General features: G+C 59.8%; 41 protein-coding genes and 1 pseudogene (1 of these 42 running past the window's edge). 15 read left to right on the top strand and 27 right to left on the bottom strand.

What is annotated here, in order from left to right; translation table 11 throughout:
- Positions 1–2,934, bottom strand: the 5' portion of a protein-coding gene (locus EGM97_RS25320; RefSeq protein WP_238961877.1) for a DEAD/DEAH box helicase. Its footprint begins 204 nt before the window's first position; the window shows 2,934 of its 3,138 coding nt (coding positions 1–2,934); the start codon lies at positions 2,932–2,934; the stop codon falls past the left edge of the window.
- Positions 2,935–3,617: 683 nt separating this feature from the next.
- Between EGM97_RS25320 and EGM97_RS25315 the strand changes: the two genes are divergently transcribed.
- From EGM97_RS25315 to EGM97_RS25300, 4 genes are all read left to right on the top strand, one after another.
- Positions 3,618–4,361: an SDR family NAD(P)-dependent oxidoreductase gene (locus EGM97_RS25315; RefSeq protein WP_238961876.1), complete on the top strand. Its 744-nt coding sequence runs from the start codon at positions 3,618–3,620 to the stop codon at positions 4,359–4,361.
- Positions 4,362–4,598: 237 nt separating this feature from the next.
- Positions 4,599–5,504, top strand: coding sequence for a LysR family transcriptional regulator (locus EGM97_RS25310; protein WP_238961875.1), 906 nt, complete (start codon positions 4,599–4,601; stop codon positions 5,502–5,504).
- A 139-nt stretch (positions 5,505–5,643) separates the two neighbouring features.
- A complete protein-coding gene (locus EGM97_RS25305; RefSeq protein WP_238961874.1) occupies positions 5,644–6,072 on the top strand; it encodes a DoxX family protein in 429 nt (142 codons plus the stop codon).
- A gap of 62 nt (positions 6,073–6,134) precedes the next feature.
- On the top strand, positions 6,135–7,058 hold the full coding sequence (locus EGM97_RS25300) for an NADP-dependent oxidoreductase (protein WP_238961873.1): 924 nt from the start codon (positions 6,135–6,137) through the stop codon (positions 7,056–7,058).
- Positions 7,059–7,154: 96 nt separating this feature from the next.
- Here the strand turns inward: EGM97_RS25300 and EGM97_RS25295 are convergent, their stop codons facing one another.
- On the bottom strand, positions 7,155–8,093 hold the full coding sequence (locus EGM97_RS25295) for an AraC family transcriptional regulator (protein WP_238961872.1): 939 nt from the start codon (positions 8,091–8,093) through the stop codon (positions 7,155–7,157).
- 24 nt (positions 8,094–8,117) lie between these two features.
- Positions 8,118–8,951 carry an oxidoreductase gene (locus EGM97_RS25290; RefSeq protein ID WP_238961871.1) on the bottom strand — a complete coding sequence of 278 codons (834 nt, stop codon included), beginning with the start codon at positions 8,949–8,951 and terminating at the stop codon, positions 8,118–8,120.
- Positions 8,952–9,148: 197 nt separating this feature from the next.
- Between EGM97_RS25290 and EGM97_RS25285 the strand changes: the two genes are divergently transcribed.
- From EGM97_RS25285 to EGM97_RS25275, 3 genes are all read left to right on the top strand, one after another.
- Positions 9,149–9,664 carry a sigma-70 family RNA polymerase sigma factor gene (locus EGM97_RS25285; protein ID WP_238961870.1) on the top strand — a complete coding sequence of 172 codons (516 nt, stop codon included), beginning with the start codon at positions 9,149–9,151 and terminating at the stop codon, positions 9,662–9,664.
- Complete coding sequence (locus tag EGM97_RS25280) at positions 9,651–10,634, top strand: DUF4880 domain-containing protein (protein ID WP_238961869.1); 984 nt, start codon at positions 9,651–9,653, stop codon at positions 10,632–10,634. The genes EGM97_RS25285 and EGM97_RS25280 overlap by 14 nt, the downstream gene beginning before the upstream one ends.
- 121 nt (positions 10,635–10,755) lie before the next feature.
- Entirely contained in the window at positions 10,756–13,128 is a 2,373-nt protein-coding gene (locus tag EGM97_RS25275; RefSeq protein WP_238961868.1) for a TonB-dependent siderophore receptor, read from the top strand.
- 219 nt (positions 13,129–13,347) lie between these two features.
- Here EGM97_RS25275 and EGM97_RS25270 read toward each other — a convergent pair whose 3' ends face one another.
- The gene (locus EGM97_RS25270; protein ID WP_275300586.1) at positions 13,348–14,856 is read right to left on the bottom strand and encodes a leucine-rich repeat domain-containing protein; all 1,509 of its coding nucleotides are present in this window, start codon (positions 14,854–14,856) and stop codon (positions 13,348–13,350) included.
- Positions 14,857–14,923: 67 nt separating this feature from the next.
- Positions 14,924–15,265 carry a DUF6124 family protein gene (locus tag EGM97_RS25265; RefSeq protein ID WP_041022630.1) on the bottom strand — a complete coding sequence of 114 codons (342 nt, stop codon included), beginning with the start codon at positions 15,263–15,265 and terminating at the stop codon, positions 14,924–14,926.
- Positions 15,266–15,713: 448 nt separating this feature from the next.
- Between EGM97_RS25265 and EGM97_RS25260 the strand changes: the two genes are divergently transcribed.
- Positions 15,714–16,151, top strand: a complete 438-nt coding sequence (locus EGM97_RS25260; RefSeq protein ID WP_238961867.1) for a hypothetical protein — start codon at positions 15,714–15,716, stop codon at positions 16,149–16,151.
- Between the two features lie 91 nt (positions 16,152–16,242).
- Here EGM97_RS25260 and EGM97_RS25255 read toward each other — a convergent pair whose 3' ends face one another.
- From EGM97_RS25255 to EGM97_RS25240, 4 genes are all read right to left on the bottom strand, one after another.
- Entirely contained in the window at positions 16,243–16,833 is a 591-nt protein-coding gene (locus tag EGM97_RS25255) for a hypothetical protein (protein WP_238961866.1), read from the bottom strand.
- Between the two features lie 654 nt (positions 16,834–17,487).
- On the bottom strand, positions 17,488–17,757 hold the full coding sequence (locus EGM97_RS25250) for a hypothetical protein (RefSeq protein ID WP_238961865.1): 270 nt from the start codon (positions 17,755–17,757) through the stop codon (positions 17,488–17,490).
- Positions 17,738–25,561: a two-partner secretion domain-containing protein gene (locus EGM97_RS25245; RefSeq protein ID WP_477788872.1), complete on the bottom strand. Its 7,824-nt coding sequence runs from the start codon at positions 25,559–25,561 to the stop codon at positions 17,738–17,740. The genes EGM97_RS25250 and EGM97_RS25245 overlap by 20 nt, the downstream gene beginning before the upstream one ends.
- Before the next feature lie 24 nt (positions 25,562–25,585).
- The gene (locus EGM97_RS25240) at positions 25,586–27,295 is read right to left on the bottom strand and encodes a ShlB/FhaC/HecB family hemolysin secretion/activation protein (RefSeq protein WP_275300688.1); all 1,710 of its coding nucleotides are present in this window, start codon (positions 27,293–27,295) and stop codon (positions 25,586–25,588) included.
- A 460-nt stretch (positions 27,296–27,755) separates the two neighbouring features.
- Between EGM97_RS25240 and EGM97_RS25235 the strand changes: the two are divergent.
- Positions 27,756–28,769 (top strand): annotated as a pseudogene (locus EGM97_RS25235) (methyl-accepting chemotaxis protein); the annotation flags it as partial.
- 42 nt (positions 28,770–28,811) lie between these two features.
- Positions 28,812–29,675: a methyl-accepting chemotaxis protein gene (locus tag EGM97_RS25230; protein ID WP_477788873.1), complete on the top strand. Its 864-nt coding sequence runs from the start codon at positions 28,812–28,814 to the stop codon at positions 29,673–29,675.
- Positions 29,676–29,728: 53 nt separating this feature from the next.
- On the opposite strand, the gene EGM97_RS25225 is transcribed toward EGM97_RS25230, so the two are convergent.
- The 6 genes from EGM97_RS25225 to EGM97_RS25200 form a co-directional block, all read right to left on the bottom strand.
- Positions 29,729–30,148, bottom strand: a complete 420-nt coding sequence (locus EGM97_RS25225; protein ID WP_238963739.1) for a type II toxin-antitoxin system VapC family toxin — start codon at positions 30,146–30,148, stop codon at positions 29,729–29,731.
- Positions 30,145–30,390 (bottom strand): FitA-like ribbon-helix-helix domain-containing protein, encoded by a 246-nt coding sequence (locus EGM97_RS25220; RefSeq protein WP_238963747.1) that lies wholly within the window; start codon positions 30,388–30,390, stop codon positions 30,145–30,147. Before EGM97_RS25220 ends, EGM97_RS25225 begins: the two co-directional genes overlap by 4 nt.
- A 73-nt stretch (positions 30,391–30,463) precedes the next feature.
- Positions 30,464–30,832, bottom strand: coding sequence for a glyoxalase superfamily protein (locus tag EGM97_RS25215; RefSeq protein ID WP_238963749.1), 369 nt, complete (start codon positions 30,830–30,832; stop codon positions 30,464–30,466).
- 125 nt (positions 30,833–30,957) lie between these two features.
- Positions 30,958–32,415 (bottom strand): N-acyl-D-amino-acid deacylase family protein, encoded by a 1,458-nt coding sequence (locus tag EGM97_RS25210; RefSeq protein WP_238963752.1) that lies wholly within the window; start codon positions 32,413–32,415, stop codon positions 30,958–30,960.
- A gap of 1 nt (position 32,416) precedes the next feature.
- On the bottom strand, positions 32,417–33,277 hold the full coding sequence (locus EGM97_RS25205) for a MurR/RpiR family transcriptional regulator (RefSeq protein ID WP_238963754.1): 861 nt from the start codon (positions 33,275–33,277) through the stop codon (positions 32,417–32,419).
- Between the two features lie 27 nt (positions 33,278–33,304).
- Complete coding sequence (locus EGM97_RS25200) at positions 33,305–34,654, bottom strand: GntT/GntP/DsdX family permease (protein WP_238963756.1); 1,350 nt, start codon at positions 34,652–34,654, stop codon at positions 33,305–33,307.
- Between the two features lie 346 nt (positions 34,655–35,000).
- On the opposite strand from EGM97_RS25200, the gene EGM97_RS25195 reads away from it, so the two are divergent.
- Positions 35,001–36,446, top strand: coding sequence for a SulP family inorganic anion transporter (locus EGM97_RS25195; protein ID WP_238963757.1), 1,446 nt, complete (start codon positions 35,001–35,003; stop codon positions 36,444–36,446).
- Positions 36,447–36,506: 60 nt separating this feature from the next.
- Here EGM97_RS25195 and EGM97_RS25190 read toward each other — a convergent pair whose 3' ends face one another.
- Together EGM97_RS25190 and mdaB are read right to left on the bottom strand one after the other, a co-directional pair.
- Positions 36,507–37,409: a LysR substrate-binding domain-containing protein gene (locus EGM97_RS25190; RefSeq protein ID WP_238963759.1), complete on the bottom strand. Its 903-nt coding sequence runs from the start codon at positions 37,407–37,409 to the stop codon at positions 36,507–36,509.
- 51 nt (positions 37,410–37,460) lie between these two features.
- The gene (mdaB, locus tag EGM97_RS25185; protein ID WP_238963761.1) at positions 37,461–38,051 is read right to left on the bottom strand and encodes an NADPH:quinone oxidoreductase MdaB; all 591 of its coding nucleotides are present in this window, start codon (positions 38,049–38,051) and stop codon (positions 37,461–37,463) included.
- Positions 38,052–38,245: 194 nt separating this feature from the next.
- On the opposite strand from mdaB, the gene EGM97_RS25180 reads away from it, so the two are divergent.
- Positions 38,246–38,560, top strand: coding sequence for a putative quinol monooxygenase (locus EGM97_RS25180; protein ID WP_232775944.1), 315 nt, complete (start codon positions 38,246–38,248; stop codon positions 38,558–38,560).
- Here the strand turns inward: EGM97_RS25180 and EGM97_RS25175 are convergent.
- Positions 38,550–39,314 carry a sulfite exporter TauE/SafE family protein gene (locus EGM97_RS25175; RefSeq protein WP_238963763.1) on the bottom strand — a complete coding sequence of 255 codons (765 nt, stop codon included), beginning with the start codon at positions 39,312–39,314 and terminating at the stop codon, positions 38,550–38,552. The genes EGM97_RS25180 and EGM97_RS25175 overlap by 11 nt on opposite strands.
- 213 nt (positions 39,315–39,527) lie before the next feature.
- On the opposite strand from EGM97_RS25175, the gene EGM97_RS25170 reads away from it, so the two are divergent.
- On the top strand, positions 39,528–40,412 hold the full coding sequence (locus tag EGM97_RS25170; protein ID WP_238963765.1) for a LysR family transcriptional regulator: 885 nt from the start codon (positions 39,528–39,530) through the stop codon (positions 40,410–40,412).
- A 99-nt stretch (positions 40,413–40,511) separates the two neighbouring features.
- Complete coding sequence (locus EGM97_RS25165; RefSeq protein WP_053152030.1) at positions 40,512–40,856, top strand: cupin domain-containing protein; 345 nt, start codon at positions 40,512–40,514, stop codon at positions 40,854–40,856.
- A gap of 75 nt (positions 40,857–40,931) precedes the next feature.
- On the opposite strand, the gene EGM97_RS25160 is transcribed toward EGM97_RS25165, so the two are convergent.
- From EGM97_RS25160 to EGM97_RS25150, 3 genes are all read right to left on the bottom strand, one after another.
- On the bottom strand, positions 40,932–42,140 hold the full coding sequence (locus tag EGM97_RS25160) for an MFS transporter (protein WP_238963774.1): 1,209 nt from the start codon (positions 42,138–42,140) through the stop codon (positions 40,932–40,934).
- A 120-nt stretch (positions 42,141–42,260) separates the two neighbouring features.
- Complete coding sequence (gene mmsB / locus EGM97_RS25155) at positions 42,261–43,148, bottom strand: 3-hydroxyisobutyrate dehydrogenase (protein WP_238963782.1); 888 nt, start codon at positions 43,146–43,148, stop codon at positions 42,261–42,263.
- Positions 43,149–43,158: 10 nt separating this feature from the next.
- A complete protein-coding gene (locus EGM97_RS25150; RefSeq protein WP_238963784.1) occupies positions 43,159–44,685 on the bottom strand; it encodes a CoA-acylating methylmalonate-semialdehyde dehydrogenase in 1,527 nt (508 codons plus the stop codon).
- Between the two features lie 139 nt (positions 44,686–44,824).
- Between EGM97_RS25150 and EGM97_RS25145 the strand changes: the two genes are divergently transcribed.
- On the top strand, positions 44,825–45,772 hold the full coding sequence (locus EGM97_RS25145; protein ID WP_238963786.1) for a LysR family transcriptional regulator: 948 nt from the start codon (positions 44,825–44,827) through the stop codon (positions 45,770–45,772).
- Here EGM97_RS25145 and yfiB read toward each other — a convergent pair.
- From yfiB to recC, 6 genes are all read right to left on the bottom strand, one after another.
- A complete protein-coding gene (yfiB, locus tag EGM97_RS25140; protein ID WP_477788871.1) occupies positions 45,769–46,272 on the bottom strand; it encodes an outer membrane lipoprotein YfiB in 504 nt (167 codons plus the stop codon). The two genes, EGM97_RS25145 and yfiB, sit on opposite strands and share 4 nt — an antisense overlap.
- Positions 46,273–46,292: 20 nt before the next feature.
- Positions 46,293–47,543: a diguanylate cyclase DgcN/YfiN gene (gene dgcN, locus EGM97_RS25135; RefSeq protein WP_238963793.1), complete on the bottom strand. Its 1,251-nt coding sequence runs from the start codon at positions 47,541–47,543 to the stop codon at positions 46,293–46,295.
- The gene (yfiR, locus tag EGM97_RS25130; RefSeq protein WP_238963795.1) at positions 47,540–48,115 is read right to left on the bottom strand and encodes a regulatory sequestration protein YfiR; all 576 of its coding nucleotides are present in this window, start codon (positions 48,113–48,115) and stop codon (positions 47,540–47,542) included. Before yfiR ends, dgcN begins: the two co-directional genes overlap by 4 nt.
- 121 nt (positions 48,116–48,236) lie before the next feature.
- Positions 48,237–50,330, bottom strand: a complete 2,094-nt coding sequence (gene recD, locus EGM97_RS25125; RefSeq protein ID WP_238963802.1) for an exodeoxyribonuclease V subunit alpha — start codon at positions 50,328–50,330, stop codon at positions 48,237–48,239.
- On the bottom strand, positions 50,327–54,016 hold the full coding sequence (gene recB / locus EGM97_RS25120) for an exodeoxyribonuclease V subunit beta (protein ID WP_238963804.1): 3,690 nt from the start codon (positions 54,014–54,016) through the stop codon (positions 50,327–50,329). The genes recD and recB overlap by 4 nt, the downstream gene beginning before the upstream one ends.
- A complete protein-coding gene (gene recC, locus EGM97_RS25115) occupies positions 54,013–57,465 on the bottom strand; it encodes an exodeoxyribonuclease V subunit gamma (protein WP_238963806.1) in 3,453 nt (1,150 codons plus the stop codon). The genes recB and recC overlap by 4 nt, the downstream gene beginning before the upstream one ends.
- Positions 57,466–57,671 lie beyond the last annotated feature (206 nt).

Genomic DNA, 57,671 nt, shown 5'->3' with positions numbered 1-57,671 from the left:
CGTTGGACGGTGCAGGGAGCGCAGCCGATCCTCACGCCTTTGCAAGTGCTTGCCGAGTTCAGAAAAGCGCCATTTCCATTTGGCCGACCTGACCGCTTGGGAACAGACCTCCACGACATCCTTCACGCGTTCGCCAGGAGTATCTCCTCCGGCATATTTGCAATGGATCAGCGCAAGTCGTATACGATTATCTTCCTCCTTGAGGCAGACAAGGTCCGCGGCCTCACCGGCGCCGTCGTCGTCGAAAACGATGTCAAAATCACCTTGAATGAAGTGTTGGGCGACTTTCCACTGAACAGCATCAGCACGTGCAATGCCGTCTTTCCAGTACGACTCTTTTGTAATGTCGACCCCTGCCCAGTCCCAAGCCTCGAAGCGCTCTTCTCCGATTTCAAGATGCCTGGGGTCCTTAGGCTCGATAAGCATGTTGCCGTCCAGCTCACTCAGGTCGACGAACCGAACCAGCGGTGGGTATGAACTCAGATATTGGCTGAGCGCTCCCGCCGCTCTCCCGATGGTGAGTTCGACTGCCTCACCGCTTGTCTGTGCGACGACGAATCCGGCCTCTCCACCTACTGTTAAGGTGAACTCGGCGAACTGGCCGGCCTCGTCACAGCTCAGGGCAAACCTCATGCTGTTAGCTCGCACATCAAGGTATTTCAGATCGACGAACGTGATAGGAAGTCCGTTTGGAAACGCCCGCGTGGTGAGCACGACCCTGTCTTCCGCAATACCCATGATTTCAGCCGGCCACTCGACAGCTAGCACACTCCTATCGCTTGGAAACCCTGTCACATCCTTAGGAATCAGGACGTTTGCAATGATGTCATCGACAACGATACTGTCATCGAGAAGTTTGGCGCCAGCCGCCGCGCACCAGCGAACGAACGCGGGTATGGAACCTTGTTCCCTCGACCAAACCCTCCCTTTATAAGAGCAGCCAACAGAAACGCGCTCCCCATTTTCCCAGCCGGTTCCACTGACATTGTTCTTTACAGAGCCGCTGCGCTCGGCCAGACCGAGCGCTACAGCGACGTCGGCGCCTGTGTACATGGCGTAGCTGAGATTACGTCGCCCGTGTTTTTTGACCCCCATATTCTGAAACACCAGGCGGTTTATATGTCCGAGTATTCGAAACATCTGCTCGCCATGGATCAGGTCGGCTTGCCCCGTGACCTGCTCGGCCAGATCCGGGAACAGCGAGCTGTGATCGGTAGAGGACAGGAATAGCAGTTCTAGTTCTGGATTGTGGTGAAGGACGAAGAGTGTCCACTCACGATCAAGAACACCTTTGGTATTGGTCCAGCGGACCTTGCCTTCAGCGCGGGTGACGAAGTAAAGCGTACGCATTTCCCGGTTGAGCCAGACCCCTTCAATGTGAAGCTGTTGAGAGAGTCCGTGATGGAAGCGCTCAGGGAAAAACTGTTGAGCCCTGTAAGTGGCCGTGCTGAAAACCGGACGGAGCAGTTGGGGTGACAGAGAAATTTTGGAGTCGCCTTCCTCATCAAGGCGTTCGGATGCTTGCAGGAATGCGATCAATTCTCGGTGTTCCCTGACTGCATTGGAGCTAAGCTCGCTTAGTACCTGATTCCAGTCGGCGTCTTCGCTGTACAGGCGCTCCAGTGAGTGAGCAATGTCCTGGTCGCCAATGTTAGCCACTACCGTCGCCTCGCCGATATCGCTTCCTGCCACGCGAGTGAACCGCCCGATGAACTGGAGCATGATCGCCAAACTTCGATGACTATCATGGAGCGCAGCCACTTTGAGCTCGGGCAGGTCAAACCCTTCACCCAACATGTCGACGCAGATAACCACCCTAGACGCCCCCGATCGCAGGTCCGCCAGGCGCGCTTCAGTGTCACTAATTTTTGAATGGACCAGGATTGGCTGCAAATCAGGCGCAAGGTTCCGGTAAAGACGTTCTACGAGAGTCGCACGGGCGATACTGCTGCATCGAGCCATGAGCAGATGATTAAGTCCTGCGTCCAAGTCACGTCGTAACTTAGCTAACGCTGCCTCTGCGATAGCTTGATCGGCCTGGGTGCCGCCACTTGGCTGGTGGACAGGCTCGAAATGTATTGGTTTGAAGTAATCGTCGCGCTGTGCGGCGGCAAGGGGATAGTTGAAAATCACTTTTCCGTCGACGAGTTCACCATCCCTACGAAAAGGGGTCGCGGTAAACTGCAAAATGGGAAGAGAGTGAAAGGCCGACTTTAGCCCGCTCCAAGTTTTGGCGGGAACATGGTGGGCTTCATCCAGTATCAGTGACTTACACCTTTGGGCAATCCCAGCAGAGAGTGGGTTACCGGCTTCCAATGCCAGTGAACTAATGGTGGACACCACCACGTTGCAGTGGGTGAATATCTCCAAATCCGCTAGCGTCTTGGGCTTGGAAGTGATCAACCCAACTACCGGGTTCATCACTTCGTTTGGCAATACCCCCAAAGCGCGCAGCAGCCCCAGACTCTGAAACTTGTTTGCTGTTTGCTGGCGCAGGAGATCCCAAGGAACGACCACAAGCGTGGTCGATTTACCATACGCCGTCAGCGTAGCCAGCATCGTTTCAGTCTTGCCCGTACCTGTAGGCATCACAATCGTTGCGGGCTGTGCATCAAGGCTCCAGTGAGCTCCAATGGCGAAGAGAGCGCCCAACTGAGCCGGTCGCAGCCCCTCCAGTCCAATTGGCACTTGCCCATCGGAGTCGCGTCGTTCAACTCGATACGAAAGTTGATTCTGCCAGCTCTGCGCCGCGTCATAGGCGACAGCGGCCCAACTGGATTCGAGAACTCTGGCCTTGAAGTCGATGAGGAGGCGATGAGTCTTCCAGACGACTTTTTCCTCCCGTAACTGAATGATTCCATCCACGCCGTCAGGCAAGGCAACATTGGGCCGGTCGGTGAGCAGAACACGGCTACCGCATTCAAGTAACCACAAGCGCTCTCTGACACGAGGCGACACGTGCACCAAAGTCTCATTGACGACGTGGGTAGTGATGGCTGGCTGTAGCTGATGCCGAATCTTTCCTATAGAACAGCGTTGTTCATATACCACTGGTGGGAGCACAACCATCAAGATCCTCCTTGAGTCAGCCATCGTCAGGCACTGTCCAGGGGAGGATTATAAGCCGGATGGCTTAATGATGGCGCGGGAGGCGCGCAACCATCAACAGCAACGCTTCACCAGCCATGGCTAACGTTTTCACGACTGTTTGTTATAGGTTCGATCCCGACGGCTTAAGGGGGGCAGAGCTCAAATTGCACCGTCCATCGGAATCCAGACCACACAGCGTTCCAACTGGTATTCCAAGCAAGTTGAGCAAAGAGTTATTTACCAGCAAAAACAGATAGATACCGACCGGTTTCAAATTACCCCGGCTCGTCATCTAAAGACGTCTACGAACATCTTTTTTTGCTGAAACCCAGTAGCAGACATCCGCCACACTCCCAACCTGCGCTTCACACCAAAGAGTCATAACGACCACATCGCTGTCAATATGACCAAACCCAAAGATAGTCATAACAACCACATAGACCTGTAACCCATGATTCTATTGAACCCTCTAACAGGTTCACTTTTTGCACCCACCCCTACTCCACAAACCGTAGGGACAACATTTCATGAAAGACGATTTCAAAGACCGCATCGCAGTAGTCACCGGCGCCAGCTCCGGCATCGGTTTGGCAGTCACTGATCGCCTGATTGCCAAAGGCACCACAGTGATCGCAATGTCACGTAAACCGGGCGGTCTGGAGACGTTGATGCAAGAACACCCAGACAACCTACTTTGGGTTCCCGGAGACGTCACAAAACCGGAGGACCTTTCTCGGTTAGCCGAGCAGGCATCAAGCGTAGGCCCAATTGACTATCTCGTACCCAACGCCGGCATCGCAGAACTCGCCGACGGGCTCGACATTCAAGCTTTCGACCGGCAGTGGGCGGTTAACGGGGCAGGCGCTTTAAATACACTTACCCACCTCTATAAGCACCTCGCAACCCCAGCATCAGTTGTATTCATCGGGACCTTTCTGGAGAACATCACCTTCGCGGGACTCGCCGCCTATATCGCGTCGAAAGCGGCCTTGAAGGCGCACGCGCGTACGCTGGCGGTGGAGCTGGCGCCCAAAGGTGTGCGGATCAATATGGTTTCACCTGGGCCCACCGCAACACCTATCTGGTCGACTTTGGGTCTTGCTGAGCATGATCTGACGAGCGTTGCCAATGAAGTCAACAAACGTCTGCTGGGGGGTGCATTTCTAGAACCGGCTGCGGTTGCAGATGTCGTGTTGTTCCAGCTCAGTAACGGGGCGAAAAGCGTTTACGGTCAAGACTGGGTGGTGGATAGCGGTTATAGCATCCGGTAAGAAATCGCCCTTCCCTGTTCACCCAATCGCACGGTTCCCTTAACGTTCGATCATTTCGCGCATCGTCTTCGGGTTACTTCGCATTGGGGTGTTTATGGGAGAGGCGCGCTCGCTTTTGATGCCTCCCTTCTCGAAACGACAGACGCTCAAGGAAGGTGAGGCATTCATTCAATCGATGGACACACCGCCGTCCTCGTAATTAGGATCATTTCACTCCAAACGTTCGAGAAAATAGAAATGATCGCCGACCCCGGAATCCCCACGCTGGATCAACTGAAGGTGTTCCTCACCGTTGTCGAGGTCGGAAGTTTTGCCGGTGCGGCGAGGAAACTTCACCGCGCCACTTCGGTGGTGAGTTATACGATCGCCAATCTGGAAATGCAGCTCGGGGTTGCGTTGTTCGATCGCAAGACCACGCGAAAACCTCAGCTGACCGATGCCGGTCGAACGGTGCTTGCCGAAGCGCGCTCCATCACTAACGGCGTCAACGGGCTTCGGGCGAAGGTTTCCGGGCTGTTGCATGGGCTTGAAGCGGAGGTGCATCTCGCGCTGGATGTGATGCTCCCGGCAGACCGTGTCGTGGATGCGCTGAAGACCTTCAGGGAGCAATTCCCGACGGTCACGCTGCATCTGCATATGGAGGCGTTGGGGGCCGTGACGGAGCTTGTGATCAACAAGAAAGCGGTCGTCGGCGTCAACGGGCCGTTGGATATGGGCCTCGATGGTCTCGAACGCATCAGGGTCGGCAGCGTTCAGTTGATACCGGTGGCCGCGCCAACGCATCCGCTTGCGGTCGAGCGTCCCCAATTGCCGGGGACAGCCAGGGAATTCGTGCAACTGGTCCTGTCCGACCGTTCGGCGCTGACCGGCGACAAGGACTTTGCCGTGCTCAGCACCAGGACGTGGCGGCTGGCGGATCTGGGCGCAAAACACATGCTGCTCAAGGAAGGCATCGGCTGGGGCAATATGCCCATTCCCATGGTTCAGGCGGACCTCGAAGCCGGTCGTCTCGTTGAGCTCGATTTGCCGGACTTCAAGGGCGGCACTTATACGTTCGATGCCGTATATCGAACGGACTCACCCCCCGGCCCGGCTGGCAGGTGGCTGATCGAGCGGTTTGGCCAGCAGGCCGTCACAGCCTGAATTCCAGACTCTATCTTTTCAATTTCATAGAACGTAATCGTCGAAATTTGGCGTCTATTGCGAAAAGCGGGACGGTGACACTATCTCTTCCACACCGGCGCTTCATGTTGGAGCGCTGTACCAAAAGGGATCGACCATCATGTCTCAAGCCGCAAGCATTCGCGCCACCGTCGCAACCTCGAACAACCTGACCAGCACCGCTTCCTTGGCTGGTCGCATCTTCCTCAGTGCCATTTTCATCCTGTCCGGTATTTCCAAGATCGGTGCTCCGGCCATGATGATTGGCTACATCGGCTCTGTTGGCTTGCCATTCCCGTCATGGGCCCTGGGCATCGCTATCGCTGTGGAAATCCTGGGCGGCGCCGCCTTGATCGCCGGTTATCGTACCCGCACCACAGCGGCCATCCTGGCCACCTTCAGCGTGTTCACCGCACTGATTTTCCACAGTGCCCTGGCTGACCAGAATCAGTTCATCCACTTCTTCAAGAACATCGCCATGGCCGGCGGGCTTCTGCAGATCGTCGCGTTCGGCGCAGGTCGCTTCAGCCTCGACGCTCGTCGCCAGTAACCGCATCGCCGGTACGCCGAGGGCGGCCGGCAGGTCTGACTCCTTCTCATCGAGAGACTCTTATGAAAGCTATTCAAGTCGCACAGTACGGCCAGGCAGAAGCCCTTCAGCTCAAAGACGTTCCAGACCTGAAACCCAACGAAGACCAGGTCCTGATCAACGTCGCCGGCAGCGGGATCAATCCCATCGATTGGAAAATCCTGTCCGGCGCCATGAAGCAATTCATCCCCCTGCCGCTGCCTTACACCCCAGGCGTGGAGGTGTCCGGCACCGTCGCGGCGGTGGGCAAGAATGTCAGCGAGTTCGTGGTCGGCGATGAGGTTTTCGGGTTCATCGGGATTGTGGGCGGGTATGCGACCCAAGCCCTTTCCACCGCCGATCGCCTCGCTCGCACGCCAAAAACGCTGTCGTTGCAAAAAGCCGCCGGCGTCCCGGCTGCGGCCCTGACGGCCTGGCAAGCGTTGCACGAACACGCCACGATCCAGGCTGGTCAAACGGTCCTGATCCATGGCGGCGCCGGCGGTGTGGGCAGCTTCGCAGTCCAGTTGGCGAAACTGGCCGGTGCTCATGTGATTGCCACCAGTTCGGCAAAGAACCACGACTACCTGCGCTCGCTCGGTGCCGACCAAGTCATTGATTACACCTCGGCCAGGTTCGAAGACACCGTTGCAGACGTGGACGCCGTTATCGATCTGGTCGGCGGAGAAACACAGGCACGTTCCTGGAACGTGATCAAACGGGGTGGCGTTCTGGTTTCTCCCGTCAGCCCACCCGACGCCGAGAAAGCTCGCGAACAGGGCGTCAGCAGCAAAAACTTCGCTACCCGTTCGGACGGTCGTCAGTTGGCGGAAATCGCCGCGCTCTTAACGGCCGGCAAGCTCCGTCTGGAAGCAGAGGTCGTACCGCTCAGCGAAGTGGTCGACGCGGTAAAACAGAGTTGGAGCGGGCACACCCGCGGGAAAATCGTGCTCGATGTGAGCCGTTGAAAACCGGTCGATGACGGTCCTGTATGGGGCCGTCTCGCGTTTCTGATGGTTGCCCGGATAGAAGTGGGCAGCATCCCTCCCCTGTCTCAACCCACCCTAATGCGACGACACATAAACGGACTGAGAAGCGGGCGCAGGCAACGCATACGTCGCCTTCATCCACTCGATCTCGGCCTGGGGCGTGCGACCAAAGAGGCGTTTGAACTCGCGGCTGAATTGCGAGGCGCTCTCATAGCCAACATTGAACGCTGCCGTGGAGGCGCTCATGGCGTTGCGCAGCATCAGCAGCCGCGCCTGATGCAAGCGCGTCGATTTCACGTATTGCATGGGGGATGAGTCGGTCACGCTGCGAAAATGCAGGTGAAAGTTGGGCACGCTCATGTTGGCTTCGCGAGCGAGCGATTCGACGTCCAGACGTTCCTGGTAACAACTGTGGATCTTGCGGATCGCACGGGTGATCTGACCAAAGTGTCCCTGACGCCTGAGCGCAGCACGCATCGAACCGCCCTGCTCGCCGGTAAGGATGCGGTAGTAGATTTCCCGAATCAGCCCCGGTCCGAGGATCTGCGCCTCGCCCGGACGGCTCATCGCTTCGAGAAAGCGCAGTACCGAACCGCAGAGCAAATCATCCATGGGTGAGGCATACATCCCCTTGGGTTGGGCATCGCTCGGCCCCTGGGTTTCATCCACTTGCAGCAGCAAATCGCTGGCCAACCGGAAGTCCAGGCGCATGTACACTGCCAGCATGGGTTCTGCCTCACTGGCGTCGGTCTCCATCGTAAACGGAACAGGAACCGAGACCACCAGATAGTGCCGGGCGTCATAGACGTACACGTCGTCCCCCAGATAGCCCCGCTTGCGACCCTGGCACAGGATGACAATGCCGGGTTCGTACAACACCGGCGTTCGGGTCAGGGGCCGGTTGGAACGTAAAAAGCGAATGTCTTCCAGGGCGCTGAGGTTATAACCCTCGACCGGCGCAAGTTGTTCCATCAGTTGCACCATGCGCGAGGTAGGTGAGTCGGCCTGCGTCATCGGTATCTCTCACTTGCCTGTCGTTCAGCCGTCGGTCGAACGTGTCAGCGCTTCCCACTGGTCAATCTCGCTGGCGGCACGACTCAGCTTGTCGCGCACCAGGCTCAGCGCATCGCTACCCAACAACAGGTGCGCAGGGGGCGTCGGGCTGGCGATCACTTGCAACATGGCCTGGGCCGCCTTCTGTGGATCGCCCGGTTGCTTGCCGCTTCTGGCTTCGCGAGCCGTGCGGATCGGGTCGAAGAGCGCATCATAATCGTCGATGCTGCGCTGGGTACGCCGCATCGAACGCCCCGCCCAATCGGTGCGGAACGAGCCGGGCGCGACAGCCGTCACGATGATATTGAACGGTTGCAGCTCTTTGCTCAGCGTATCGGAAATCCCTTCGAGCGCGAACTTGCTGCCGCAGTAATAGGCGATACCGGGCATCGTGATCGTGCCGCCCATGGACGTGATATTGAGGATATGCCCGGCACGGCGCTGGCGAAAATAGGGCAGGAACGCCTTGATCATTGCCACCGCACCGAACACGTTGACGTCGAACTGGCGGCGCATTTCCTCCAGTGGCGATTCTTCGACAATGCCCTCATGCCCGTAGCCCGCATTGTTGACCAACACATCGACCGGGCCGTGAGCGGTCTCTGTGGCGGCAACCACGCTGTCGATCCGGGCGAAGTCAGTGACATCGAGGAGGACGCCGTAAGCACGGTCGGCAGACAATTGCTCGAAGACTTGCAAGTCCGTCTCGCTACGTACGGTGCCGATGACCCGGTGGCCGGCAGCCAGTGCCTGCTGGGCCAGGGCGTGGCCGAAGCCACTGCTGACGCCAGTGATGAACAGGGTTTTTATGCGTTGCATGATGATTTCCCATCGGTAGATGGGTGCCATGGTAGCCAGCGCTATCCGGGCGACCTATGCCGGTTTGCCTTGGAGCCTTGCCTATTCCTATCAAGCCAAGTACCCAGGCGCGCATCAGCTCCGGCAACGTTGCCCTGGCCTCCTCGGCCTGAATATAATGCGATTCATTATCAATTATGTCTGTTTCCGGGATGCTGATGGGCAGCAACGACACACTGGGCAATGCCGAGCTCGCGCTGCTCTATAGCAGCCACCATTCCTGGTTGCACGGCTGGCTGAGCCGGCGCATCGGCTGTCGCGAAAGCGCGGCGGATTTGGCGCAGGATACGTTTGTACGCCTGCTCAAATCGCGCCAGGCAAGTCCGTTGCGCGAACCCCGGGCTTATCTGAGCAGCATCGCCCGTGGGCTGATGATCGATCGGTATCGCCGTCGCGAACTCGAACGCGCCTACTTGGAAAGCCTCGCGCTGATCCCTTCCCATGATGTTCCCTCTGAAGAAGAGCGATTGCTGATTCTCGATAGCCTCGAGCGGATCGACCGCCTCCTGGATCTGCTAAAACCGAGAGTCCGCGAGGCGTTTTTACTGGCCCAGCTCGACGGTCTGACCTGCCAGCAGATCGCCGAAAAACTCGGTGTTTCCCGCTCTACCGTGGAGCGCGACCTGGCCAAGGCCCTGCAACACTGCTATCGCCTGCGCTATGCCGAACAGTGAAGCTCAAGCGCTGGATCCGGCCGTGGTCGACCAGGCGATCCACTGGCTGGTGCGCCTGCGCTTCAACCCAGCCGACGAGCAGACCCAGCGTACTTTCGAACACTGGTTGCAGGGATGTCCGCAGCATTTGTTAGCGTGGCAGCGTGTGGAAGCGCTTGGCGACGATTTCGCGGGCATTCCGTCCGATCTGGCCCGGCATACTCTCAAGGGCACCCGCTCGGGCATGCATCGGCGCAAAGCCCTGAAACTGCTGGGTACATTGGCCACCGTGGGTGGAGCGACCTGGCTGGGCCGCGACTACACGCCGCTGCCGGCCATACTTGCCCAGCAACACAGCAAAACCGGGGAGCGCAAGCGCTTTCAACTCGATGATGGCAGCCTTGTCCAGCTCAACAGCGACAGCGCGGTCGACAGCTATTTCACCCCACAGCGGCGCCTGATCGTGCTGCGGCGCGGCGAAATCATCGTGAACACCGGCGCGGATTCCGGCTCGGCTCAACCGCGTCCGTTCTGGGTTCAGACACGCGACGGGCTCATACGCACCCAGAACGCTCGGTTCCTGACGTACGAGCGTGACGACGGAACGCTCATCTCGGTGCAGAGCGGTGCGGTCACTGTGTTTCCTGGGGCCAGCCAGCCCCTGGCGGTCAACGACACTGTCCAGGCCGGAAACCAGCGGCTGTTTACCTCCAATGGCATGCGTGAGTTCAAGGATAACGGGCTGGATCTGTGGAGTTGGAGCGATGGGGTGATCAGCGCGCGCAATATGCGCCTGGGGGATTTCATCGGGGCCCTGTCGCGTTATCGCCCCGGTCTGTTGCGCTGCGCCGAAGAGGTCGCGGGCCTGCGCGTTTCCGGCACCTTTCAGCTCGCCGACACCGATCAGGTACTGGCCTTGGTGGCGCAGTCATTGCACTTACAAATTGAGTATCGAACCCAATACTGGGTGACCTTGAGCGCCCTCAGTTAAGTGCTTTTTTGTCGCACAAAAAATACCAAATTAAAATGAGGTGATTTCTCATTCTCGTTCGGCATGTAAGAAAGGCCGAATTACAGGCCTGTCTGCCGATTCCCTTTTACGGAGCGAGTAAATGAGTTCGTCCCCGGTTCCACAGCGTCATCTACTGAATCGTGCCTTACAGGGTGCGGTCCTTGGCGTCATCGTCAGCAGCTATGCGCTACCGTCCCTGGCGCAAACCTCGACCGTCGACCAAGCCCAACAGGTTCATCAGTGGAACATCCCGGCCGGCCCGTTGGCACCGGCGCTCGACCGCTTCGCGCGCGAAGCGGGCATCAGCCTTTCCTTCGATGCGTCAAGCGTGGCGAACCGCAATACCCAGGGCGTGAACGGCACGCTCGATACATCCACAGCCCTATCGTCGTTGTTGCAGGGGAGCGACATCGAGATACAGCAGCAAGGCCCGAACGCTTACCTGCTGACGCCGCAAGCCAAGGCGGACGGCGACCTCGAGGCCTTCCGCCTGGCGCCCATCCTCGTCAACGCCAAGGCCAGGGTCGATGGCACCGAGGACGCCAATTCTGTGGTCGCCCAGGAACTCTGGGTCGGCGGTAAAGTGGCCACCAGCATCCTCAACACGCCCGCCTCGGTGTCCGTGGTGACCGACAAGGAAATGAAGCAACGCAGCGTCAGCACCACGGAAGAACTCCTGCAATACACACCGGGGGTCATTACCGATTATTACGGCACGGACGACCGCAACGATTACTTCCAGATTCGTGGCTTCCAGGCCACGACTTATCGGGACGGCCTGACCCTGGGTTCGATGCGCGGTGTGCGCGAGGAGCCGTTCGCCTATGAGCGCGTCGAGGTGATACGCGGGGCCAACTCCACACTGTTCGGCCCGGCCGACCCAGGCGGCTCGGTGAACTTTGTGAGCAAGAAGCCACGCTTCGACAAGTTCGGCCAGGGCTACGTCACCTACGGTTCTTTCGACCATGTCGAATCCGGCATCGATGTCGGGGACTCGCTGAACGAAGAACAAACCCTGGCCGGTCGCTTCACGGCAAAGATGCAAGACAGTGATCGCGAGTACGACCATTCGCAGGACGACAACAAGTTCCTGATGGGCGGCCTGACCTGGGCCCCCACGGAGTTCACCTCGGCCTCCGTGATCGTGGACTACCTCAAGACCCAAAGCTCGCCCAACAGCGGCGGTTACCCGCTGGACAAGGAATACGACCGCGACAAGTTCTACGGCGAGCCCAGCTACAATTTCCACGATGTCGAACGCACCAATATCAGCGGTACCTTCAGCCATGACTTCGACAATGGCTTCGTGTTGCGCAGCAACCTGCGCTACAGCGAACTGACGGATGATTTCGGCTATGTGTTTCTCAGTGACTCCCCTACCCGCACGGGAACCACGGTCCCGCGTTATATCTTTGGCACTGACAGCGAAGCCGAGCAACTCAACGGCAACTTGATGCTGCAATACGATGCCCGCTTCGAAAATATCGACAGCAGTACGCTGGTGGGCGTGGAGTATGGCGACTCTTCGACCGAGGAACGTTCGGTCTATTCGCCGATCGGCTCCATCGACCTTGCCAACCCGGTGTTTACGGGTGTGCCAAGCGGCGTAGCGCCCTACAGCAACGACAAGCTCGACACCAAGACCAAGGCCGTGTTCCTGCAGCAGAACCTGTCCTTCTACGAGCGCTTTATCGTCACCGCGGGCGTGCGCAACGACTCGCTGGATCTGTCCAGTACCGATATCAATCACGTAAAAGAATCGGATAACTTCTCGGAAACCTCCTATCGCGGCGCACTGACCTATATCGTCAACGATGAGGTTTCCACTTACGTCAGCATGGTCGAATCGGTCTCGCCGCCAACGGTTGGCGTCATTCCGAAGACGGGCAGGCAATATGAACTGGGCGTGAAATATGCGCCCATGGGTATGGACGCGTTGTTCTCGGCGGCTGTTTACGACCTGACCCAGGAGAATGTCAGCATCGCCGTCGTCCTGCCCAGTGGCGTCATCGAACAGCAAACCGTTGGCGAGTCACGGGTGCGCGGGCTGGATCTGGAAGCCAAGGCTGAGCTGACCTCCAACCTGAGCCTGGTGGGTGGTTACTCCTACATGGAATCCGAAGTCATTCGCGGGACCTTGTACGACGGAAGTTCGCTCAAAGGAAATGAATTCGCCACGGCACCGAAACACTCCGCGTCGCTGTGGACCTATTACAACGTCCCCAATACCGATGTCAGCGTGGGCCTGGGTGCGCGGTATGTCGGTTCCTACTACTTCGACGCAGCCAACACCGGAACCAGCGATGGCACGACACTCTTCGATGCGGCCTTCAACTACAACCTCTTCAAAGGCACTGACCTGGCGATCAACGTCAGCAACCTGCTGGATGAGCAACACGTCGTCGGTTCAGGCACCGCGAACTACTACAACCCGGGCCGCGAGATCACCGCAAAGCTGAGCTACAACTGGTAAACCGGCCGCTCAGGACAGCCTTCGACCAGTGGGAGCAAAGCCTGCTTCCACTGGGGACGGCGGCCTTCAGATGCACCGCGAACCCCTGTGGGAGCGAGCCTGCTCGCGATGACGGCAGCCCATTCAACATCACCGGTGCAGACAAACCGCTATCGCGAGCAAGCTCAGCTCCCACAGACTTGAAGCGACTTCCATCAGCAGATACATCTCCGGCAAGCGTCAAATACCCGGACCACTGACGTGGGCCGGCAGCCTAGCCAGGCGATCCCATCCATCCGCGCTGATCTGCGAGCCATTGCGCAACGACAACCTCTCCAGTGGCAAGCGCTCCAGCACCGACACCATCGCTGACGTAAGCCGCGATTCCCCCGGCCCCGCTTCAAGCGTCAGGTCCCGCAGTGGCATCCCCGCCAGATGCGCGACGCCGGCGTCGGTCAGCCATGGGCTTTCGTACAAGCCGAGGCGTTTCAGCGGCAAGTCGCGCAGGCAGGCCAGGTCGGCATCGCGCAGGTCCAGGCCGCTGATCTCCAATTGCTCCAACGGCAGGCCCATTTCGCAGAGCTTGCGCAATGTCTTGCCATCAACTCCTTGGCAGAAACTGAGATCCAGCCGCTTCAGCGGCAGGCCCTTCAGTTGCTTCAGCTCCTTCCAGGAAACGTCATTCAACGACAGGTCCAGCGCTTCCAGATCCAGCCCCTCCAGATCCCGCAAGGTCTGCTTGTCGATGCCTTGCACATCGCTGAGCCCCAATCGTCTCAGGGGGAACGCATGCAGCACGTCGAGCCGCTCGATGATTTGTCGCGAAGCCTTGAGGTCCAGGTCCGCCAAGGGCATCCCTTCCAGGACCTCAAGATCGTCCTCGCACAGGTAGGAAGACTGCAGCGATAGCCGCTCGATTGGCAGATCGCGAATAGCGTTGAGCGTGGCATCGGACGCATAACAATCATCCAGGCTCAGGGAACGCAACGCGGTTAAACCCGAGAGCCAGGCAGGATCCTCCAGGATCTTACTGTTCCAGCCAAGCGACAGGTGTTCGAGGGGATGGCTGCACAGATGCGCCGCCCCACGAGCGGTCAGTTGCCCGGCACGCTCCAACGAGAGTGAGCGCAACTGGAGTGGCGAAAGCCCCAGAAGTCCGTCGTCGGTCACTTCATCGCAACGGTTCAACGACAAGACTTGCAGCCTGCTGTTGCTGCCCAGTTGCCTGAGGAAACGGTCGTCGAAATCCTCGCCGTAGGTGTCCAGCTTCAATCGGCGCAAGCGCTCAAGAGAAGGGAGACTGGTGAGGTCATCGTCGCGGGAAAAATTGCTGATCTCCAGGGTATCGAGGGCGACATCCGGCAGACGCCGCCAAAGCGCCTGATCGCAACTGAACCTCGGACTGCCAAGCACCAGCGTACGCAGCGGCAACCCGGCCAAAGCATCGAGCCATTGTGGCTCGGCGTTCTCCAGCGCCAGATGATCGACCGGCAACCCGCGAAGCTGCGGCAACAGCGGTCCGGGACGATTCCTGTGTACCGTGACGTCCAACTCGGCAACCACGGCCATGGCGGCTGGATCGTACAGGCCGGCGGCGACCCGTACGCCGTCCAGCGAAGCTTCGCCGGTGTCGAGCAGGTCGCGGTAAAGCGAAGCTCGCGTAGCGATGTCATCCGGGGCGGCAGCGAGTCGGGCCATCAGGGCGTTGCGGTTGGAAGTCGGCACGGTCCAGAAATCCGAAGTGAACATGCGGCGTATGCTGCCGCAAAAAATGGGTTTGATCGACACTCATCGATCAAACCCAAACACCCTCGTCTTACCTCGGATCGACCACGTCCAGCGCCCGATTCGCCAGGAGCTGGCCCAGTTCAATCAATTGTTGCAGGCCCAGCGCGAAATGCCGTCGGGAACCGTCCAGCTCGAACGCCAGGTCGCCGGCCATGACGTTGGCGGAGGCCAGGGTTTCGCTGAGGTTGGCCAGCAGACTTTCCGCATCCACGCCTTGCACGATGGTGAACAGTTGATCTGGGGCGGGTTGCTTGTCGGGCGGATTGGGTTTGGGGTTCAGGTAGGAATCGATGACGCGCTCGGCGTTGGCGTCAGCGGCGATGTCCAGGTGCAGCGGTGGGACGGGTGGGTCTGGGATGAGTTTGTCCATGGGGTGCTCCTAACGTTAGTGGGAGCCGCCACGTTCGCTGCTAAACGAGTGGGTGGCAGCCGCGCGCAGGTTAGCAGACCGGCACGTTAGGAAACCGGCGCACCCGAGGATGCCCTGCGCACAGCCGCCATAAGAATCCAGGCAATAGCGATGCCTGCACTCATGGTGATTGCCATGCGCCTAACGTGACTTCCGAGCTGCTAAACCCGACCGCTGAATTGGCAGCGGTAGGCAAAGACTAGGCACCGGAAAAGGCAGGCGCAAGGGGTTGGAATTTTCTAGGAAATGTCCTGCAAGTCAATGGGAAAGGTCCCGAAACAAAGTGTTTCGCTTTGTACGCACAGTCCATTTTCATACGATCCTTTGCCGCGTTTTGCACTGCCCCGGCCGAGGGCGTCCGGGTAGACTGTGCGGCCTTACCGGCAATAAACCACCAGGATGTGCATCAATGTATAGGAAATACGCAGGGTTCTTTTTTCTATTGCTCAGTGGCTGTTCGCTGCATCCGTATACCAAGGACGAGCTATTGAGCACGGGTGTCGCCAGCCCCGAGTACTGTTTGACCCAGGAGCGGACAGTGGTCGAAGAACGGGTGCAAGGCTATTTGAATCATTGCTACCACCCTCAGGTGACCGATCTCACCACCGGCGGGACGCTCGTCAACACCATTCAATTGAAAGTTGATAACAACACAGAAAGAAGCGATATGGTGCTCTGGGCACCGACAATCTATGGCAACCAGTTCTACATGAATGTGATCGTCTCGGAGAAGAACCCCGCCTGCAAAACCACCCTGACCGCTGTGGCGTCCGGTTGGGGCTTTGAACGTAATTTTCCGAAGATGGTGGAAAGCGCTAACGGTGGTGATCCGTGGTGTCCGTTGTAAATATGCATAAAGCAAGAAGGGTGAAATAGAAAAAAGGGGACCAATTATTTATGCACTTATAGACAAATAAATCTGCCCTTTCTTTTCGACACTACTCCACTAAAACAGTTAAAGCCATTACAACTTGATCAGGATTATCTTCCAAGCTCTCGCCATATCCAGAAACTTCCAAACCGCCATAAATACCTTTAGCCACATACCATTCCTCTTCAGAATCAAACTCTAGCTCCACGCAAGAAAAAAGATCAATCAATGCGTCACCCAGAGTTATATTACAGGTTAGCTTCCCCCTATAGGAGTTCACCGGCCTACCGCCTTCCTTATACTTTTCAAACATCCAGACTTTAACTGCATACACCTTCCAAGACCGGACAATTACGTATAGCGCTCGAGGGTTAGCGCCTGCATGCTCTGGAGTATTAAAAAACAACCGCCAGTTTGTTAACTCTCTGCCATGAACAGCGAACCCAAACCCACCGTCACCATTCGAGTCGATCCCCTTCGCCATGGAAAGAACTGGCGACCCATCAAATTGATAAAGCATTTTATTCTTATCAACCACGTAACGATCAAGCACCATTTCAAATTCAGCTACTGATGTCATCAAAGGAATGCCGGCCAAAGATTTGGCAGGCAGTATCGGGGCCTGCCAAGAGATTTTAAAGCCGACGTCACAGCTCATTCCGGAACCCACCTATTGGTTGATGAATCAAATATAAAGAGGAGACAGATTTATTTATGCCCCCAGCAGAGAGAAGCCCCTCTCACTACCTCGCAAAATAAATCTGGCCCCTTTTTCCAAGGGCAGAAATCAGGAAACAAGGTCATGCTAAATACGTTAAGTAAGTGCTTTTCAAGTATGCCCCTATTTTGCACCCCATCACCTACCTGAACTAATTCCTGCCCCTCGCCTTGAAATCATCAACGCTTTTGTTTTTTTCCTTTAATAAACGCGCAACAAAATCCGGCTCAACCCCCATCAAAAACTCGATAGCATCATAAATCTTCCAGCGATGAATTTCCGGATGATCAATTATCGAAACCAGATAATGCTTTATTAGTGGAAAGCAAAAAAGGGGACAGATTTATTTATGCCCCCAGCAGAAAGAAACCCCTCTCCCTATCTCGCAAAATAAATCTGTCCCCTGTTTTATAAAAATTAAATAGATCCGTCCCCTTTCGATGCTTTCATGCGGTATGTCTTCGGCATCCAACTCTCCTGCCTCGGCGGCATAATCTGCATGATCCTGTATACCGCGAAGTAGGCCGTACGCTTCCACAATTAACCCTACTTCTGACCTCTCCGCTTTTTAAACACCCCTTTACTCTATTTCACCTACACCATGTAACCTGCTAATCTCATCTGCGCAAGCACGGCGTCATTAAATTCCTGATCAGACATACCTCTAATCGATTTGACACTCTTCCAATGCCATATTACGGGAAGAATTCTGCTATCCAAACGATCATATTCCTCCAAAAAAATATCTGCTAAAGCATACTTATCTAAATCAGGAAGGATCTCCAGCATCATGTTCAGCACGACACTGGGCGACTTTCCATCCAATATTTGCGCTAACAAATATTTACTTTCCGAAGGTGACATAGGTAATTCCGCCAATGGATTCAATTTTCTCGACCTTCGTATATCCATATTTCTGGGATATCTGGCCTGTCCACGTATTCAGAGCAGCATTTTCTTTTGTCATTCCATTGGCAATATTTTGCAGATATTTGGCAGTATTAACACTGTCAGTGCCCGCCACCCAAGCCCCTCGAATTTGATTGACCTGAATACCTTCATTACCAAGACGCTGCATTGCGCTGACGAACATATCAGTGCCCGATGCATCATATAAAGGGTGATTCTGTGCCGCACGAATATCAAACCCCAGCACTCCTGCTTTATCCACATTCACGACCAATCCTGCTACGCCATCAGGATTGCCATACCTGAGAGTAGTGCCCCCGTTGTTGGACACGCTCATCATAAATTCATTTGTGACATCAACTTTGGGGATGGGTGGTTCAATTCTCCCCAATGCCGCATTTGTATCTATTACAACATCCGCCCCAACGGCTCTCGGCTCATTACCTACGTAGCGCTGCCAATCCGCGTGATAAGGATTGGCCTCCATCTCGTCCGTTATCTTGGTAACGGCAATCGGATCGGGCGTTGTCGCTGTCGTTTTTGTACCTGCACTACCATTGACACGTCCAGCGGAGCCGATCTTTGGAATCCCAAGGCTTGCCGCATTCATGGCGCCGACCACAATGTTGCCGATGCCATTCCACGTATCACCATCGTAGACCTGGCCCGCACCGCGCCCCGCCTGAAGCACTCCATTCGCCGCAGCGGCTACCCGAATCGTAGTGCCGAGGTTACCGGTCAGAAAATAGAGTGCTGGTGATCCCACATCACTCATTGCCTGCATTTCGCGGTTGATGCGCAGGTAACCCTGAGCATCGCGATACAACATTTCGCTAGCGCTCTGATCTCTGGACCAAAAAATATTGGCTACCGACACACCATCTTGAGCTCTCAAGCCATCGGCATAAGCAATTCTCTCCTTCGTAGTACCGCCGGCAAACGGATAATCCCGATAAGGAACCGGTCCATTCTTAAGCAAGTTATCGATGCTGGTCCGGGCGGCCTCTTCCCCATATTTGAGGCTTTGCTCGTAGCCGTACACTTGAAGGTAGGCGGCCAACTCAGTTTTTTCTGAGGGAGACAGGGACGCAGGATCGGCATGAAAACGCTCCAACAGTCCATCGCTCCGTTGGTCTGCACCTTGAAGCACCATCATCTTTTTGGCGGCATCCAGGCTCTTGGTTTCTTCATACTCCTTGAGGGCTCTGTCTCGCTCAGCTTGGGAGTGATTGCCCAGAAAGTTGTAACGCGTGCCATTTTCAGCCACTTGCGCAGCGATTTCGACATCACCATTGGAAGCCGCCGCTCCCAGCACCCCGACAACCTTTGAAAGCGCAACCAGGTTTTCCTGGGCCCGAGTGTATTCAGGTGTACCAGGTTTCAAATGCGAGGGAAGTAGCGTATCCCCCAGCAAGCCGATCAGAACCTCATTCGCCCCACCCGCTATTGCCCCTGTGCGGAAGTCTCCTCCCATGGCCTCGGCCATTAATCCGCCCAAGGCCGAATGAAGGAGAACTTTCTCAAAATCACCTTCGGTTAGCGGTAGGTCACCTATTTTTCCAGCTCCGTATGCGCCCCCAATGCTTGTTGCTGTTCCAACCAATGAAGTCGCCAGATTGTCCTTGTAGCTGCCTCCGTAAACGGCTGTCTTAATTGCAGCATCTGCAGCCACTTTCATAGCCACCGTTTTTACACTCTCGGCATTGAAGCCAACGTTGCCGGCTTCATAACCAAGCCCTTGTGTAACCCCGGCTGTGGCCATCGAGACGGCGTACCCTTTCAGGCTGTCCTTGGAAGTAACATCCTTAACAATTGCGCCGAGATTGCCGCGATTATCGATGGTGCTGACCGTCGCCTTGGTAGCGACAGTGAGGGCTCCAGCCTGAAGCATGGTATTCATGCCAGCCATCATCGGCCCCATCACCGCCGCCAGGGCGATGGCGATGATCAACTGCGAAGCCGGCCCCAAGCCCGACGTGTTGTATTTGAAGGACTCATGGATTTCCTTCACTTGTCGCCAGTCGACGTCACCGCGCTGTTCAGCTTCCTTGATCCAAGCTAGTTGCGGATCGGCTTTTACCATCGCATCAATGGTCTGACTGACTGTTTGTTGATCGACATGTTTTATATCGATCTTCAGGCCTTCAACTGCCTTGATGGTGATATCGCCCGCTGCCACCATCTGCGTCTGGCGCAAGGTTTCGTCGGTATTACCCTTGCCCTTGGCGGAGTTCCAGAATGCGTTGTTATCCGTCTTGGTATGACTTTCGTCGTGCAGATCCTTTACGCCCTCGAAGGCGATGGCGCCGCCACTTTCCAGTATCAGGTTTTTTCCGCTTTGCAGTTTGGCGACTTGGTAGCGCTGGTCACCACCACTCTTGAGCGTCAGGTCGCCTCCCGTCTGGATCTGGCTGCCGATGTGGGTGATTTGTGTCACCTCATCGCGCTGCATTTTCAAACTGCCCCAACCACCTTTCTTCTTCATGTCATACAGCGAATAGTCACTGTCCTGCGCAGCCAGCAGCGCAAGCTTGCCACCCGCCACAAAATAGGCTTCGTTTGCAGCGTTGACCTTGCTGGCGATCATCGCCAGATCCTGCCCCGCCCTGAGGGCTACGTTACGCCCCGCATTGATCGTCGAGGCCACCTGGCTGACATGATCCTCTTGGCTGGTGACCTTCTTGCTCTTGCCGTAGGAGTGCTGTTCATCCGCCGCCGAAGCCAGGGTCAAGTTCCCCGCGGCTGCCATGGCGATGTCACGCTTGGCATCGATCTGGCTGGCGATGACGTTGAGGTCGCGGCCGGCGTTGGCGGTCAGGTCGCGGCCTACCTCAAGGCTGGAACCGTATTGCTTGATGTCCTGGTCGCGATGACGGCCGCGGGTGCCGCTGGTGATGCGTTCGGCGGCGACGAGATTGACGTCGCGTTTGGCATCGAGGATGGTGTCGTTGCCACTTTTCAGTACACCGCCAACGTTGTTGATGTCGCGCCCGGCGCTGACGGTCAGGTTGTTGGCGGCTTCGATACGGGCGGCGCTGTCGATGAAGTCGGTGCGCTCGGTGCGATAGCCGCTGCTGCTTTCGTGGGTGGTAACGGTGCGCTCGTTGACCACGTCGCCCGTCAGGGCAACAACATTCACATCCCGCCCAGCAATAACCCCACCCGCCCGGTTAGTCAGGTCATTACTCGCCAACGCATCCAGCCGATTCCCCGCCTCCAGCAACCCACTGTTGACCAGGCTGTCATTCGCCGTAGCAACGAGGTTATTGGACGCCCGCAACGTCCCGGCGTTGTTCAGGTTCTTACCCGCAATCAGCGTGACATCGCTGCCCTGGATCAGCGCCCCATTCGGCGCCAGCCGATGGTTGGCGTTCGCCAGGTAGAGCACCGGCACCAGCACCTGCTGGCCGTTCACCGTCTGGGTTTCCATCCAGACGATGTCGTGGGTCAGCGCCGCGACCTGTTCGCCGGTCAGGCTTACGCCCAGTGTCAGATTGAGGGCGTCCTTGCTGGCGATGGCGTTGTTCATCAGGTACTTGAACATGCCTTCATCGGAGGTCTGGCCGTCGAGGAAACGCTGGCCGGTGCGGGCGATGACGGCTTGCTGGATCAGGCGTTGTTCGTAGAAGCCGTCGCCCAGGCGCTTGGCGGCGTCGTCCGGGTCGTAGCCCAGGTTGGTCAGCAGGTAATCCGAGCTCATGAACCGACGCATGTCGGTGAGCGCCGGGTTGGTTTCGATCAGGTACTTTTGTGGGTTGGTCTGGAACGAGCGGTCCGGCAGGCCGCGCACTTGGGTCAGGCCGCTGCCTTGGGTCGGGGTGCCGGTGCCTTCGTTCAGGCGGAACAGGCCGTTCTGGCCGGTGGGAAGGTCGAAGCCGGGCAGGGTGACCGGGTTGACCTGCTGTTGGGCGAGGTCGGGTGAGAGCTGTTGGTTGACGGTGATGCGGGTTGAGAATTGCCCATCGGCGCCGGTGTCGGTACGCGGGCCGGCGCCGACGTAGTTGTAGCCACCCCGGATGACTTTATTGTCGGCGACGCCCTGGACGCGGACGTCGACGGGGCCGCCGGACTGCATGATGGCGGCATAGGTCTGGGTGTCCTGGGACAGGGCCCGGCTGCTGCCGAATTGCAGCAGTTCGCGCTCGGTCGTACCGATGAAGCGGCTCATGTCAGCTTCCAGGCCAGCGAGGTTGGCCGTGCTGTAGCCGGGGCTCTGGAACCAGTATTTGTCGGTGAACGTATCGGCGAGGGTACGCCAGCCGTCGGGGTTGCGCGTGCGCTCGGACATGAAGGTGCGCGAGGTTTCGGTGTCGTGGGTTTCGATGCCGATGTTGTCCAGGCTGTCGAGTCTTGCGGTGAAGGAGCCGCCCGCGCCGATGGTGCTGCTGCGATTGGTCAGGCTATTGGCCTGGATAGTCAGGTTGCCGCCGGTGGTGATGCTCGACCTGGCCGAGGCCTCGGTCACTTCGAACTTGTCACGCTGGATGATCTGCCAGACGTGGTTTTCCTTGCCGCCGCTGCAATCCCCGGCGTTGACGCCTTCGATGCAGGCAATTTCCCTGATCGACGCGGTGTAGATGCCGGCGTCGTGGGTGTTCAATACGGTTCGCACGTTTTCAATCGTGCTGGCGGCCAGGCTCATGTTGCCGTCGCTTTGCAGCGAACCGGAGCTGTTGACGATGCTGGTAGCCAACGCGCCCAGGCCGTCGCGGTCGATGCTCAGGTTGCCCAGGCTGTAGATGTCGGCGTTGAGGTTGATCAGGCGGTCGATCTTCAGGGCCATGTCGGCACCGCTGAAGATCAGGCCTTTTTCGTTGAGCAATGCACCGGTGCCGACGCTCAGCAATCCGGCGCTGCCCAGGGTGCCGTAGTTGTTGATGCCCTGCGCCGTGACATTCATGCCCGCCGCCGAGGTCACGCGGCCACGGTTATTGAATATGCCATCGGCGTGCACAGTGGTGGCGCCGCCGCCGGCAATGCTGGCGTTCTCCTCCAGATCGATCAGGGCTGCCTTGAGGCCTAAGGTGCCCAGGCTGCTCAAGCGACCGTTGCCCGCGTATTGGCCGGTGAGCTGGACATCGATCAGGCCGTCGCTGCCGATCAGGCCGTCGTTGCGCCAGTCGATCCCTGAGCCATTGAAACTGTTGGCGCTGAGCAACTGGCCGGTGGCGGTCTGGGTCAGGTGGTTGACGTTGACGGTGAGGTGTTCGGCCTGGATCGAAGTGCTGTTGGTCCAACTGTCGGCGTCGAGCACCAGGGTGCCGTAGGTCACCAGGCTGCCACCGACCGCGCCCAACTGTGTGAGGTTCAGGCCGAAGGCGCCGGCACCGATGTGACGCAGCTTGCCGCTCTGGTTGTTCAGGCTGCCGAGGGTGAAGCCGACGTCGCTGCTGACGGTCTCCAGGGTGCCGTTGCTGTTGTCGAACAGGCCGCCGATGGAGAACACGGTCGTGCTGTTGCGGCCCAGGGTGCGCAGTTGCCCGTTGTGATTGACGAGGCTGGCGGCGAGGACGTCCAGGCTGCTGTCGCCTTCAATGATGCCTTGGGTATTGTCCAGAATACCGTTGAGGTTGAGATCGATCTGGCCGCCGCTGATCTGGCCGCGGCTGTTGTCCAGGTTCAGGGCGTCGACCTTCACCTTGCCGCTGGCATAGAGGCCGCCGTTGCTGTTGTTGAAACTGGCGCTGCCGGTATTGAGTACGGCGTCTCCGGCCTGCGCCGCGATGCGTCCGCCGTCGTTGAACAGCCCGGCGAGGGCGTCAAGGGTCAGACCTTTCGCCTGGATCGTGCCGCCCTGGCCATTCAGGTCGTAGCCGTTTTTCAGCACGCCACTGACCCGCGCCTCCAGTGCGGCCTTGACGCTGGACAACACACCGCCGCGGTTGTCCAGATTGCTGGCGAAGACATTCAGGTTCGCGTCCTGGGCGATGATCGAGCCGGCCTGGTTATCGATATCGCCGGCAATATCCACCGTCATCATGCCTTTGCCCTGCAGGGTGCCCTTGGCGTTGTCCAGGCTGGCGGCGGTCACCTTCAGTTCGGCATTGCGGCTGGCGATCAGGCCATTGTTGCCGTTGTTGATCCCCCCTTTCGTGGCGGTCACGACCAGGTTGCCGTTGGCGGCGACAGTGCCCTTGTCGAAGTTATTCAGGCTCCCCGCGTTGAGGGTCATCAAGCCTTGGGTCGAGAGTTCGCCGCCCTGGTTGTTGACGGTGCCGGTCGCCGTGATATCCAGCTGCTTGCCGGTCATCACCAGGCCGGTGAGGTTGTCCAGGCTGCCGAGCACCAGCGTCGCCGTGTTCAGGCTCGACAGCTCACCGGCGCTGTTGTCCAGATGGCCCGCCGTCACCTGCAAAGTGCCCTGGCTATTGATCAGGCCGCCGCTGCCGTTGAGCACTTGATCGGCCGCAAGGTGCGTCTCGGTATTGCCCAGGATGCGACCTTTGGCGCGGTTATCCACAACCTTGGCCGTGACCGTGGTTTTGCGCTGCCCGCTGAGCGTACCGGCCTGGTTGTTCAACGTATCGGTCGTGGTGACCGTCAGGTCGCGACTGGCAGCGACGGTTTTGCCGCCGTTGTTCAGTTGTCTGGCAGTGAGGGTGACGTCGCCACTGGTATTGCGCGTGTTATCCGCATTGACCCCGGCTTCGATGATCCCGTTGTTACGCAGGGTGCCGCCGCTGTCCAGGCGAATGCTGTCGCGGGCCACCAGGTTGTTCTGACTCGTCAGGTCACCCTGGGTTTTCACGGTCAACGCGGTACCGGCGTAGACCGGCCCCTGGGCGTCGAGGCTGGCAGCCTTGACGGTGACAGCGCCGGCGGCAGCGGTCTGCGCCAGCCTCAAATGCCCATTGGCATCGAGCTGAATATCCCCACCGCTGGCGATCATCTTGCCGTCGAGCTTCACCCCAACCCCAGCCTCGGTCCCCACCAGCTTGATCGCCCCGGCATACATGCCGCCCAGCGCCGAGGAGTCGATCGCCAGTTGCGGCTTGGCGCTGCCGTCATCGGCGCGGGCGGTGGCCTTGAGGGTCGCGGCATCGACGTCGTTGCGACCGGCGACGATGGTCAGGTTTTTCGCCTGGATCTCGGCGTTGATCCTGGCGCTGCGGGTGATGATTTCGAAGCGGTCGACGTTGTTGGCGTTGAGCCCCGCGCCTTCGATGGTGACGCTGCCCTGGTCGACCTGGTAGCGAGTCAACTGGCCGTTTTCAACAATCGGTTTGCCGGTGGTCAGGGTGGCCTGCGGGGTGTTGATGAAGCCGCAGCCATTACAAGTGATGCCGTAAGGGTTGGCGACGATGACGTGGGCCGACTGCCCCGCCACTTCGGTATAGCCACGTAGTTGGCTGGGATTGCCGCCGTTGACTTCGTTGAGGATGGTCTTGGCGGCGGTGCCGTTGAGGTTCGGGTTGCCGAGAATGATTCCGCCCAGTTGCGTGGACTGGGTGCGGGAGGTGGCGTTGTTGAGGATCACGCCGTTGCTGCCGACGTTGTAATCCGTGAACTGATTATGGGACAGGCCGTTGCCGTTGGGCTTGGCGATGTTGACGATGGGCACGCCATTGCCCGCCTGGCCGAGGCTGGTGCCCGGCTTGCTGACCACGATGCCGTCGGCCTGGGCCCACAGCGGTTGCCAGAACATGACGTTGGCCAACAGGAACGCCAGGCCACGCTTGGGCATGCCCCAGAACAGGTTGCGGTTTTGCAGGGCAGCAGCAGGCTGGCGGGCCAGGAAGGCGTGTTGGCGGTCGTCCATGATCAAGTCTCGTTGCAGCAAAAATTAGAGGAAAACATCCAGCCGGAAGTAGATCGGCGCTTCGCGCTCGGTCAGGGCCTCCGGGCGTTCCAGGGAATGGGCAAACGTGACGCTGGTGGACAGGTGCTCGCCGCGGGCGAACAGCTCCAGCGAGTTGCTCGACATGCGCCCGTGCTGATTGCCGTTGTAGCGGGTGCCGGTGATCACGCCTTGGTCGTAACCCAGGCTGGTGCCGTATTCGACGAACACCGGGCGCAGCCACTCCAGAGTGACCGGACGGCTCCAGCGCAGGTCGTTGCGCCAGTAACCGCCGCTGTCGCCGGACAGCGTCTGGTCCTTGTAGCCGCGCACCGACGACAGCCCGCCCAGGCTCATGCGCTGCGGGCTGAACAGCACATCCTCGCTGCGCTGGCCGGTCATCAGGCTGCTGAAGCTGAAGGACTCGCCCCACAGCTGAAACGGTTGCAGGTAACTCAGGGTCGCGGTGTATTTGCGATAGCGCGCATCCGGCAGTCCCGGTCCCGGCTCGTGGTCGCCCTGGGCATCGAGCGCGCCAATACCCTGCTGCATGCCCAGGTCCAGGTTGACGAAGGCACTGCCGACACGGCGGCCATGGTTGATGCCGAACTGCGCTTCGCTGAGGCGGTTGCTGCTCTCGCTGAGCTTGCTGTCTTCGATGAAGTTGTTGGTGCGCAGGTAGGCCAGGCCCGTATTGAGAGAGGTCTTGCTGAAAGCGTCACGATGAATCACCCGCTCCAGGCGCACCTGATGGCTCTGGTTGTCACCGTTTTGCTTGAAGTTGAAGCCGTTGGCCTGACCCAGCGAGCGGTACTCGCTCTGGATGTAGGTGTAGCTGACGTTCCACCAGCCAACGGGCAGGTTGTAATAGAGCATGGCGTTGCGCGAGGTTTTCTGATGATCGCTGATTGCATCGTGGCCACCACGCAAGGCCAGTTGATCGGCCAGGCCCAAGGGACTGTCCCAGTCGAAGGAGGCGCCCCACTGCTGCTCGCCGGTGTCTTTTTGCCCGTCGTTATGCCGCGACAGGCCGACGCGCCAGGGTTTTTGCCGGGTGTTCCGGACCCGCACCTCACTGCCGCCGATGTTCTGGCCGGGGGTCAGCTCCATTTGTGCCTGATTCGACGGCAAGCGATTGAGCTGATCGACCATCTGCTCGATTTCTCGCAGGTTGAGCAGGTCGCCGGTCTTGCCGGGAAAGGCCATCGCCAGCTCGCGGTCCGACAACTGGCTGTTCTCGGCGCCCTTCAAGCCTTCCAGCCGTCCCTCGACCACCAGCACTTGCAGATGGCCGCCCGACAGGTCCTGTTGCGGCAGGTACGCACGGCTGGTGACCAGCCCCTTTTCGATGTAGTGGTCGGTGATGACCTTGAGCAGTTCATTGAGCTGCGGCACGCCCAGGCACTGGCCAATGTAGGGCTTGAGCAATTGCTCGCGCTCACGGGCGGAAAGACTGTCGGCGCCCTTGAGTTCGATGGCCTTGATGGGGAAGCAACGGGTGTCGACAGGTGCCGTCGGTTGAGTCGGCTTCACTGCCTGGCCGGGCAGGTCCTTGAGTTCCTCCAGGCGGCGGCGCTGTTCTTCGAGCAAACGGTTCTGGCGCTCGCGGATCAGGTCCGTGTCACCGGGGGACAGCGTGGCGGCGACGGCAGTGTGCATCGCTAGAAAACACAGCGACGCAAAGACAAGCCTCGTCCTTAAGGCGAATACGGACATGTTCGATCCCTCGAAACAGAAGTGATAGCAATCTGAAGCGCATACCAGACCGTGCTGATCGCTTTCGGTTCAAAGAGCAGAGGAGTAAATGCGAAAAAAAGGAGACACATCTCACGAAAACAACCGAGAAGGCCTGACTTAGGGGCCTCGGCAGGATGCGCCGCCTCATGAACTATTCTTCACCCCACACCGGCGCGTGATTCGGTAAAGTCCCCTCGCTCATTCAAGAAACTAAGGTTTTAGCCCGCTCTCCCGCGGGCTTTTTTTTGCCTGAATTTCCGCTCTTCCCCTGCCTCCGTCGTCACACCGGGACGAGCGGCGAAATGCCGACGCCAAAAAAAACTTTCAGATCCCGGGCCAGCAGCCGATACAGCCCTGTTCACTATTTTGCTGGCTCTTAACAACAACAATCTTCCAGCCAACCGACGATCAAGCAGCACAACGTTCCTGGAGGAATTTGATGAATAGCTGGTTTGGCAACATTAGCGTCAATATGAAACTGGGCCTGGGATTCGGCCTGGTGCTGATCCTGACCTGCGTCCTGGCCCTGACCAGTTGGACCAGCCTGGGCGGGTTGATCCAACGCAGCAACTGGATGAGTGACATTACCCAGCTCAACGCCGGCCTGACCAAACTTCGCGTCACACGCCTGCAATACATGCTGACCAACGGCGACGAGACCGCCGCACAGAACGTACAGACCACCCTGGACGCTTTCGTGGCGCAACAGAACGCTCTGCTCGGCAGCTTCAAGAGCCCGGAAAACGTCAGGCTGCTCAAAGAGCAGAACGCGGTCATCAGTGCCTATCAGGTTTCCCTTAACAAGATGCGCGGTGCCTACCGCACCGGCAATACGGCTCGCGATGCCATGGCAGCAAACGCCGAGATCGCCTACAAACTGATCGAGACGATCTACAGCGACGTGAAACAAATGCCGCTGAGCGACCAGCGCTTCGAACAGTTCCAGGCCATCACCCAGGCCAAGCAGGAATTCATGCTGGCCCGCTATGAAGTGCGCGGCTACACCGCCAACAGCAACGCCGACACCGAGCGCAAGGCCGTCGCCCAACTGGACGCCGCCATCGCTTCGCTCAAGCCGCTGAACGAGCATTTCGCCAGTTCCCATGCGGATGAACTGCGTCAACTGGAAAACGCCCTGACCCAATACCGCAGTGCCTTGCAGGCCTTCAAGCTGGCCACGGCCGATGCGGTACAGGCGCGCAAGGAAATGACCGAGCAGGGCGCGACGATCGTCAGCCTGAGCGAGCAGCTGTACCAGATCCAGCTCGACCGCCGCGACGCCGAAAGCGCCCAGGCTCGCACACTGCAACTGTTCAGCACGTTGCTCGCCTTGCTGGTGGGCATCATTGCCGCCGTCATCATCACTCGGCAGATTACCCGCCCACTGAGCGAAACCCTGGCCGTGGTCGAGCGCATCGCCAATGGCGACCTGTCGCACAACATCATCGTGACCCGTCGCGATGAGCTGGGTGTGCTGCAACAAGGCATCGCCCGCATGGGCGTGACATTGCGCGACCTCATCGGCGGCATCCGCGATGGCGTGACCCAGATCGCCAGCGCTGCCGAGGAGCTGTCCGCCGTCACCGAGCAGACCAGCGCCGGGGTCAACAGCCAGAAAGTCGAGACCGATCAGGTGGCGACCGCGATGCACGAAATGACTGCAACGGTGCAGGAAGTGGCGCGCAACGCCGAAGAAGCTTCCCAGGCAGCCGCTGCCGCCGACGGCGAAGCGCGGGCCGGCGATCAGGTGGTCAACGAGGCTATCGCCCAGATCGAACGCCTGGCCAGCGAAGTGGTACGTTCCACCGACGCCATGACCATGCTGCAGCAGGAAAGCGACAAGATCGGCAGCGTCATGGATGTGATCAAGTCGGTGGCCGAACAGACCAACCTGCTGGCCCTCAACGCCGCGATCGAAGCAGCACGCGCCGGTGAAGCCGGTCGCGGCTTTGCGGTCGTTGCCGATGAGGTCCGTGGCCTGGCCCAGCGCACGCAGAAATCCACCGAGGAAATCGAAGGCCTGGTGGCCGGCCTGCAGAACGGCACCCAGCAAGTGGCCGCCGTGATGAACAACAGCCGCAGCCTCACCGACAGCAGCGTGGCCCTGACCCGCAAGGCTGGCGCATCACTGGAGAACATCACCCGCACGGTGTCGAACATCCAGTCCATGAACCAGCAGATTGCCGCAGCCGCCGAACAGCAAAGCGCCGTGGCCGAGGAAATCAGCCGCAGCATCATCAACGTACGCGACGTCTCCGAACAGACCGCCGCCGCCAGCGACGAAACCGCCGCCTCCAGCGTTGAACTGGCCCGGTTGGGAAATCAGTTGCAGATGATGGTGAGTCATTTCCGGGTTTGATCATGACAAGCGCCCATTTCCCGAGGGAGAGGCGCTTTACCCGAATTCGCGTCTCATGGTTTCCAGGGATTGATTATTTCAATCCCTGGAAACTCGAAATCCTTGGTATTACGTGTCGCAATGGGAGCTCCATGAACTCGGCAAATGGCGGCAATTTGCGCATCTGCCATACCCGCTGCCCTCCCCTTAGCCTCACATAATGCAACAATGGCTGCGTATTCAACTGCGGCATGGGCGTCGAAAGGCAGAATTCTGTCGGTAAAATCTTCTTCAAACATTGCCATCGCGTGAGATTCAAGCTTCTGCTTACGCTTGCCGAAAGGCAATCGAGCAATGCCATGCAGAATCTCCGCCACAGTGATAGCGCTGATTACCAGATCCATCGCAGGCTGCGAATCGATCCAGGCGAGCACATTCCCATCCGGCTCCGCACGCATGAACTCCGAGATAACATTCGTATCGAGCACTATCATTCAGACAGATCCACCGCACGGGCTTTTTCGCCACGCGAAGGCAGCTCCAACTCGACGCCCCCCAACTTACCGAACCTGTTTCGGATACGGCTTCCCAGCCCACCCGCTGGGCTTATTGGCACTAAAGCACGTCCTAAAATCAGGCGCGCCTCCTCCTCCATGGAGCGTCCATTGTGAGCCGCAGCAATGCGTAGCTGCTCTTTGACTTGGTCATCAAGGTTACGAATAGTGATGCTGGCCATATTTTGCCTCCCGCAATCAATGAAATCATTGATTTCAAGCTAAGGCATGACCGGTTAGCTTGTCCAGCTCTCTTTACACACAAATCCCATTGGTAAACACCAACCGATTCCCGAACGGATCAATCACCGTCATGTCCTGGCTGCCCCACGGCATCGCCTGGATCTGCGGGCGGGCGAAGGGGTGTTGGCGAGTGAGCAGTTGCGCCTGGAAGGCTTCCAGTTCGTCGGTTTCGATGCGCAGCGCCGAGCCCGGTGTGCAATCGCCGTGGTGCTCGCTCAGGTGGAGCACGCATTCGCCGCGGGAGACTTGCAGGTACAGCGGGAAGTCGTCCCCGAAGCGGTGTTGCCAGTCGACGGTAAAGCCCAGGAAGTCGACATAGAACGCCAGTGCCTTGGCTTCATCGAAGATCCGCAGGATCGGGGTGGTTTTACCAAAGCTCATGGGGGTGCTCCCTGGCTGAATAGACCCAGTCTGGGTGGGTTGACCCCAATGCTTCGGCCTTGGCTCCGGCTTCTTTAGTGTCGCAGTGCCATTATTGTGACGCCAATCAAAACAATATCAGCCGCTTAGGCGCCATCCGATGGGCTGAATCCCTCGCGCGCCAGGAACCGCCCCTCCCGACGTCCGTTTGCCTGCCCTTCGAGATAACTCAGGACACCATTGACCCACACCCTGTCGATACCTTCGGCAGCCCGTTGCGGCTCGATGAAGTCGGCGACGTCGCGTACGGTCTGTGGATTGAACAACACCAGGTCCGCCCAATGTCCTTCACGGATTTCGCCGCGTGCCTTCAGGCCGAAGCGCGCCGCTGAAAGACCGGTCATCTTGTGCACGGCGGTGTGCAACGGAAAAAGCCCGACGTCGCGACTGAAATGTCCCAACACCCGTGGGAAGGCGCCCCACAAGCGCGGGTGTGGAAACGGATCTTCGGGCAGCCCGTCGGAACCCACCATGGACAGCGGATGAGCCAGAATCCGGCGTACGTCACCTTCGTTCATGCCGTAATACACCGCACCGGCCGGTTGCAGGCGACGGGCCGCCTCCAGCAGCGACACGCCCCATTCGGCAGCGATCTCTGCCAGGTCGCGCCCGCCCATGTGCGGATGAGGTGTCGACCAGGTAATGGTAATGGGATGGGCATCGGTCACCTGCTTGAGATCGAGCGTCGAGGAGCTGGCGGCGTAGGGATAACAGTCACAACCAACGGGATGGGTACTGGCGGCGTTTTCCAGGGCAGCGAGCACCTGTGGACTACGTCCCCAGTTACCGGCGCCGGCGCATTTGAGGTGGGAAATGATCACCGGACTCTTCGCCTGACGGCCAATCTGAAAGGCTTCGTCCATGGCTTCGAGCACCGGTTCGAATTCGCTGCGCAGGTGAGTGGTGTAGACCCCGCCGAAAGCGCTCAGCTCCTCGGCCAACTGCATGACTTCGTCGGTGGAGGCCGAGAAGGCGTTGGCGTAGGCCAGGCCGGTGGACAAGCCCAACGCGCCGGCCTCCAGGCTTTCGCGCAGTTGCCTGCGCATGGCAGCGATTTCTCCCACGCTGGCCGTGCGCAACAGATCGTCCATGTGATTACTGCGCAGTGCGGTATGCCCCACCAGCGCCGCCACGTTGACCGCTGGCGTGGCGGCCTCTACCGCCGAACGATAATGGCCGAAGCTCGGATAGCCGAACGCCTCGGCCGGGCCGAGCAGGTTCATCGGATCCGGCGGCTCGCCCCGCAAGGTAACCGGTGATGCACTGATGCCACAGTTGCCGACGATGACAGTGGTGACGCCTTGACTCAGTTTGGGCAGCATCTGCGGTTGGCGGATGACCACCGTGTCGTCGTGGGTATGGACGTCGATGAAGCCCGGCGCCAGCACGCGGCCGACGGCGTCCACTTCCTCGGTGGCCTGCGCATCATGCAAGGCGCCAATGCGCTCGATACGGCCGGCGCGAATCGCCACGTCGGCGATGTAACCAGGGGTGTCAGTGCCGTCGATCACCAGGGCATTGCGAATCAGCGTGTCGTACAACATCTCAGTCTCCCAGCGGCAGATCGTCGTCGCCGCCTCGGTAATCGTCGAGGGCGAGCTTGACCCGCCGCAGACGCTCTTGATTGTCTTCGGGATGAGCCAGGGCAAGCTCGGTGGCGAGCACATCGATCGCCAACAGCATGCCGTAGCGGGCCGCCGTGGGTTTGTAGATGAACGAGGTTTCGGCGCCTTGCAGGGGCAGCACCACATCTGCCAGCCCGGCCAAGGGCGAGTCGGCACGGGTGATGGCCAGGATCGCCGCACCGTAGCTGCGCGCCACCTCGACGGCCGCCAGCAATTCCGGGGTGATGCCGGTGAGCGAACAGGCGATGACCAGGTGTTCGTCACTCAGCGAAGTCGCCGTGATGCGCATCATCACCGGGTCGCGACACGCGGCAATCGGATAGCCAAAACGCACCAGCCGCACCTGGAGTTCCTCACTGCACAAGGCCGACCAGCCACCCAACCCGAATGCATGGATCATCCGCGCTTTGCCGAGCAACCGCACGGCATCGCTGAATCGCGACTCTTCAAATGCCGACAGGTGTTGGCGCAGTGTCGACTCGATGTCGCCGACGATCTGCCCATAAAACGCCGACTGCTCCGGCGCACCGGCCGGGTCGAGAAACCGACTGCCGACGCCGCTGGCCTGGGCCAGTTGCAGGCGCAAGTCCCGCAGGTCCCGGCAGCCGACCGTACGGGCAAAACGCGACAGCGTGGCGCTGCTGACTTCGGCGCGCTGGGCCAGTTCTTCGAGGCTGGCGGACGCGGCGAAGCCTACGTCATCGAGCATCAGGCGGGCGATCCGTCCTTCCCCGGCGCTGAAGAAGGCCTGGCGCGAGCGGATCTGGTAGAGGATGTCCATGACGACTCCTGTGTAGTGGCATGGCGATCAGAGCACGCGTGCAAGGCCCAGCGTCAGGCCGAACGCTACCAGGGAGATCAGCGTTTCCAGCACGGTCCAGGTCTTGAAGGTTTGTGCGACGGTCATATTGAAGTATTCCTTGATCAGCCAGAAGCCGCCGTCGTTGACGTGGGAAAAGATCACCGAGCCAGCCCCGGTGGCCAGGACCAACAGCTCGGGATGAGGATACCCCAGGCCTAGCGCCACGGGCGCCACGATGCCCGATGCGGTGGTCATCGCCACCGTGGCCGAGCCGGTGGCGACGCGCATCAACGCAGCGAACAACCAGCCCATGACCAGTGGAGACAGCTGGAATTCCTGGGCCAGGCCGACGATCTGCTGGGTGACGCCAGCATCCACAAGGATCCGGTTCAACCCGCCACCGGCGCCCACCAGCAGGGTGATGCTGGCGGTCGGTGCGAGGCATTCGTTGGTGAACTTGAGGATCGACTCCCGGTTGAAGCCTTGCGCCAGACCGAGGGTCCAGAAGCTGAGGATGGTTGCCAGCAACAAAGCGATCACCGAGTTGCCGATGAACTGCAGAAACTGATTGAACCCGCTGCCTGGCGTCGAGATCAGGTTGGCCCAACCGCCGATGAGCATCAGGACCACTGGCAGCAAAATGGTTCCCAGGGTGATACCGAACCCTGGCAATCGGGCCCGTGGCTCGCGGTCGAGAAACTGCCGCTCCAGCGGATTCTCCGCCGGTAGCTGGATGCGGGGCACGATGAACATGGCGTACAGCGGACCGGCGATGATCGCAGTGGGAATGCCGATCAGGATGGCGTACAACAAGGTCTGCCCCACCGAGGCCTGGAACGCCTGCACCGCCAGCATCGCCGCCGGATGCGGCGGCACCAGGGCATGGACCACCGACAATCCCGCGACCATGGGCAGGCCCACCATCAGGATCGACACGCCGACACGTCGGGCCACGGTGAACGCGATGGGCACCAGCAACACGAAACCCACTTCAAAAAACAACGGCAGCCCCACCAGGAAGGCGATGCAGACCATTGCCCAATGGGCGTTGCGCTCGCCGAAACGCTCGATCAGCGTCTGCGCCATGCGCTCCGCCCCGCCGGACTCGGCCATCATCTTGCCGAGCATCGTGCCCAGGGCCACCACCAGCGCGATGTGCCCCAGCGTCTTGCCAACGCCCGCCTCGTAAGCCCCGACCACACTCGCCGGCGGCATGCCGGCCAGCAGCGCCAGGCCGATGGACACCAGCGTGATCACGATGAACGGGTTAAGCCGATAACGGGCGATCAATACGATCAACGCAATGATGGCGATGGCCGCGTAGACCAAGAGCCAATAACCGAAAGCAGGTGCCATGCGTTACTCCTCGAGCGGGTCACGTCTATGAGTTGTGAAACTCATAAATCATCTCGACGAGGAATTTTCAAACATACTGAAAGTAATTTTCGTGCCTGGGTAAGGGATGTCGCTGACGGCAATGGCAACACGGCATCCATGAAAATCCGCCAGGAAATTTTCATATTCGGTGGGTGGGATTTATCCCCGCTGGTCTGCGAAGCAGCCCCATGACTGACAGCCCGCCAATCATCGAAACAACCACCCAACCGCTGGCCGCCTCACCTTCAAATCCGTACCATCGCCCCCTGTTTTTTGCACACTTCTCCGGCAGCCGTTCTTCAACCGGCGCCCAATCAGGTCATTCATGAAACCAGCACGTCTTCGCGCCGACGCCCTCGCCGGCCTCACCACTTCCTTCGCCTTGCTCCCCGAATGCATTGCCTTCGCCCTGGTGGCGCACCTCAACCCGCTGATGGGGTTGTATGGCGCTTTCATTCTCTGCACGCTAACGGCCCTGTTCGGCGGACGGCCGGGCATGGTGTCCGGCGCGGCGGGATCGATGGCGGTGGTGATCGTCGCGCTGGTGGTGCAACACGGCGTGCAGTACCTGTTGGCCACCGTACTGTTGAGCGGGTTGATCATGCTGACGTTCGGGCTGTTGCGGCTGGGCAAGCTGGTACGCATGGTGCCGCACCCGGTGATGCTCGGCTTCGTCAACGGCCTGGCCATCGTCATTGCGTTGGCCCAACTGGAACATTTCAAAAACGGCGACGCCTGGCTGAGCGGCGCTCCGCTGTACTGGATGGCGGGCCTGGTGGCCGTGACCATGGCCATCGTCTATCTGCTGCCGCGCCTGACCCGCAGCGTGCCGCCGGCCCTGGTGGCGATCCTGGGTGTTGGTGTGGCGGTCTACCTGCTGGGTCTGCCTACTCGGACGCTGGGCGACATGGCACACATCGCCGGCGGCCTGCCGGTCTTTGCCTTGCCGGACCTTTCCTGGAACCTGGACACCCTGCGGATCGTGGCGCCTTATGCTGTGATCATGGCGATGGTCGGCCTGCTGGAAACCCTGCTGACCCTGAACCTCACCGATGAAATCACCGAAAGCCGTGGCTATCCGGACCGCGAGTGCGTGGCCTTGGGCGCGGCAAATATTGCCTCCGGCCTGTTCGGCGGCATGGGCGGCTGCGCCATGATCGGCCAGACGGTGATCAACCTCAGTTCCGGCGGTCGTGGCCGCCTCTCCGGCGTGGTGGCCGGGGTGATGGTGCTGCTGTTCATCCTGTTCCTGTCGCCCTTGATCGAACGCATCCCCCTCGCCGCGCTGGTGGGGGTGATGTTCGTCGTAGCGCAGCAGACCTTTGCCTGGGCCTCGCTGCGGGTGATCAACAAAGTGCCCAAGAACGATGTGCTGGTGATCGTCGCGGTGACCATCATCACCGTGTTCACCGACCTCGCCGTCGCCGTGTTGTGCGGGATTATCATCGCGGCGCTCAACTTCGCCTGGCAGCAGGCCCGCGAGTTGTACGCCGACACGTATCTGGAAGCGGACGGCAGCAAACTGTATCGCTTGCATGGCACGCTGTTCTTCGCCTCCACCACGCCGTTCCTCAACCAGTTCGACCCGGCCAACGATCCATCCCTGGTCACGCTGGATTGCCGTCACTTGCGCTTCGTCGATTACTCGGCCATCGCCGCGCTGAAGACCCTGCGCGAGCGCTATGGCAAGGCCGGCAAGCACTTGCGGGTGTTCCACTTGTCCGAGCGCTGCAAGCAAATGCTCAAGCGCGCAGGCGTGCATCACGACTGAAGCTCCACCACAACCCCTGGTGGGAGCGAGCAGGGCTCGCTCCCACAGAGACGTGTCTGGCTATGGCCGCGAGGCGTAGTCGGCAAGCTTGCCCTGGATGAAGTCGAGGAAGCACTGGATCCGCAACGCCAGTTGAGAGTTGCGGTAGTAGACCGCGTTGATCGGTTGGCGATAGCCACTGTTGGCCTCGGCCAGCAGCACCTTCAACCGACCGGCTCGAATGTCTTCGCGGGTCATGAAGTCCGACAGACAGGCGATCCCCTGCCCCGCCAATGCCAGTTGGCGCACCGTCTCGCCGCTGGAGGCGCTGATGGCCGACTGGATCGGCCAGCGATCGCCGTGAAGATGGCGCAGAGGCCATTGATTGAGGCCATCGTTCTGGGCGAACCCCAGGAGGGTGTGCTCCGCCAGTTCGGCGACGCTTGAAGGCGTGCCATGCCGCTTCAGGTAAGCGGGGCTGGCCAGGATGTGCAACGGGCTGCAACCCAGGGGACGGGCATGTAACGTCGAGTCGGTGAGGGTGCCGATGCGAATGGCGATGTCCGTGCTTTGTTCCAAAAGATCGATGATCAGGTCGTTGCTGTTGAGTTCGAGCTGGATGTCCGGGTAGAGCGCGCGGAACTCCTCGACGTGCGGAACGATGGCGTGCAGCATGAACGGCGACGCGGCGTTGATCCGCAACCGCCCGGCCGGCTTCTGCTGGCGGGACGACAGGCGCTCTTCCAGCGCCTCCATCTGGTCGAGGATCCCTTTGGCCTGCTCGAAGAAGTATTTGCCCTCCTCCGTCAGGTCCATGCGCCGCGTGGTGCGGTTGACCAGGGTGGTGTTGAGCTTGGCTTCCAGGCGCGACAAGGTGCGGCTGACCGCCGAGGGCGTCTGCCCGACCTGTTCTGCGGCAGCGGAAATCGAACCGCACTCGATCACGCAGACGAAAACCTGCAACTCATCGGATCTGGCCTTCACCAGTGTCCCCTTATCAAACGCACATGCCATGGCGTCCCGATAGTAGCCCGGTTATCGCGAAAGACCGAACACCTCGATCAAATGCTGCTCATACCGCGCCACATCGGCCTCGATGTTCGGGCGCTTCATCACGTCCACACACAGGAAGGTCGGCAAGCCAGTCATACCCAGGAACTGGTTGGCCTTGTGGAACGGAAAGTACACCGCGTCCACACCCTTGGCTTCGAAGAAGTCGGTCGGGTCGTCGAAGGCCTGCTGCGGGGCATTCCAGGTCAGCGACAACATGTACTGCTTGCCCTGGATCAGACCACCGCTGCCGTACTTCTGCGATGCATCGGAGCGGGTGCGACCGTCGCTGGCGTAGAGGCTGCCATGGCCTTCGGTGAAAACTTCGTCGATGTATTTTTTCACGGTCCACGGCGCGCCCATCCACCAACCCGGCATCTGGTAAATGATCACGTCGGCCCAGAGAAACTTGGCGACTTCTTCCTTGATGTCGTAGCCGCCATCGATGAAGGTGGTTTTGACATCCAGACCGCCACGGTCCAGCACACTGAGCGCCGTCTCGTGGAGTGTGGCGTTATAGCGGCCGTCGGAATGAGCGAACTGTTTACCGCCGTTGAGCAGCAGGACTTTTTTCATGGGGAGCCTCATCGGATTCCATGGCGCAGTGAAAAGGCGCCGCATGGAAAGGTTGAAAATGATGGCGGCAGAGTACCGATGAGTTTCGCGCGGAATAAGCACCCCAACGGCAAAACTGATTTGATTCAGACGCACGAATCAACCTCGGATTGTTGCCGTAAAATCCGTTTCACCTTTCATTCAGGAGTCCCCCGATGAGCCAACCGTACGGTTTCATCCTGCACGCCAAGACCCGCCCGGAAAAAGCCGAAGCCTTCGAAGCACTGTTTCGTGCCTACGTCGAACCGAGTCGCGCCGAGCCCGGTTGCATCGAATACCACATGCTGCGGGACCAGGAAGATCCGACGCTGTTTATCTTCTATGAGATCTGGCAGTCCCAGGCCCACCTCGACGTGCATTCGAACCTGCCGCACATGAAGCAGTTTTTCGAGCAGCGCATGGATTACCTGGAACGCGACTTCGAGATCCGCCGCGTCGAGATGCTCAGCCCGTCCTCGGCTAGCCGCTGATCAGCAGGTGAGCGCCGAGCGCGCCCAGGCCGATGAAAAATACCCGCCGGAACAGCACGGCGCTGATCCGCTGACGCAACCATTGTCCCAGCCACATCCCCAACAACGCCGGCGCCAGCGCCAGCAACGACGCGCTCAACTCTCCCTCGCCCAAGGCGCCGCGCCACAGCAGGCCGGCCGCCAGGGCCAGTGTCGAGACCGTGAACGACAGGCCCAGGGCCTGCACCAACGCGTCCTTGCTCAAGCCCAGCGCTTGCAGGTAAGGCACCGCCGGGATCACGAACACGCCCGTGGCAGAAGTAATGATCCCGGTGAGCACACCACAGAGCGGGCCGAGCCATGGCTCGACGCCGGCCCCCACCCGCAGCGTCGGCAACGCCAGCCCGCTCAGCGCATACAGCAACAGCGCCCCGCCCAGTGCCCGCACCACCCAGGGGCCGCCTGCCATGCCGATCCATAAGGTGCCAAGACCAGTGCCGATGAAAATCGCCAGCAGCAACGGCCACAGACGCCGGATCAAGGCCCGTAGATGACCGCCGAACGCCAGTTGCCAGACGTTGGTCAGCGTGGCCGGGATGATGAGCAACGCAGCTGCCTGAACCGGTGCCATAGCCAGCCCGAGCAACCCCATGGAAATGGTCGGCAGGCCGAGGCCGATCACGCCCTTGATGGTGCCGGCCACCAGGAAGGTCGCAAAAACCAACAGGGACAGCGCCAAGCCGAGGTTCTGGTAGAAAGCGATGAGAGTGTCCATGGGGCTATGGTGGACTGGGGCGGGGGGATTGGAAATCTGCCATATACTGAGGCTGCCTCTCGCGTGGCAAGAGGCTGATAATTTTTTGATGCCGCTGACGTCTTCGCGAGCAAGCCCGCTCCCACAGAGGATTGGGCTTTCCTGTGGGAGCGGGCTTGCTCGCGAAGACGTCATATCAGTCACCACAGCCTCCGGCACAGGAACCGCCCCCCCATGCACTTCGACCTCACCGACCTGCGCCTCTACCTCAACATCCTCGACACCGGCAACATCACCGCCGGCGCCTCCCGCAGCCATCTGTCCCTGGCGGCGGCCAGTGCGCGGGTCCGGGCAATGGAGGCATCCCTGGGCATCGAGTTGCTCGAACGGGGTCGGCGTGGCGTCACGCCCACGCCAGCCGGCAAGGCCCTGGCGCAGCATGCCCGGGTCCTGTTGCAACACGCCGAACACCTGCAACAAGACCTGGCGGAGTACGCCCGAGGGGTGAAGGGCCAGGTACGCCTGTTGTGCAACACCAGCGCCATGAGCGAATACCTGCCCGAACTGCTGGCGACGTTCCTCAAGAGGCACCCCCATCTCGACATCGACTTGCAGGAACTGCCCAGCTCAAGGATCACCCATGCCTTGCGCCAGGGTGCGGCGGACCTAGGTATCGTATCCGACGCAGTCGATACCGATGACCTTCAGACCCGCCCCTTTCGACACGATCCCCTGGTATTGATTCTGCCGTCCGGACATCCCCTGGCTGACGGCCGCACGGTCAGTTTCAGCGAGACCCTCGGCCACGATTACGTCGGCCTGAACGCTTCCAGCGCCTTGGCGGTATATCTCGAAGAACAAGCCCTGCACGCCGGGCTGCGCATGCAGATCCGCATCCGCGCCGACAGTTTCGATGGGGTGATTCGCATGGTGACCCACGGCGCCGGTATCGCCATCGTTCCACGGGCCACCATCGAACGGCGCCCGCCCGGGCCGGCGTACCGCTGCGTGCCGTTGCACGAAGCCTGGGCACAGCGGGCCCTGCTGCTCGCGGCTCGTGATTTCGAGGCGTTGCCTGCCTATGCCAAGGCCCTCGCCCTGCACCTGGCCGAGGGTTGATCAGCGCTTCTGGGCAACCCGATGTCGAACCTGGACAACTGAGCGGGCGTGCGGGCCTATAGGGTGCCTCTTCAGCTTATCCCTCTGCCCGGAGTCGACATGACCGCACCTATTACCGTTCTGCGCGATACCCATCCATTGCCCGTACTCGATGCTTGCAAATGGGAAAAGCTCGAAGGCGACCCGCACACCGTTAACCTCAACGCCTACACCAGCGAAGATGGCAGCAAGATCATGGGCACCTGGATCTGCACGCCGGGCAAATGGCGCGTGGACTATGTGAAGTGGGAGTACTGCCACTTCCAGGAAGGCTACTGCATCATCACCCCGGATGGACATGCGCCCATCCACCTGAAAGCCGGCGATATCTTTGTCGTGGAGCCAGGCATGAAAGGCACCTGGGAAGTGGTTGAAACGGTGCGCAAGTACTTCGTGTTTGCTTGAGGGCTTTGCGGTCGATGCGCTGTGCTCACAGAGGTTGAGCACAGCGCATCAGGACTGCCGGACATTAACCAGCGATCACCCCGTGCGCCTCGATCCGAGGAAATAGAAGACCCCGGCCACGACAACGCACAGCGACAACACATAGAAAACCGATTGTGGCGCGTACGAGGACAGTACGACACCACACAAGACCGGCCCCAGCGCCGCACCCAGGTTGGACAGGTTTTGCGCGCCGTAGTAAACGCCCCGCATGTCTTCCGGCGCGATGTAGTCGATGAACAGGTACTCCGCCGGGATCACGATGATTTCGCCCACGGTGAAAACGATCATGGCGACTACCCAGGCCAACCAGGCCTGCGAATGAGCGAAGCCAATCAGCCCGATGATGAAAAACAGCATGCCCAGCATCAACATGCGGAACAGGTTGTTCTGATTGATCCTGGCACCGATCAGGTATTGCAGGCCAATGACCATGCAGGCGTTGGTGGTGACCAGATAGTTGATGATCCGGTAGGTGTTTTCCGGGGTACTGGTCACGATCAGGTATTGCGACAGATAAGCGGTGAACTGTCCGAATACGATCGCACTGAGGACGCCGCCGATCGTAAAGCAGACCAGCCTGTAGTGACGCACCAGATGCCCTAGTACCTGGATGAAATCCTTGTTTGGCTGCTCTGGGGGCACGGTGCGTGGAAGCCGTTCGCCCAACCCGCCGTACAGCACCACAAAGGCCACCGCGACCAGGCCGGCGACCGCGAAGGGCAGGCCGGGGCTGATCTTCGCGAACAACACGCCCAGGAATGGGCCGATGGCGTAACCGACGTTGGTCAGCGTGTATTTCATTGAGAACACACCGGCCCGCTTGTCCGGTGTCACCAGGAAACCTATCCCTGATTTCACCGCGATATCGACTACCGCATAGGACAAGTTCACCACGACGATGGCGATGATGAACGGAATCAGGCTGGCAACCTGATAGGCCATGGCAAAGGCCAGTGCGAACAGACTTGCCGCGCCGAGCAGGATCCGGTAGTTGGAAAACCTGTCCACCAGGAAACCGCCGTAGACGCCCAGTATGGAACTGGCAATCAACGCACCGCCCACCACCAAGCCAATGTCTTTCACTCCCAAGCCAAAAGCCTGGGAGCAATAGACCACCAGATAGGGCAAAGCGAGGGCCCGGGCAGTGGTCAGCACAAACGTCGCCGACAACAGCAGCACCACGGGCCGGGTATACACCCTGCTCTTTTCCGGCACGGCGAGCTCTTCCAGCACTCCCTTCATATCAACACGTCCCTGTCGTCACGTTGTTCTTCTGATAGCGGCACGGCCGCAGTCAGCGATAAGAACATGACCTGGGCGATATTCCAAGGGAACACTCAGCGCACTACGAAGCCCTCGTGTTTACTGCGGCTTGCGATAGCTGTTAACAATCGCCGAGAAGTCCTTGCCGCCCTCGCCCCGCTGGCTCATTGCCTGGTAAAGCTGTTGTGCCACCGCGCCCAGCACAACCGGTTGGTGAGCCTGCCGTGCGGCCTCGGTGGCCAGGCCGAGGTCCTTGAGCATCAGGTCGGCGCCGAACCCGCCGGTGTAGCCTCGTGAAGCCGGCGCCGTTTCGATCACACCCGGCCAGGGGTTGTAGGTATCCGAACTCCAGCAACGGCCCGTGGAACTGTTGATGATGCCGGCCAGCACCTGAGTATCGATGCCCAGCGCGTCGCCCAGGGCCATGGCCTCGCTGACGCCCACCATCGAGATCCCCAGCAGCAGGTTGTTGCAGATCTTGGCGATCTGTCCGGTACCGACCTCACCGCAATGCACGATGTTACGGCCCATCTGCGCCAGTACCGGTTGCAAGGTAGCGAACAATTCGGCGGTGGCGCCGACCATGAAAGTCAGCGTGCCGGCCGCCGCGCCGCCGGTACCGCCCGAGACGGGCGCATCGGCCATCGGCACGCCTTGCCTGGCCGCCGCAGCGGCCACGTCACGGGCAGTCTGCGGATCGATGGTGCTGCAATCCACGGCCGGGATGCCGGCGGCAATTCCAGCCAACACGCCATCTTCCCCCAGCCACACGCTGCGCACATGGGCAGCGGCCGGCAACATGGTAATCACCAACTCCGCGCCCTGGGCCGCATCGCGAGGTGAACGGCTAATCGTGCCTCCCTGCGTCGCCAGCTCAGCCAGCACCGTCTGGTTCAGGTCGAACAGGTTCAGCGAATGGCCAGCCTTGAGCAGGTTGCGCGCCATCGGGGCGCCCATGTTCCCCAGGCCGATAAATGCGATGTTCATGTCCGGCTCCTTAACGCAGGTTGATGGTGGTGTTCACACCGTCATTGACGCTGTCATCGTCGAACCAGCGTGCGGTGACGGTCTTGGTCTGAGTGTAGAACTGCACCACCTGTTTGCCGTACGGACCGAGGTCGCCAAGCTTCGAACCACGGGAGCCGGTGAAACTGAAGAACGGTACCGGCACCGGGATCGGGATGTTGATGCCCACCTGGCCGACGTCGATCTCGCTCTGGAATTTGCGTGCCGCCGCACCGCTCTGGGTGAACAGCCCCGTGCCGTTGCCGAACGGGTTCGCGTTGACCACGGCAATGGCCTCGTCGAGGGTATCGACCTCCAGCACCACCAGCACCGGACCGAAGATCTCTTCGGTGTAGATGCGCATGTCGGTGGTCACGCCGGAGAACAGGGTCGGGCCGACAAAGTTGCCTTGCTCGTAACCCGGCACACTGACGTCACGGCCATCGAGCTCCAGCTTCGCCCCCGCTTGCACGCCGCTTTCGATCAACTCAAGGATCCTTGCCTTGGCCCGCTTGGAAATCACCGGGCCGACATCGGTGCCCGGCTCGCAGCCCGCATTGACCTTGAGCTTCTGCGCCAGGGCCTTGAGCTCCGGCAGCCATTGCCTGGCCGCGCCCACCATGACCACCACGGAGGTCGCCATGCAACGCTGGCCCGCCGCGCCGAAACCGGCGCCGACCAGGGCATTGAGGGTTTGCTCGCGGTTGGCGTCCGGCAGCACCACGGCATGGTTCTTGGCGCCCATCATCGATTGCACGCGCTTGCCATGACGACCCGCCAGGTCATACACGTGGGTACCGACCGCCGTCGAACCGACGAAGGACACCGCCTTGATGTCCTTATGGGTGCACAGCGCATCCACCACTTCCTTGCCGCCGTGTACCACGTTGAGCACACCCGCCGGCACACCGGCTTCAACCGCCAGCTCTACCAGCAACATGGTCGACAGCGGATCCTGCTCCGACGGCTTGAGTACGAAGGTGTTGCCGCAGGCGATGGCCATCGGGAACATCCACAGCGGAATCATCGCCGGGAAGTTGAAGGGGGTAATGCCGGCACACACGCCGATGGGCTGGCGCAACGTATAGGTATCGACGCCACCGGCTACGTTTTCGGCGAACTCGCCCATCTGCAGGGTGCCGATGGAGCAGGCGTGTTCGACCACTTCCAGGCCGCGGAAAATATCGCCTTCGGCATCTGCCAGGGTTTTACCCTGCTCGGCACTGAGCACCGCGGCAATGCGTTTGGAATGCTCGCGAATGAGTGCCTGGAGCTTGAGCATGATGCGCATCCGCGCACCGATGGGCGTCAGCTTCCAGGTCTGGAAGGCACGTTGGGCGGCGGCGATGGCCGCGTCGACTTCCGTTGCGGTGGCGAAGGGGACTTTCGCCAGCACCTGTTGGGTGGCGGGGTTGACGATGTCGTGCCACTCGCTGGAGCGGGATTCAACCCATTCGCCGTCGATCAACAGCTTGACGGTTTGCAGAGCGGTGTCGCTGGGCGTGAGTGAAACGTTCATGCTGGCCTCCGGGATTGTTCTTGTAGGGGAGCGCTGCTTGAGCACAGACCAAGGCGTTCAGAGACCTTGGTGATGAGACGGTTTTTGGAGTATAGATGTGCAAACTTCTAATAAGAACGCACATAAAAACCGGTCCATCATGCAAAAAAACATCACCTCCCTGGGGTCGCTTAATTGGGACGACCTCAAGTTTTTCCTGGAAGTGGCCCGCACCCGCAAGGCCAGCACCGCGGCCAAGCGCCTCGCTGTCGACTACACCACGGTGTCTCGCCGCATCAGCTCGCTGGAAACTTCACTGGGCACGCTGCTGTTCGAAAAATCCCGGACCAACGGCTTCGTGCTGACCGCGGAAGGCCAACGCCTGCTGAGCTATGCCGAATCGATCGAAAGCACCCTGCACATGGCCTGCGAACAGGTGTCCGGGTCCGGCGTCGCGTTGTCCGGCCACGTGCGCATGGGCTGCACCGAAGGCTTCGGCAGCTTCTTTATCACGCCGCAACTGAGCCACTTCGTCGATGCCTACCCGGCCATTTCAGTGGATATCCTTCCGCTGCCCCACTTCATCAGCCTTTCCAAGCGAGAGGCCGATATCGTCATCGCACTCGAGCGTCCCGAACATGGCCCGTATGTGTGCTGCAAGTTGTGTGATTACCGCCTGCAGCTCTACGCCACCCGGCAATACCTCGACAACCATCCCCCCATTCACCGCCCGGCGGACCTGAACAAGCATTCGTTCATCAGTTACGTCGACGACCTGGCGTTCAGTTCCGAGCTGCTCTACCTGGCGAACGTCTTGCCTGGCGCCAATGCTCACCTGCGCAGCACCAGCGTGATCGCGCAGTACGTAGCGGCGCAGCAAGGACGTTCACTGGCCATCCTGCCGTGCTTCCTCGCCGCCCAGGATGCTCAACTGCTGCCCGTGCTGCCGGAGGAAATCAGCGTTACCCGACAGTTCTGGATGTACTGCCGGGAGGACTTGCGCAAGCTCAAGCGGATCACCCTGTTGTGGGATTACATCCGCGAGGTGACCGAACAGAACCGCCCGCTGCTGATGGGCGACAGCCGGGAAATGGTATTCGCCGACTAATCGGCGATGACCACAATGGCAACCCGACGGTTCTCGGTACGGCCACTGGCGGTGTCGTTGGAAGCGACCGGCATGGTGCTGCCCAGGCCGCGCAGTTGGATATTCTCTTCGCGCATGCCGACACTTTTCAAAACCGTACCGACGCTGTTGGCACGACGCATCGACAATTGTTCGTTATACGCCTGGGAGCCTGACGCGTCGGTGTGACCATCGACGCGTACCCGCTCGATTCCGGCTCCCAGCAGGGCCTTGCCAATCCGCTCGACAATTTCGGTACTGGCCGGGTTGAGACTTTCCACATCGCTACCGAACAGCACCTTGCCCGACAAGCCAAACGCCCAGCCTTCATCGGTCAATTTGAACCCTTGTTCCTTCAACACGGCGATTTGCGCCGGGGTCAGCCCTTTCGGCGGGGTGGTCTGGCAACCAGCCAGGACCAGGATCGTCATGAACAGGAATGCGATGAACCGTTGCAGGCTGGATTGGAAAAATGAACGCACGAACTGGCTCCTGATTGTGGTTAAGCAACGGGGTGCTCCGCCCCCGACGAATGTCGCCCGCCCCGGGCGAGACGCTTGGCCTGGTACATCGCGGCATCGGCAGCGTGCAACAAGGCGCCCGGAGTGGCGCCATGATCGGGATAGACCGCGATGCCAATGCTCAGAGAGGTCAGCACCGAAGCATTGCCGGGCAACTGGATCGGCATTTCCATGCTGGCGATGATTTTCTCTGCGATCGTTTCGGCATCTTCCAGCTTGTGCAGCGGCGAGAGCAGCACGGCAAACTCATCCCCGCCCAGACGCGCCACCAGATCATCCTCACGCAACTGCGCCCGGACTCGGGTCGCCACTGCCGTCAGCACCGCATCCCCCGCGGCGTGACCAAAATTGTCGTTGATACCCTTGAACCGATCGCTGTCCAGATACAGCACCGCCACTTGCTCATCGAGTTTGCTGGCGTTGCGCAAGGCGCGAATCAGCCGACCTTCGAAATACGCTCGGTTTGGCAATCCGGTCAGGCTGTCGTGGCTGGCCTGGTGGGCAAGGCTTTCGTTCTCGCTTTGCAGATGGGTTTGCCAGGATTCGAGCTCGGCGAGCAGCGCGTTGAAGTCGTTGCCCAGATTATCCAGTTCGGCGATGGCGGCCGGAGGTACGCGCCGGTCCAGCGCCCGTTCGCTGCGCGCCGCGTGGGCCACTTCCGCCAGGTAGCGCAACGGGCCGGTAATCGCCCGCAACTGACGTCGGGCCAGATACAACGCCACCCAGGCACTCACCGCCGTACACAGAATGATTCCCGCCAGACCGCTAAGCAAAAAGCGCAACAGGCTGCCTCCGTGTCCCGCCAACAGAATGCTGCCGATGGTCCGGCCCTGGTGAATGATCGGCAGACTGATGGGCTTTTCCAGGAAGGCCTTGGCGATGTGCATTTCCAGATCCGACAACAACCCAGTCTCCGGACGTTGCCAGCGCGCCAACAAGCGGCCGTGTTCATTGAACACCTGGGCGTCCGCGACTTCTTCGGTGTTGGCAATCAAGGCCAATGCTTCGGTGGCAGCAGCCGAATCATCGAACACTACGGCCGCTTCCACTGTGTAGTTGATCGAGCGTGCGATCAGGTGCAGATTGTGGTCGGCATACACCCGCAGTGCCAGGACACCGAGCAGTGTCAATGAAACGCTGGCCATGGCGATTGCCACCAGCGCGACGATCAAGTGACCGCGCCCGATGACCGAGCCCAGGGTAGGACGAATCCGTGGTGTAGGCAGGCTCATGGTGCCGTTGACCTGCGTCGGGATAGCTGCAACACACTGGGGTGGATGCGTACGCCGCTGCGCGCCACGGAATCCAGATTGACCTCGAACGACACCTGCTCATCACCCACTCGCAGGCAGAACAGGCTGCCCACGGTGCAAGGATCACCTCCTTCGCTGATGCTCAACACGGGCTTGCCGATCAAGGAGGCATACAGGCGGGTGCGCTCTTCACTGGTCAGCCTTCCGACATAGACGGCGTTACAGTCGGTCTCGATGCCGGGATGATCCGCCAACAGACGCTGGACGGCGACCGGCCGGCCCGTGGCCTGGGCAGTGCCCTTGACCAGGTCATCGGTATATTGGGTCGGCCCGACGATGCACAGCTGCAGTTGCGTGGGCTCCACAGGCCAACGGGCATAGCTGAGGATGCCCAACACCACTTGGGTCACCGACTCGGCCCGCTGTTCTGCCCGGGTAGCGGATACCTGTTCCTGAGCAGCGATCACAGGCGGCAGCAGCCCCAGAAAACCGGCCAGCAAACAATGCCTCCAGCCCTTGCTGCGCGCTGCCTCTCGACCAGCCACATCCATGAAGAGTCTCTTGTCGGTACGATAAATGCCGGAACGATAGCACAGTGCCAAAAACCCGGCGAGACAGCGTCCTACGACGCTTCCGACAGAAGCAGGCAGAATCGCGCCACGACGAATCGACTCAATTGTCCCGTTCCAGATCCAGCATCAAACCGCTCAAACGCTTGACCTTGCGCCGAACCGCCTCTTCGAACACGCCCGCTCGCGGTTCGATCAAACTGAACCACTGCCTGGCTCGGGTAATCGCGGTATACACCAGCTCTTTGGTCAATACGGGGTTCAGCGCATCCGGAAGAATCAGGGCCGTATGGGTGAATTCGGAGCCCTGGGATTTGTGCACCGTCATGGCGTACACCGTTTCCACGTCATTCAGGCGGCTTGGCAGGACGAAACGCACACCGCCTCGCCCATCGTTACGAGGGAACGCGACCCGCAAAACCTGTTTGCCCGCATCCGGCCCCTCACGCTCGGGCATCCTGAGGGCAATGCCAATATCGCCATTCATCAGGCCCAGCCCGTAATCGTTGCGGGTCATCAACACCGGACGCCCCTCGTACCAGTGGTGATCGCTGTCAATGAGACTGGCCTTGAGCAACGCGGCGGTAACTCGCTGGTTCAAGCCTTCGACACCCCAGGGTCCCTTGCGCACTGCGCACAGCAGCTGGAAAGCATCGAATGCCGAGAGCACCTCCCGGGCCCAGTCGGCCCAGCAGCTGTCTTCCAGCGGTCGGGAAATGGCTGGGCGCCGTTGTTGCAATACACTCAGGTAGTGCCGGTACCCTTGGGGGCCTTCGGCATGCCCTTCGAGCAATAGACGCTCCAGCGCGCCGTCGTGCTCCCCCCGCAACGCCAGGGAAAACAGATCCGCATATTGCCTGTCCCCCAGCACCTGCCGGGCTTTTTCCGGTTGTTGCTGGTTGACCCAGCGGGCCAGTTGCCCGATGCCGCTGCCCTCGCCGAAGCGTCGTGAATGCCTGAGCATGACCACCTGCTGGGCCAGCGGATGGCTGCCGTCGAGGTCTTGCTGCAGGTCACTGGTCGTCAGGTTTTCGCCGCTGACCGACTCAAGCCAGGCCCGGGTCTGGGGGGTGTACCACCCTTCTTCGGCGTCTCGGCACAAGTCCCCCAGCACAGCACCGGCTTCCACCGAGGCCAGTTGATCCTTGTCCCCCAGCAGGATCAGTCGCGCATGGGCCGGCAACGCATCCAGCAGATTGGCCATCATTTCCAGGTCGATCATGGAGGCTTCATCGACTACCAGCACATCCAATGGCAACCGGTTGCCCGCATGATGGCGGAAATGTCGGGTTCCAGGCCGGCTGCCGAGCAACCGGTGGACAGTGGTCACGTCACAGGGAATACGCTCGCGTACCGCAGCGCTCACATCCAGGCTCAGGACCTGTTGACTGATGGACTCCGTCAGGCGCGCCGCTGCCTTGCCAGTGGGCGCGGCCAGGCGAATACGCAGCGGCTTGCCTGCCTCGACGGCAGGAGCCTGGAGTAACGCCAGCAAGCGCACGACGGTGGTGGTCTTGCCGGTGCCCGGCCCTCCGGTCACGATGCTGAAGGCCCCCCGGGTGGCCAACGCGCAGGCGAGTTTCTGCCAATCGATCGGCCCCGCGCCGGCAGCCCCGAACAGGCCGTCCAGGCGCTCGCGCAGATCGTTGGGGGCTGCGTCCTGTTTGGTAAGCCGCTGCCGCAGCGCCTCATCGATCCGTCGCTCGTAGGTCCAGTAACGGCGCAGGTAGAGGCGTTTACCCGACAGCACCATCGGACGCTGCCGCGCTTCTTCCCCCTCGTCCTCGGCCAAGGCCACCAAGCGGCTGGCAGCCAGGATCCTGCACCATCGTGCGCCGTCCAGTGTCTGCAGTATCTGCGAAGGCAACAGCATCACACCGGCCTGCAGATCTCCTTCGGGGGGCAATGACAAGGCGAAATCCGGCTCCTTGAGGGTTTCGAACAGGTCCAGGCAGACATGCCCATGTCCCAGTTGATGGCTGGTGAGCGCCGCGGCGAGCAGCACCAGCGGATCATCGTCAGGCGCCAGTTCCTGGAGAAACGCAACGAAAGCCTTGTCCAGGGCTCGCAACCACCCACGCTCGACCCAACGCGTCAGGAGCAGGAGCAGATCGTCCGAACGGCTCAGGGGCGACAGGTCGATCAAGCTGTCGTCTTCGGAGGATTTGGGCAGCAGATCGGCGAAAGAACGACTCATAGCAATTCTCCCTGTACCCATGCCGGCTCGGCCTTGGGCTCGGGCAAGCCCTGGAACAGACGATCCAGCTGTTCGATCAAGGCTCGTGGGGGTTTGGTGAAATAGACACCCTGGCTGGCTGCACGAGTGCCGCGGAGAAACAGGTATAACGCTCCACCCACATGGCGGTCATAGTCATATCCGGGCAAGCGCGCCTTGAGCTGGCGGTGCAGCGCCAGCAGGTACAGCACGTACTGCAGATCGTAGCGATTATCCAGAATCGATTGCTCCATTGCCTGGGAGGTATAGGCCGTATCATCGGCTCCCAACCAGTTGGATTTGTAATCCGCCACGTAATAGCGGCCGTCATGCTCGAACGTCAGGTCGATGAATCCCTTGAACATGCCGTTGAGCAGCACCGGTTCCGCGGCGACACGGGCCACGCCACCGTGGGTGAACTGGCAGACCAGTTGGTCCAGCTTGAGCACATCGACCTTATGACTGGCGAACCAGAACTCCATCTCGACCTGGAACTGGCTCAGGTGTGCAAGCACCACGGGCGCCTGGTTGTTGCCGATCTGCAAGGGCAGGGTCATGAGGTGTTGCAGCCAGTCATTGAGCGTCGTGATCCAGCCTTTCCAGCCCCGACGATTGCAACGTCGGGCAACGACGTCTTCGATGGCCGCCGGCGCAGCCATAAACCCTTCGCCGGCAAGCCACTCCAGAAGCCCATGAAGGAACGTGCCTGGGTTGGGGCCGCGGGGGAAGCGATGGATATCGCCGCCCGTCGCGGCAACGACCCTTGGAGCGTCCGGATCAAGACGCTCATCGTCGAACAGCTTTTGGGCTTGTGGATCTTCCGGCGCCGCGTCGCTGCCAGCACTCAGGTTTTCGCCGATACGCAGCGCGCTATAGGAGGCAATCCACCAGTTTTCGCTGGCTTTACGGGTGGGCTTGAGCGGATCGAGCAACACCGTCTCATTGCGAGGAGGCTGGTAATGTTCCTCGGTTGCCTGGGGCATTTCCTGGCAGCTGACGGCCGAGCTGCCTTGCTGCAACTCTTCAAGCCAGCGTTCCAATGCCGCCGAGTCGGCCAGCGGCGTCCCGCCCCCGAGCAGATAACCCAACGCGGACAAGTGCAGGACCGAGTTGTTGTTACTGCCCCGCTTGAGATCGGCGACACCCAGCCAGCAGGCATGTTGGGCACGGGTAAGCGCCACGTAGAGAAGACGCAAGTCCTCGGCGAGGCGCTCGTCATCAGCCCTGGCAATCAGCTCGGCGGTGGGCGTGAGGCTGACCTGCGCCTTACCTTCCTCATCGTGGTAATGCAAAGGCAGACGTGTACCGTCCACCGGTTTGGTCGAGCAGATGAACGGCAGGAAGACCAATGGATACTCAAGCCCCTTGGACTTGTGGATCGTGACCACCTTGACCAATTGCTCATCGCTTTCCAGACGCAGGATCTGCTCCTCCCCTGCCTGCCCGGACAAGGCCAGGTGCTCCGACAGATGCCGAATCAGGGCTTGCTCGCCATCCAGCTCACCCGCGGCCTGCTGCAACAGCTCGCTCAGGTGCAACAGGTTGGTCAGCACCCGTTCACCGTCGCTGCGCGCCATCAAGGCCCGGGGCAACTCGAAATCATGCAGCAGCCGTCGCAACATGGGCAGTACGCCCTGGGTGCGCCAAACGGTGCGATAACCGCGAAACTGCATGACCCGCGCTTCCCATACCAGCTCGTCCTGGTTGAGTCGCTCCAGCTCCGTCAATGGCAGATTCAAGGTAATGCTGGCCAACGCTGCCCGTAGCGGCCGCTCGGCATCCGGCTCGGCGCAGGCCCTGAGCCAGATCAACAGGTCGCGGGCCTCCTGCGAGCCAAAGACTGAATCCTTGTCGGATAGATAAACGCTGCGCACGCCCCGTGCAGACAATTGATCTCGCACGGCCTGCGCTTCCTTGCCATCGCGCACCAGAATGGCAATATCGGCCGGCAACAGCTTACGCAGCACGTTTTCATGACTCATGAAGCCGTTGCGACCGGCCTGGCCACCATTGAGCAACGCCGTGATTTCACTGGCACAGGCCGCCGCCAGCTGCTGCCGATACACCGCACCGGAGAGCGGTTGTTCCGATGGCAGGTACCAGATGTTCATCGCAGTGATGGCTTGTCCCGCAATCTGCAAGGACTCCTTGCGCCCCTGTGACTCGACAGGCAGGAACGGCAGCGGGTTCACTCCCGAAGCGTCACGAAACAGAAACGCCCCGCGACTCTTCGGACGAGATTCGGCGTACTGGAAAACATGGTTTACCGCACCCACCATGGCATGGCTGGAACGGAAGTTCGTCCCCAGCGTATGCAACCTGCCGACCGTAGCCTCACGGGCCCGAAGGTAAGTGTGGATATCGGCACCTCGAAAGGCATAAATGGCCTGTTTCGGATCCCCAATCAAAAACAGGCCGGTTTCAGGGTTGTTGTCTTCGATGCGGTAAATGCTCTCGAAAATCCGGTATTGAACCGGGTCGGTGTCCTGGAACTCATCGATCAGCGCGACCGGAAACTGCTCGCGGATCAGACTCGCCAGCCGCTCGCCGCCCTCGGCTTGCAACGCCGCATCCAGACGCAACAGCATGTCGTCGAATCCCATCTCCGCGCGCCGACGCTTCTCGGCCTCGAAGCGTGCGCCGACCCATTGCGCGGCATGCTGCAACACCGCGGCATCCGGAGTGGGCAAGGCGTCCAGGCTGGCCTTGAGACTGACCATGGCGTCCAGCCCCGGATGGCTGGGCACCTCGCCTTTCCAGGCCTGCGCCATGCCCTCGGGGGTCAGTCGGGTGAAGCCGGTACCGATGTCCAGCAATTCCAGGCTTTCATCTTCTACCCAGGCAGAAATTTTCTGGAACCAAGGCTCGAAGTACCGGGCCTGCATCTTGCGCGCATCGACACTCTTGCTGGCAACGCCCTGCTGACAGATTTCCAGCAGCTCCACGGCCCACTGGCGCCAGGGCGCCTTGAGGTCGAGCAAGGCAGCACTGCGTTCGCGCAGCGATGCCGCGATGAGTTCGGCCGGCTCAGTTCCCCGGCCATCGTCTTGCGCACTGGCGAAGAGCCCCCTGACGCGCGGCAGCAGGGAGGCAGGCCCTCCCCAATGGGTACGCACCCAGTTCAACGCCTCACCCTGCATCGAGTAGCAGAACATCCGCCAGTAATCGCGCAGCACCTCTGCGAGCAATTCGCTATGGTCGGTTTCCAGGGTCTGGGTAAACAGGCTGCCGCTGTCGAAAGCGTGTTCACGCAGCATGCGCTGGCACCAGCTGTGGATGGTCGAAACCGCCGCTTCGTCCATCCATTGCGCGGCGACATCCAGCCGGTTGGCGCAGCCAGGCCAATGCTCCTCGGCAAACTCATCACGCAACTGGACAATCAGTGAGTCCGGGGCAGGAATCTCATTTCGAAAGAAACGCGCCGCTTCAGCCAGGCGTGTACGGATACGTTCGCGCAGTTCTTTGGTAGCGGCGTCGGTGAAAGTCACCACCAGGATTTGCGGCGGAAGCAGCTCGCGACCAAATCCGGTCGCCGCACCACCATGCCCCAATACCAGGCGCAGGTATAACGCCGAGATAGTAAAGGTCTTGCCAGTACCGGCACTGGCCTCGATCAACTGGCTCCCATGCAGGGGGAAAGCCAGGGCCAATGGCGTCTGCCGACTCATGACGGTGTCTCCTCTCCAGCCGCCGAACGCCACGGGGCTTCGAACAGCGGCCGATAAAGTGCATCGCACCAGTCCGCAAATGTCTCGTCAGCCATCAGGGCTTGGAAGTCGGCAAATTGCCGGGCCAGGGCCGGGCTCTCTCGTCGTTCGCCTTCAGAGGTCTGACCATCCCCTTCGTAGGCTTTTCGAGCAGCCGCCATGGCCTTGGCCAGCTCGGATTGGCCGAGCCAGGCAAAGGCAGTCTTCACCGCGACCGGAAGCGGCTGGCGCATACCGGCCTGCCAGGCCTGCAACAGATCACCGAGCAGCCTTCGCGCCATGGGTTCCTCGAAAGGAGGCAACAGCAGACTGTCATCGCTGGCCACCAGCGCGCTAGTCATCGACAGACCATTGGCGCAAGCCGCCAGGTGGTTCACCCAGGGGCGAATGAGGCGATGCCATTTACGGGTCTTGGCAGAGCCAATGCCATTAGGTATTGCCGTAATGGCAAGGACTGCGCCATCGGAACGCTGGTGCAAGCCACTTAGCCACCCTTCGACACTCACCCCCTGCAATCGAAGGCTGACCGGGATCGCGTTGGTCAGCGGCGTCGGCCATAGAGCCAGAAGCTGCTGATAACGCTGGAGTAGATCCGGCAGGGGTTCGATCAACTCCCGTTGCAGGCATTCACCAAAACCGGCCATTGGTAACAGGCCGCTGTTCTGGAGTCTTCGGGCGTGGGCCGTAAGAGCAAGATCCGGCTGGTCGAGTCGAACCAGGGCAGCCTCCAGCAAACTGTCGCTCAGGCTGTAGCGTTGGAGCGCATCGAGAACGAAGGGTTCATCATCGGCCAGCGGCACTTCAGCGGCCTCGAAGAACACTTTCAATCGCTGGTTGAAAAAATGGCGGATGGGGTTGCGCATGAAATCCTGCAACTGACCGATGCTCAAGGGTTCTTCCTGAACATAGGGCGACAATAAACGTGGACTGACCGCAACATCGCGGTCGTCATGCAATAGTCGCCATTCGCTGGCATAACTGAACAACTCATCGCCCTGAATGAAATAACGCGCGCTGAAGGGCTGCAAGGGATGCTCTTGGGTCAGCGCCTCGAGAAGGTCCTTACCTGCATCCGCCAGTCTCCATCCGCTGGCGATATGATCCCGCAACTGGCCGATCAGCACCGATGCCGGTCGTTCGCTGTTATCGCGGATACTGCGTCCTACCCAACTGATGTAGAGCTTCTCACGAGCCGAAAGCAGTGCCTCCAATAACAGATAGCGATCATCCTCTCGTCGGGAACGGTCCCCCGGTCGATAGTCGCTGCCCATCAGATCGAAATCCAATGGCGGTTGAGCTCGCGGATAGTCGCCATCGTTCATTCCCAACAGGCAGACCAGCTTGAAGGGAATCGCCCGCATCGGCATCAGGGTACAGAAGTTCACCGCTCCAGCGAGGAAGCGCTGGGACAGCCGCCCCTGATCCAGCCCTGCCAACCAGGCTTCACGCACGACCGTCAGCGGCAGCTCATCGTGCAAGCCTACCGACTCGCAGGTTTCCAGCCAGGTTTCACGCAGGTCTTCGAGCTGGGCCAGCAGATAGTCGTCATGCTCGTTGCCTGCCAGGAAAAACAACTGCATCAGGTCGCGCAGACGCGCTCCCCAGACTTGCGGCGCTGCCGGCTGGGTGAACGCCTGATGGGCCACTTGCAGCGCATCCAGCAGAGCGACCAATGGGCCAATCAACGCCGCATCGAGACCGCCTATTTCATCGTAGGGTTCGATACCTTCATAAGCGTCCGAACGACCGACGGCGTATCCCAGCAACATGCGACGCAACCCAAAACGCCAGCTGTTCTGCTCAAGCTCCGCAGGCAGCCCCAGCGCTGCGCGATGATCTGCGTCCATGCCCCAACGGATACCCGCGCCCTCAATCCATCTATGCAAGGTTGGCAGGTCAGCCTCGTCAATGCCGAAACGTCCACGCAACGCCGGGACATCCAGCAGATCGAGAATTTCACTTACCGGGAAGCGACTATCGGGCAGCTTCAGCAAATGTTCGATAGCAATCAGCAACGGATCTCTTCCACGCTGCCCCTGGTCGGTCAGGGTGAAAGGAATGAAACGTGGGTCCGTTCTGTCGATCTGGCCAAATACGGCGCGAATATGCGGCGCATAGCTGTCGATGTCCGGAACCATGACGATGATATCCCGGGGACGCAGCGTAGGATCCGCACTGAAGTGGGCAAGCAGCTGGTCATGGAGAATCTCCACCTCACGCTGGGCGCTATGGGCAACATGGAACCGGATCGACTCATCTCGTCCTTTATCCACCGGAGGCCACTTGGTTCGGGTTTCTTCCAAGGGGCGCAGCTCAAGAATGTCATCCTGCAACTGACCGAGGAGAGTCGTGGGATGGCTATCACTGAACAGGTCGATTCGCCCCTCTCGAAAAACCGAGCGATAGCTGCTGGGATCGTCATAGCTGTCGAGCAGGTTGATATAGTCACGCCCTTGCTTGCCCCAGGCTGCCAACAAAGGATGCGCATGCTGGTGCAGGGTTTGCGGATCGAGAACGGCGGGCATGCCTGCCTTGCGAGCCTGGCGTTTGTATTGATGTCGCAGCAGGTCCTTGTCGGCCACGATGTCCGCCCAATGATGGCGGCATGGATTATGGACACATAACAGCACCTGGCTGAACCGAGAGAGACCGGCGAGCGCTTCGAGGACCTGGGCGGGTAGCGAAGAGATGCCGAACACGATGACCCGGCCGGGAAGGCCTTTCGGAGCGCTCTCCAGGCTGTTGATACGCTCGATGTATCGTTGGTGGACGCCTGCACGGCTTTGCGCCATACCTTGCTCCCCCACATCCAGCAGCAAGGCCCGCCAAAGTTCGGCCTGCCAGCAATTGGCCGGCGCAAGTGCCTTGACTTCGCCACGGACATTTCTTGTTTGATGCCGTCCTTCAGCCCAATCTTCAAGCCAGTCGGCCCGGTACACCTGGTATTGATCGAAGAGGTCGGCAAGGCGCTCGGACAATTGGTAGCGCTTGCGAAGGTCGGTGTCATGGGTCAGGAACCGGCGCAGAGGCTCGAAATGAGGCTGTTCGATCAACTGCGGCAGGAGTCGCATCAGACGCCAGGTTAGCGGGGCCTTGTCGAGCAGGGACTTGGCGGGAATTTCGTCACGCCCCAGAACCGTACGATAGAGTTGCCACATGAAACTGCCTGGTAGCTGCACATCGATGGCCGCTGCAATACCACAGCCACCGCTGTCATCGTCTTCCGGGTCCTCGGCCAGCGCGAGCTTGAGCCACTGGGCAATGCCGTTGCTTTGTACGAGTGCGATTTCGTTTTCGAGAGGGGCCAGCGGATACCGCCGCATCAAGCTGATGACCAGACTGCGCAACTCATCCAGGCGATTACCGTGAACCACCATGAAAGCAGGGCTGAGGGACGTTGCGTCCGGCATAAAGGCATCCTTGAAAAAGGGCAAAAGCTAGGGCCGAACCTTAGCACTGTCGGCCAGCTGTGGCAGCCGGGAACGTTCCGTGCTTATCGTAAGAACTTTCCTGCGGGCAAAACAAAACCCCTACCTGCGTCAGCAGATAGGGGTTTCGGAATTTAATCTTGACGATGACCTACTCTCACATGGGGAAACCCCACACTACCATCGGC

This window comes from Pseudomonas sp. AF32, from assembly GCF_022342325.2.
Lineage (GTDB): Bacteria > Pseudomonadota > Gammaproteobacteria > Pseudomonadales > Pseudomonadaceae > Aquipseudomonas > Aquipseudomonas uvaldensis.
Note: the sequence above shows the minus strand (reverse complement) of the source record. Positions and strands in the feature narration are given on the sequence as shown.

Coding starts and splice junctions, on each gene's coding strand:
- EGM97_RS25315 (WP_238961876.1), top strand. CDS start 3,618: ATGAAAGACGATTTCAAAGACCGCATCGCAGTAGTCACCGGCGCCAGC.
- EGM97_RS25310 (WP_238961875.1), top strand. CDS start 4,599: ATGATCGCCGACCCCGGAATCCCCACGCTGGATCAACTGAAGGTGTTC.
- EGM97_RS25305 (WP_238961874.1), top strand. CDS start 5,644: ATGTCTCAAGCCGCAAGCATTCGCGCCACCGTCGCAACCTCGAACAAC.
- EGM97_RS25300 (WP_238961873.1), top strand. CDS start 6,135: ATGAAAGCTATTCAAGTCGCACAGTACGGCCAGGCAGAAGCCCTTCAG.
- EGM97_RS25295 (WP_238961872.1), bottom strand. CDS start 8,093: ATGACGCAGGCCGACTCACCTACCTCGCGCATGGTGCAACTGATGGAA.
- EGM97_RS25290 (WP_238961871.1), bottom strand. CDS start 8,951: ATGCAACGCATAAAAACCCTGTTCATCACTGGCGTCAGCAGTGGCTTC.
- EGM97_RS25285 (WP_238961870.1), top strand. CDS start 9,149: ATGGGCAGCAACGACACACTGGGCAATGCCGAGCTCGCGCTGCTCTAT.
- EGM97_RS25280 (WP_238961869.1), top strand. CDS start 9,651: ATGCCGAACAGTGAAGCTCAAGCGCTGGATCCGGCCGTGGTCGACCAG.
- EGM97_RS25275 (WP_238961868.1), top strand. CDS start 10,756: ATGAGTTCGTCCCCGGTTCCACAGCGTCATCTACTGAATCGTGCCTTA.
- EGM97_RS25270 (WP_275300586.1), bottom strand. CDS start 14,856: ATGTTCACTTCGGATTTCTGGACCGTGCCGACTTCCAACCGCAACGCC.
- EGM97_RS25265 (WP_041022630.1), bottom strand. CDS start 15,265: ATGGACAAACTCATCCCAGACCCACCCGTCCCACCGCTGCACCTGGAC.
- EGM97_RS25260 (WP_238961867.1), top strand. CDS start 15,714: ATGTATAGGAAATACGCAGGGTTCTTTTTTCTATTGCTCAGTGGCTGT.
- EGM97_RS25255 (WP_238961866.1), bottom strand. CDS start 16,833: ATGAGCTGTGACGTCGGCTTTAAAATCTCTTGGCAGGCCCCGATACTG.
- EGM97_RS25250 (WP_238961865.1), bottom strand. CDS start 17,757: ATGTCACCTTCGGAAAGTAAATATTTGTTAGCGCAAATATTGGATGGA.
- EGM97_RS25245 (WP_477788872.1), bottom strand. CDS start 25,561: ATGGACGACCGCCAACACGCCTTCCTGGCCCGCCAGCCTGCTGCTGCC.
- EGM97_RS25240 (WP_275300688.1), bottom strand. CDS start 27,295: ATGTCCGTATTCGCCTTAAGGACGAGGCTTGTCTTTGCGTCGCTGTGT.
- EGM97_RS25230 (WP_477788873.1), top strand. CDS start 28,812: ATGGGCGTGACATTGCGCGACCTCATCGGCGGCATCCGCGATGGCGTG.
- EGM97_RS25225 (WP_238963739.1), bottom strand. CDS start 30,148: ATGATAGTGCTCGATACGAATGTTATCTCGGAGTTCATGCGTGCGGAG.
- EGM97_RS25220 (WP_238963747.1), bottom strand. CDS start 30,390: ATGGCCAGCATCACTATTCGTAACCTTGATGACCAAGTCAAAGAGCAG.
- EGM97_RS25215 (WP_238963749.1), bottom strand. CDS start 30,832: ATGAGCTTTGGTAAAACCACCCCGATCCTGCGGATCTTCGATGAAGCC.
- EGM97_RS25210 (WP_238963752.1), bottom strand. CDS start 32,415: ATGTTGTACGACACGCTGATTCGCAATGCCCTGGTGATCGACGGCACT.
- EGM97_RS25205 (WP_238963754.1), bottom strand. CDS start 33,277: ATGGACATCCTCTACCAGATCCGCTCGCGCCAGGCCTTCTTCAGCGCC.
- EGM97_RS25200 (WP_238963756.1), bottom strand. CDS start 34,654: ATGGCACCTGCTTTCGGTTATTGGCTCTTGGTCTACGCGGCCATCGCC.
- EGM97_RS25195 (WP_238963757.1), top strand. CDS start 35,001: ATGAAACCAGCACGTCTTCGCGCCGACGCCCTCGCCGGCCTCACCACT.
- mdaB (WP_238963761.1), bottom strand. CDS start 38,051: ATGAAAAAAGTCCTGCTGCTCAACGGCGGTAAACAGTTCGCTCATTCC.
- EGM97_RS25180 (WP_232775944.1), top strand. CDS start 38,246: ATGAGCCAACCGTACGGTTTCATCCTGCACGCCAAGACCCGCCCGGAA.
- EGM97_RS25175 (WP_238963763.1), bottom strand. CDS start 39,314: ATGGACACTCTCATCGCTTTCTACCAGAACCTCGGCTTGGCGCTGTCC.
- EGM97_RS25170 (WP_238963765.1), top strand. CDS start 39,528: ATGCACTTCGACCTCACCGACCTGCGCCTCTACCTCAACATCCTCGAC.
- EGM97_RS25165 (WP_053152030.1), top strand. CDS start 40,512: ATGACCGCACCTATTACCGTTCTGCGCGATACCCATCCATTGCCCGTA.
- EGM97_RS25160 (WP_238963774.1), bottom strand. CDS start 42,140: ATGAAGGGAGTGCTGGAAGAGCTCGCCGTGCCGGAAAAGAGCAGGGTG.
- mmsB (WP_238963782.1), bottom strand. CDS start 43,148: ATGAACATCGCATTTATCGGCCTGGGGAACATGGGCGCCCCGATGGCG.
- EGM97_RS25150 (WP_238963784.1), bottom strand. CDS start 44,685: ATGAACGTTTCACTCACGCCCAGCGACACCGCTCTGCAAACCGTCAAG.
- EGM97_RS25145 (WP_238963786.1), top strand. CDS start 44,825: ATGCAAAAAAACATCACCTCCCTGGGGTCGCTTAATTGGGACGACCTC.
- dgcN (WP_238963793.1), bottom strand. CDS start 47,543: ATGAGCCTGCCTACACCACGGATTCGTCCTACCCTGGGCTCGGTCATC.
- yfiR (WP_238963795.1), bottom strand. CDS start 48,115: ATGGATGTGGCTGGTCGAGAGGCAGCGCGCAGCAAGGGCTGGAGGCAT.
- recD (WP_238963802.1), bottom strand. CDS start 50,330: ATGAGTCGTTCTTTCGCCGATCTGCTGCCCAAATCCTCCGAAGACGAC.
- recB (WP_238963804.1), bottom strand. CDS start 54,016: ATGAGTCGGCAGACGCCATTGGCCCTGGCTTTCCCCCTGCATGGGAGC.
- recC (WP_238963806.1), bottom strand. CDS start 57,465: ATGCCGGACGCAACGTCCCTCAGCCCTGCTTTCATGGTGGTTCACGGT.